The sequence below is a fragment of the Paracoccus yeei ATCC BAA-599 genome, assembly GCF_000622145.1.
GTDB classification, from domain to species: domain Bacteria; phylum Pseudomonadota; class Alphaproteobacteria; order Rhodobacterales; family Rhodobacteraceae; genus Paracoccus; species Paracoccus yeei.
Map to the genome: position 1 here is coordinate 13,395 of NZ_JHWH01000010.1, position 56,753 is coordinate 70,147.

The 56,753-nt window shown below is 68.2% G+C and carries 52 protein-coding genes and 1 pseudogene (1 of these 53 only partly in view); 26 read left to right on the forward strand and 27 right to left on the reverse strand.

Annotation, left to right across the window (positions count from 1 at the left end):
- A partial coding sequence (locus BU28_RS24510; protein ID WP_248616137.1) for a transposase occupies positions 1-308 on the forward strand: 308 nt, incomplete at its 5' end.
- A 214-nt stretch (positions 309-522) separates the two neighbouring features.
- Here the strand turns inward: BU28_RS24510 and BU28_RS22295 are convergent.
- A complete protein-coding gene (locus BU28_RS22295; RefSeq protein WP_233145035.1) occupies positions 523-1,158 on the reverse strand; it encodes a TerC family protein in 636 nt (211 codons plus the stop codon).
- 236 nt (positions 1,159-1,394) lie between these two features.
- Positions 1,395-1,949, reverse strand: a complete 555-nt coding sequence (locus BU28_RS0107130) for a tyrosine-protein phosphatase (RefSeq protein WP_051577973.1) — start codon at positions 1,947-1,949, stop codon at positions 1,395-1,397.
- A gap of 136 nt (positions 1,950-2,085) precedes the next feature.
- On the opposite strand from BU28_RS0107130, the gene BU28_RS26590 reads away from it, so the two are divergent.
- Both BU28_RS26590 and BU28_RS25295 read left to right on the forward strand, forming a co-directional pair.
- Complete coding sequence (locus BU28_RS26590) at positions 2,086-2,208, forward strand: hypothetical protein (protein ID WP_269845843.1); 123 nt, start codon at positions 2,086-2,088, stop codon at positions 2,206-2,208.
- A gap of 11 nt (positions 2,209-2,219) precedes the next feature.
- The gene (locus tag BU28_RS25295) at positions 2,220-2,372 is read left to right on the forward strand and encodes a COG4315 family predicted lipoprotein (RefSeq protein ID WP_155992521.1); all 153 of its coding nucleotides are present in this window, start codon (positions 2,220-2,222) and stop codon (positions 2,370-2,372) included.
- Between the two features lie 316 nt (positions 2,373-2,688).
- On the opposite strand, the gene BU28_RS0107145 is transcribed toward BU28_RS25295, so the two are convergent.
- Positions 2,689-5,052 (reverse strand): membrane-bound PQQ-dependent dehydrogenase, glucose/quinate/shikimate family, encoded by a 2,364-nt coding sequence (locus tag BU28_RS0107145; protein WP_028718863.1) that lies wholly within the window; start codon positions 5,050-5,052, stop codon positions 2,689-2,691.
- A gap of 155 nt (positions 5,053-5,207) precedes the next feature.
- Between BU28_RS0107145 and BU28_RS22305 the strand changes: the two genes are divergently transcribed.
- On the forward strand, positions 5,208-5,915 hold the full coding sequence (locus tag BU28_RS22305; RefSeq protein WP_036762284.1) for a cytochrome c oxidase assembly protein: 708 nt from the start codon (positions 5,208-5,210) through the stop codon (positions 5,913-5,915).
- Positions 5,912-6,409, forward strand: coding sequence for a CopD family protein (locus tag BU28_RS0107155; protein WP_028718864.1), 498 nt, complete (start codon positions 5,912-5,914; stop codon positions 6,407-6,409). Before BU28_RS22305 ends, BU28_RS0107155 begins: the two co-directional genes overlap by 4 nt.
- On the opposite strand, the gene BU28_RS0107160 is transcribed toward BU28_RS0107155, so the two are convergent.
- Complete coding sequence (locus BU28_RS0107160; RefSeq protein WP_080620263.1) at positions 6,387-6,950, reverse strand: DUF2231 domain-containing protein; 564 nt, start codon at positions 6,948-6,950, stop codon at positions 6,387-6,389. The genes BU28_RS0107155 and BU28_RS0107160 overlap by 23 nt on opposite strands.
- Positions 6,951-7,001: 51 nt before the next feature.
- Here BU28_RS0107160 and coxB point away from each other — a divergent pair, with 51 nt between their 5' ends.
- Entirely contained in the window at positions 7,002-7,655 is a 654-nt protein-coding gene (gene coxB / locus BU28_RS22310; RefSeq protein WP_036762287.1) for a cytochrome c oxidase subunit II, read from the forward strand.
- A gap of 11 nt (positions 7,656-7,666) precedes the next feature.
- Positions 7,667-10,090, forward strand: a complete 2,424-nt coding sequence (locus tag BU28_RS0107170) for a cbb3-type cytochrome c oxidase subunit I (RefSeq protein WP_233145036.1) — start codon at positions 7,667-7,669, stop codon at positions 10,088-10,090.
- A 66-nt stretch (positions 10,091-10,156) separates the two neighbouring features.
- Here BU28_RS0107170 and katG read toward each other — a convergent pair whose 3' ends face one another.
- On the reverse strand, positions 10,157-12,376 hold the full coding sequence (gene katG / locus BU28_RS0107175) for a catalase/peroxidase HPI (RefSeq protein ID WP_028718867.1): 2,220 nt from the start codon (positions 12,374-12,376) through the stop codon (positions 10,157-10,159).
- Between the two features lie 140 nt (positions 12,377-12,516).
- Between katG and BU28_RS0107180 the strand changes: the two genes are divergently transcribed.
- The gene (locus BU28_RS0107180) at positions 12,517-13,455 is read left to right on the forward strand and encodes a LysR substrate-binding domain-containing protein (protein WP_028718868.1); all 939 of its coding nucleotides are present in this window, start codon (positions 12,517-12,519) and stop codon (positions 13,453-13,455) included.
- On the opposite strand, the gene kduD is transcribed toward BU28_RS0107180, so the two are convergent.
- The 7 genes from kduD to uxaC all read right to left on the reverse strand — a co-directional run bounded on the left by kduD (position 13,452) and on the right by uxaC (position 19,578).
- Positions 13,452-14,177, reverse strand: coding sequence for a 2-dehydro-3-deoxy-D-gluconate 5-dehydrogenase KduD (gene kduD / locus BU28_RS0107185; RefSeq protein ID WP_028718869.1), 726 nt, complete (start codon positions 14,175-14,177; stop codon positions 13,452-13,454). The genes BU28_RS0107180 and kduD overlap by 4 nt on opposite strands.
- The gene (gene kduI, locus BU28_RS0107190) at positions 14,174-14,998 is read right to left on the reverse strand and encodes a 5-dehydro-4-deoxy-D-glucuronate isomerase (RefSeq protein ID WP_028718870.1); all 825 of its coding nucleotides are present in this window, start codon (positions 14,996-14,998) and stop codon (positions 14,174-14,176) included. Before kduI ends, kduD begins: the two co-directional genes overlap by 4 nt.
- Before the next feature lie 11 nt (positions 14,999-15,009).
- Positions 15,010-15,291, reverse strand: a complete 282-nt coding sequence (locus tag BU28_RS0107195; protein WP_028718871.1) for a cupin domain-containing protein — start codon at positions 15,289-15,291, stop codon at positions 15,010-15,012.
- Positions 15,288-16,568 carry a TRAP transporter large permease gene (locus BU28_RS0107200; protein ID WP_028718872.1) on the reverse strand — a complete coding sequence of 427 codons (1,281 nt, stop codon included), beginning with the start codon at positions 16,566-16,568 and terminating at the stop codon, positions 15,288-15,290. Before BU28_RS0107200 ends, BU28_RS0107195 begins: the two co-directional genes overlap by 4 nt.
- A gap of 3 nt (positions 16,569-16,571) precedes the next feature.
- Positions 16,572-17,108 (reverse strand): TRAP transporter small permease, encoded by a 537-nt coding sequence (locus BU28_RS0107205; RefSeq protein WP_028718873.1) that lies wholly within the window; start codon positions 17,106-17,108, stop codon positions 16,572-16,574.
- A gap of 64 nt (positions 17,109-17,172) precedes the next feature.
- On the reverse strand, positions 17,173-18,150 hold the full coding sequence (locus tag BU28_RS0107210) for a TRAP transporter substrate-binding protein (protein ID WP_028718874.1): 978 nt from the start codon (positions 18,148-18,150) through the stop codon (positions 17,173-17,175).
- Between the two features lie 27 nt (positions 18,151-18,177).
- Positions 18,178-19,578 carry a glucuronate isomerase gene (uxaC, locus tag BU28_RS0107215; RefSeq protein ID WP_028718875.1) on the reverse strand — a complete coding sequence of 467 codons (1,401 nt, stop codon included), beginning with the start codon at positions 19,576-19,578 and terminating at the stop codon, positions 18,178-18,180.
- 86 nt (positions 19,579-19,664) lie between these two features.
- On the opposite strand from uxaC, the gene BU28_RS0107220 reads away from it, so the two are divergent.
- Positions 19,665-20,360, forward strand: a complete 696-nt coding sequence (locus BU28_RS0107220; protein WP_036762290.1) for a GntR family transcriptional regulator — start codon at positions 19,665-19,667, stop codon at positions 20,358-20,360.
- Positions 20,361-20,444: 84 nt separating this feature from the next.
- Positions 20,445-21,491 carry a bifunctional DNA-binding transcriptional regulator/O6-methylguanine-DNA methyltransferase Ada gene (gene ada, locus BU28_RS0107225; protein WP_028718877.1) on the forward strand — a complete coding sequence of 349 codons (1,047 nt, stop codon included), beginning with the start codon at positions 20,445-20,447 and terminating at the stop codon, positions 21,489-21,491.
- A gap of 18 nt (positions 21,492-21,509) precedes the next feature.
- On the opposite strand, the gene BU28_RS0107230 is transcribed toward ada, so the two are convergent.
- From BU28_RS0107230 to BU28_RS0107245, 4 genes are all read right to left on the reverse strand, one after another.
- Positions 21,510-22,325, reverse strand: coding sequence for an IclR family transcriptional regulator (locus tag BU28_RS0107230; protein WP_028718878.1), 816 nt, complete (start codon positions 22,323-22,325; stop codon positions 21,510-21,512).
- 72 nt (positions 22,326-22,397) lie between these two features.
- Positions 22,398-24,752: an AI-2E family transporter gene (locus BU28_RS22315; protein WP_036762292.1), complete on the reverse strand. Its 2,355-nt coding sequence runs from the start codon at positions 24,750-24,752 to the stop codon at positions 22,398-22,400.
- An 81-nt stretch (positions 24,753-24,833) separates the two neighbouring features.
- Positions 24,834-25,976, reverse strand: a complete 1,143-nt coding sequence (locus BU28_RS0107240; protein WP_028718879.1) for a CaiB/BaiF CoA transferase family protein — start codon at positions 25,974-25,976, stop codon at positions 24,834-24,836.
- Complete coding sequence (locus BU28_RS0107245) at positions 25,969-27,168, reverse strand: acyl-CoA dehydrogenase (protein WP_028718880.1); 1,200 nt, start codon at positions 27,166-27,168, stop codon at positions 25,969-25,971. Before BU28_RS0107245 ends, BU28_RS0107240 begins: the two co-directional genes overlap by 8 nt.
- Before the next feature lie 104 nt (positions 27,169-27,272).
- On the opposite strand from BU28_RS0107245, the gene BU28_RS0107250 reads away from it, so the two are divergent.
- Complete coding sequence (locus BU28_RS0107250; protein WP_028718881.1) at positions 27,273-28,169, forward strand: LysR family transcriptional regulator; 897 nt, start codon at positions 27,273-27,275, stop codon at positions 28,167-28,169.
- Positions 28,170-28,173: 4 nt separating this feature from the next.
- On the opposite strand, the gene BU28_RS0107255 is transcribed toward BU28_RS0107250, so the two are convergent.
- From BU28_RS0107255 to BU28_RS0107270, 4 genes are read right to left on the reverse strand one after another with little or no spacing between them, the layout of a single operon-like run.
- Positions 28,174-29,556, reverse strand: a complete 1,383-nt coding sequence (locus BU28_RS0107255; protein WP_028718882.1) for an efflux transporter outer membrane subunit — start codon at positions 29,554-29,556, stop codon at positions 28,174-28,176.
- Between the two features lie 58 nt (positions 29,557-29,614).
- On the reverse strand, positions 29,615-32,728 hold the full coding sequence (locus BU28_RS0107260) for an efflux RND transporter permease subunit (protein ID WP_028718883.1): 3,114 nt from the start codon (positions 32,726-32,728) through the stop codon (positions 29,615-29,617).
- A 3-nt stretch (positions 32,729-32,731) separates the two neighbouring features.
- The gene (locus BU28_RS22320) at positions 32,732-33,907 is read right to left on the reverse strand and encodes an efflux RND transporter periplasmic adaptor subunit (RefSeq protein WP_051577976.1); all 1,176 of its coding nucleotides are present in this window, start codon (positions 33,905-33,907) and stop codon (positions 32,732-32,734) included.
- Between the two features lie 10 nt (positions 33,908-33,917).
- Positions 33,918-34,502, reverse strand: coding sequence for a TetR/AcrR family transcriptional regulator (locus tag BU28_RS0107270; RefSeq protein WP_028718884.1), 585 nt, complete (start codon positions 34,500-34,502; stop codon positions 33,918-33,920).
- A gap of 128 nt (positions 34,503-34,630) precedes the next feature.
- Between BU28_RS0107270 and BU28_RS0107275 the strand changes: the two genes are divergently transcribed.
- The 11 genes from BU28_RS0107275 to BU28_RS0107325 all read left to right on the forward strand — a co-directional run bounded on the left by BU28_RS0107275 (position 34,631) and on the right by BU28_RS0107325 (position 46,568).
- On the forward strand, positions 34,631-35,323 hold the full coding sequence (locus tag BU28_RS0107275) for a FadR/GntR family transcriptional regulator (RefSeq protein ID WP_028718885.1): 693 nt from the start codon (positions 34,631-34,633) through the stop codon (positions 35,321-35,323).
- Between the two features lie 203 nt (positions 35,324-35,526).
- Positions 35,527-36,939: a hypothetical protein gene (locus BU28_RS0107280; RefSeq protein WP_028718886.1), complete on the forward strand. Its 1,413-nt coding sequence runs from the start codon at positions 35,527-35,529 to the stop codon at positions 36,937-36,939.
- Positions 36,939-37,772 (forward strand): hypothetical protein, encoded by an 834-nt coding sequence (locus BU28_RS0107285; RefSeq protein ID WP_028718887.1) that lies wholly within the window; start codon positions 36,939-36,941, stop codon positions 37,770-37,772. The genes BU28_RS0107280 and BU28_RS0107285 overlap by 1 nt, the downstream gene beginning before the upstream one ends.
- Entirely contained in the window at positions 37,773-38,798 is a 1,026-nt protein-coding gene (locus tag BU28_RS24130) for a hypothetical protein (RefSeq protein WP_051577982.1), read from the forward strand.
- Positions 38,791-39,831 (forward strand): OmpA family protein, encoded by a 1,041-nt coding sequence (locus tag BU28_RS24135; RefSeq protein ID WP_051577986.1) that lies wholly within the window; start codon positions 38,791-38,793, stop codon positions 39,829-39,831. Before BU28_RS24130 ends, BU28_RS24135 begins: the two co-directional genes overlap by 8 nt.
- Before the next feature lie 136 nt (positions 39,832-39,967).
- Entirely contained in the window at positions 39,968-40,741 is a 774-nt protein-coding gene (locus BU28_RS0107300; RefSeq protein ID WP_028718888.1) for a DeoR/GlpR family DNA-binding transcription regulator, read from the forward strand.
- Positions 40,738-42,285, forward strand: a complete 1,548-nt coding sequence (locus BU28_RS22335) for a sugar ABC transporter ATP-binding protein (RefSeq protein ID WP_051577987.1) — start codon at positions 40,738-40,740, stop codon at positions 42,283-42,285. The genes BU28_RS0107300 and BU28_RS22335 overlap by 4 nt, the downstream gene beginning before the upstream one ends.
- A 1-nt stretch (position 42,286) precedes the next feature.
- Entirely contained in the window at positions 42,287-43,261 is a 975-nt protein-coding gene (locus tag BU28_RS0107310) for an ABC transporter permease subunit (protein WP_028718889.1), read from the forward strand.
- A gap of 36 nt (positions 43,262-43,297) precedes the next feature.
- Positions 43,298-44,236 carry an ABC transporter substrate-binding protein gene (locus BU28_RS0107315; RefSeq protein WP_028718890.1) on the forward strand — a complete coding sequence of 313 codons (939 nt, stop codon included), beginning with the start codon at positions 43,298-43,300 and terminating at the stop codon, positions 44,234-44,236.
- Positions 44,237-44,293: 57 nt separating this feature from the next.
- Positions 44,294-44,989: an L-ribulose-5-phosphate 4-epimerase AraD gene (gene araD, locus BU28_RS0107320; protein ID WP_028718891.1), complete on the forward strand. Its 696-nt coding sequence runs from the start codon at positions 44,294-44,296 to the stop codon at positions 44,987-44,989.
- Between the two features lies 1 nt (position 44,990).
- Positions 44,991-46,568, forward strand: a complete 1,578-nt coding sequence (locus BU28_RS0107325; protein WP_036762297.1) for a ribulokinase — start codon at positions 44,991-44,993, stop codon at positions 46,566-46,568.
- Between the two features lie 16 nt (positions 46,569-46,584).
- Here BU28_RS0107325 and BU28_RS0107330 read toward each other — a convergent pair whose 3' ends face one another.
- Positions 46,585-47,373, reverse strand: a complete 789-nt coding sequence (locus BU28_RS0107330; RefSeq protein ID WP_028718893.1) for an SDR family NAD(P)-dependent oxidoreductase — start codon at positions 47,371-47,373, stop codon at positions 46,585-46,587.
- Between the two features lie 95 nt (positions 47,374-47,468).
- Between BU28_RS0107330 and BU28_RS0107335 the strand changes: the two genes are divergently transcribed.
- The 4 genes from BU28_RS0107335 (at position 47,469) to BU28_RS24140 (ending at position 50,421) form a co-directional block, all read left to right on the forward strand.
- The gene (locus tag BU28_RS0107335; RefSeq protein WP_028718894.1) at positions 47,469-48,149 is read left to right on the forward strand and encodes a D-lyxose/D-mannose family sugar isomerase; all 681 of its coding nucleotides are present in this window, start codon (positions 47,469-47,471) and stop codon (positions 48,147-48,149) included.
- 69 nt (positions 48,150-48,218) lie between these two features.
- Positions 48,219-48,530 (forward strand): ETC complex I subunit, encoded by a 312-nt coding sequence (locus tag BU28_RS0107340; protein WP_028718895.1) that lies wholly within the window; start codon positions 48,219-48,221, stop codon positions 48,528-48,530.
- A 273-nt stretch (positions 48,531-48,803) separates the two neighbouring features.
- Complete coding sequence (locus BU28_RS24515; RefSeq protein ID WP_233145037.1) at positions 48,804-49,187, forward strand: M20/M25/M40 family metallo-hydrolase; 384 nt, start codon at positions 48,804-48,806, stop codon at positions 49,185-49,187.
- Positions 49,188-49,209: 22 nt separating this feature from the next.
- Complete coding sequence (locus BU28_RS24140; RefSeq protein WP_051577988.1) at positions 49,210-50,421, forward strand: CAP domain-containing protein; 1,212 nt, start codon at positions 49,210-49,212, stop codon at positions 50,419-50,421.
- Positions 50,422-50,858: 437 nt separating this feature from the next.
- Here the strand turns inward: BU28_RS24140 and BU28_RS26770 are convergent.
- From BU28_RS26770 to BU28_RS0107380, 6 genes and pseudogenes are all read right to left on the reverse strand, one after another.
- A pseudogene (locus BU28_RS26770) lies at positions 50,859-51,188 on the reverse strand (glycine betaine ABC transporter substrate-binding protein); the annotation flags it as partial.
- Between the two features lie 130 nt (positions 51,189-51,318).
- The gene (locus BU28_RS26600; RefSeq protein WP_081791301.1) at positions 51,319-51,576 is read right to left on the reverse strand and encodes a glycine betaine ABC transporter substrate-binding protein; all 258 of its coding nucleotides are present in this window, start codon (positions 51,574-51,576) and stop codon (positions 51,319-51,321) included.
- A 398-nt stretch (positions 51,577-51,974) separates the two neighbouring features.
- Entirely contained in the window at positions 51,975-53,417 is a 1,443-nt protein-coding gene (gene gabD, locus BU28_RS0107365; protein ID WP_028718899.1) for an NADP-dependent succinate-semialdehyde dehydrogenase, read from the reverse strand.
- Positions 53,410-54,948 carry a PucR family transcriptional regulator gene (locus BU28_RS22350; protein WP_051577989.1) on the reverse strand — a complete coding sequence of 513 codons (1,539 nt, stop codon included), beginning with the start codon at positions 54,946-54,948 and terminating at the stop codon, positions 53,410-53,412. The genes gabD and BU28_RS22350 overlap by 8 nt, the downstream gene beginning before the upstream one ends.
- Positions 54,949-55,058: 110 nt before the next feature.
- Positions 55,059-56,462 carry an NAD(P)/FAD-dependent oxidoreductase gene (locus BU28_RS0107375; protein WP_028718900.1) on the reverse strand — a complete coding sequence of 468 codons (1,404 nt, stop codon included), beginning with the start codon at positions 56,460-56,462 and terminating at the stop codon, positions 55,059-55,061.
- A 95-nt stretch (positions 56,463-56,557) separates the two neighbouring features.
- Positions 56,558-56,753 carry the 3' portion of a hydantoinase B/oxoprolinase family protein gene (locus BU28_RS0107380; RefSeq protein ID WP_028718901.1) on the reverse strand. The gene runs 1,565 nt beyond the window's last position, so 196 of the gene's 1,761 nt are visible here — the last part of the coding sequence; its start codon lies beyond the right edge, outside the window; the stop codon is at positions 56,558-56,560.

A 56,753-nucleotide genomic window follows, 5' to 3' on the forward strand; every position in this document is an offset into this window, starting at 1 on the left:
GGAGGCCTCCAGAGCCATCATGTTCACATGATGTTCTCAAAAGCCCACTGCGTCAACGCTATGGTGCGTTTGCTCCTAAGACCGCGCTTCTGAACGAGGAGATCTTCGATACCCTGGACGACGCCCGTCGCAAGTTGGCGCTCTGGCGCTACGATTACAACACCGTCAGGCCGCATTCATCGCTCGGCAACCAGACGCCGCTCGAGGCGCGCCGGACGCTTGAGCAATTTGAGAGCTCCGCGCCCGGCGCGCTTGCCCAGAACCACCGGCCCGACTACCAATCTCAAACCCGTAGACCCTCGTTGTGAACGAGGAACCACCCGGGGGGCAGGTCAAATCCAATTCACATAGCTGTGGGTTCGTTCTCGACCCGGCGCACCGGGCGGGATGAACGTTATCCTGGTTCAGCAAACGACATTACGGCCGATCTCCGGGCAACGCAGCCCAGACCAACGCGCAGAAAGCAAAGGCTGGCCCCGAAAGACCAGCCTGCGGCACCCGCGATCAAGTCGGCACGAACGATCAATGCGCCATGCAGAGCGCGGGAAGGATGCCGGCGCAGGCGACTTCTTCGCTGCCTTCATAGATCATGCGCAGCGCGACGAACAGGATCACGGCAAGGCCGATCCAGGCGATGAAGCGATACTTGTTCAGCACCCGCGCGATCAGCGTGGCGGCCGCCCCCATCAGCACGACCGAGATGAGCAGCCCGATCACCAGCACGCCCACATGTTCGCGCGCCGCGCCGGCCACCGCCAGGACGTTGTCGAGCGACATCGACACATCCGCGATGATGATCTGGATCATCGCCTGCCAGAAGCCCTTCTTGGGCGCGCGCTCGGCGTCGGACAAGGCGTCGTCGGCGTCGTTATGTTCGCGGATCTCGCGATACATCTTCCAGCAGACCCACAGCAGCAGGATCCCGCCGGCCAGTGTCAGGCCGACGATGGCCAGCAGTTGCACGGCGATCAGGGCGAACAGGATGCGCAGGACGACGGCGCCGCCGATGCCCCAGAAGATGACGCGGCGGCGGATCGACGGATCGACCCCCGCGGCCGCCATGCCGACGACGACGGCATTGTCGCCAGCCAGGACGACGTCGATGAAGAGCACTTGCAGCAAGGCATAGAACTCTGCGGCCATAAAGGATTCGGTCAAGGCGAGCACCCGTCGTTATCAAGGACAAGACATCCGCGACTGAGCCTGCTGCGCACACCCTGTCGAGCGATTTCCTGCGACGGGCGCCGCACCTGCCGACCAGCGCGGGAACGTGGCGGGGATGAGCCAAGATCCCGTGAAGGTCAAGGTCCGCCGTGCGCGTCGGCCGGAATGGGACGCGCGGCCGTCCGCCGCATCGGGGGGCAACTGCCCCCTGCTGACAGCAAGGGCCGCGCTCAGGACGGGAAACCCAGCCAGCCCTCCAAGGCCTCCCAGCTTTGATCCATGGGCCATGCCGCGGTATGGGGAATGGCGATATGGCCGTAACGGAACGAGATCTGGCGTTCCGCCGCCTTTTCATCGTGGTCCAGGTCGGCCAGCAGCAGGGCGGATGCCAGCCCGGTGCGGTCCGCCCCCGACAGGCAGTGGATCAGGACCGGCTTGGGCACGGAGCGCATCAACGCGACCAGGGCGGCCGCGTGGTCGCGGTCCAGTTGCCGCCCGGCCGACATGCCGAAATCGCGGTGCACGATGCCAAGCGCGCGCGAGGCGGCGATCTCGGCGTCGTACCAGGCCGCGCCGTCGTGGCGCCCGCGCAGGTTGATGACGCTGCGGATGCCGTGGCCCGCGACCCATCGCGCCAGATCGTCGGCACTGGGCTGGGCGGAGCGATAGGCGACGCCTTCGACCACCGTATGAAAGTTTCCGCGCAGTTGCAGGCTGGCAAGATATCCCCCCGGCAGGGCAAGGCAGACGAAGGCGACGAGGACAAGGCGAAGAAGGGTTTTCATGGGCAACCGTGGCAGTGGATCTGCCCACCCCTCGCGCCCCAACCTGACGCCAACCTGAGCATTGGCGGAAGGCGTGCGATCTCTTTCGCTTCGGCCCCGGGGGCAGATGCGGACAATGGTGATCAAGGATGATGCATTGCGGCAGGGACCGATCCGCGGCGCGGATGACGGCCCGAACCATGACGTGAACGACGATCATGGCCGCCGCGGCGGCAAGGGCCGAGGTCGGGGCCGCGACGACGACCCCCGCCACGGGTGACCGAAGGGGCCATGAAAACGCTGACGACGCCTGCCGCGATGGTGCTGTCCACCACCTCGGCCTTCGCCCAGCCCGCGATGGTCGCCAGGACCGACAAGGGCGAGGTGCTGGTCGATAGCCGGGGCATGTCGCTTTACACCTTCGAAAAGGAAGTCGGCCTGTGAGGGCAAGTGCGCCGCGAACTGGCCGCATAGGCCGGCCCGTTCCGGAAAATGGACAGGCCTTTGCGTCAGACCGCAATGCCGGCAAGGGGCTGCCTCGGATCCAAAGCACATGAATGCAGGGGGAATTTCCAGCCGAGCGGCGGAACTCGGAAACACAATACAGGGCCGCTCGGCTGATGGGCTTTATCTAGCGGAATGTTGACGTGAACGGCAACTTGTCCTTTTGGTCAGTTCGTCGCCTTCGCGGGTTGGACGCAGCCTTGCGCGATCCCGGGACGAACGCCTCTCCGCTGTCGCTTGGCGCTGCGTCTTCCCCTCATTCCAGCGCATAGGCGACGAAATAATCCCCGATCGGCGTCTCCATGAAGTCATGGCCTCCGGCGTTGATGACCAGGAACTGCCGGCCCCCCGCCTCATAGACCATGGGCCCGGCCTGGCCGCCGGCGGGCAGCACGTCCTGCCACAGGACCTTGCCGCTGCGGATGTCGATGGCGCGGATCAGGTCGTCGGTGGCGGCGGCGACAAAGACCAGCCCGCTTGCGGTCACGACCGAGCCGCCGTTGTTCGGCGTCCCGATGTCAAGGGGCAGCATCGAGGGCAGGCCGAAGGGTCCGTTGCGGCGCGCCGTGCCCAACGGCCGGTCCCACAGGACCTGACGCGTCCGCAGGTCGATCGCCATGATCCCGCCATAGGGCGGCTGGGTGCACAGCACCCCGGTCAGCGGCGCGCGCCAGCCCGGGTTCAGTCGGATGGCCCAGGGGGTGTCGCCCTGGGGGTTGATGTTCTCGGGCGTTTCCTGCCCCGGCTCCAGCTGGTCGATGGGCGCGGCCCCCAGGGCGTCGGCCTTTTCGCGCGGTATCAGTTGGTTGCGGTTGGCGGTGATGTTGTAGTTCGCGACCATGATGCCGCGCGCCGGATCGACCGCAACCCCGCCCCAGTCCGAGCCGCCGTTGTAGCCCGGGAACTGGATCCAGGGGCGCTCGGCCGAGGGCGGCGTATACATGCCGCGATAGTCCGAGCGGCGGAACTCGATGCGGCACCAAAGCTGGTCCAGGGGCGTCGTGCCCCACATGTGGCGCTCTTGCAGGTCGGGCTTCAGCACATTCGGGAAATCGGTGACGAAGGGTTGGGTCGGGGACAGGCGGTCCGGCTCGACCCCGCCCTGGGGAACCGGGCGCTCCTCGGTTTCGACCAGCAGGGCGCCGGTGCGGCGGTCGAAGATCCAGAACATGCCCTGCTTCGTCGGCAGGATCAGCGCCGGCACCGGCCCGTCCTGGGTCGGAAAATCGACCAGCGTCCCTTGGGAGCCCAGGTCATAATCCCAGACGTCATAATGCACGGTCTGGTAATGCCAGACCACATCGCCAGTCGTCACGTCCAGCGCCACCAGCGCGGTGGAATAGGTGTTCTCGGCCTCGGACCGCAAGCTGCCCCAATAGTCCACCGCCGAATTGCCCAGGGGCAGATAGACCTGTCCCAGCGCGTCGTCGCCCGAGGCGATGGTCCAGACATTCGGCGTGCCGCGGGTATAGGTCTCGCCCTCGGGCGGCAGGCCCTTTTCTCCGGGCCGGCCCATGTCCCAGGCCCAAAGCAGAGCCCCGCTTTGCACGTCATAGCCACGCACCACGCCCGAGGGCGCGTCGCGGCGCTGGTTGTCTCGCACCTGGGAATTGACGACCGCGACATTGCGCACCACCGTCGGCGGAGAGGTCGGCGCGTACCAGCCGGGCACGGTATGCCCGATGCCCTGGGTCAGATCGACGCTGCCCCCCTGGCCGAAATCGGCGCAGGGCTGGCCGGTGCGGACGTCCAGCGCGATCAGCCGCGCATCCAGCGTGTTCATCAGGACCCGCTGGGCGCAGACGCCATCGGCCTGGGGCGCCGCGTGATAGGCGAGCCCCCGGCAGGTGGCGTTATAGGGGATGGCGTCGGTCGAGACCTGCGGATCATGGCGCCAGTTCTCGCGCCCGGTGGCGGCATCCAGGGCGATGACCTTGTTCATCGCCGAGCAGATCAGCAGCTGGTCGCCGATCTTCAGCGGCGTGTTCTGGTTGGAAAAGCGCTCGTCCCCGGCAGGCATGTCGCCGGTGCGAAAGGTCCAGACCGGCCTGAGGTCCGCGACATTCTCGGGGGTGATCTGGCCCAGGGTGGAATAGCGCCGCGCCTGGTGCGTGCCGCCATAGGCGGGCCAGTCCGCCCCGGCGTCCGGTGCCGATTGCGGGGCAAGGGGCTCGGGTTCGACCGCCGCAACGGCGTCGCCGCGCCCGCCGGCGAGATAGGCAAGCGCACCTCCGCCCAGCAGCGCCAGCGCGATCCTCGCAAGCCACGTTCCGCGCCGGCGCAAGCCCGGCGCGGCCAGAATCACCAGCACCAGAACGACCGTCGGCGCGACCAGCCGGGGCACCTGCGCCCAGCCGTTCAACCCCGCCTCCCACAGGGCCCAAAGGACCGTCGCCCCATAGACCAGCAGATAGACCCACAGCGCGCCGCCCCGTCCCCGGAACAGCAGCCAGGCCGTGACGATCAGCCCGATCCCCGCCGGCAGATAGTACCATGAGCCTCCAAGCAGGATCAGCCACAACCCGCCCGCGGCAATGGCCGCGCCGAACACCCCGATCAGCGCCGCGACAAAGGCCCGCCACCAGAACCATGATCCTCTTGCAACCTGTCCTTGCGGCATCGGCTTTCCTTTCGCGATTTCGGTGGCTGTTCCATCGGAACAGCCCTTGGCCGGGATGGTTCCGACCGAACGCCATTCCTTAGCCTGTCGCAGGGCCCGCGCATGGAACCATCCGCCCCCGCAAGTCATTCATCCCCCAGAACAAAGGGCGGACCATGCAGCAAGGCCAGATAACGTATTGCGGTCCCGCGCCGCTGCCGGGGGAACTCTGGACGGCGTGGAACGGCGATCCGTGGCTGATCGCGGCGCTGGTCCTGGCGGCGCTGGCGGGCTGGCGGGCGCCGTCGCGGGCGGCGTGGCTCGCGGGCGTGGCGGTGCTGGCGGTCGCCTTCATCTCTCCGCTTTGCGCCTTGGCCAGCGCGCTTTTTTCGACCCGGGTGCTGCACCATGTCCTGATCGTCGCCGTCGCGGCGCCCTTGCTGGCCCGGGGCGCGGGCTGGCAGGCGCGGGCCGGGGGCGCCGCCTTCCTGGCCCATATGGGCGCCGTCTGGCTGTGGCACCTGCCCCAGCCCTATGCGGCGGCGCTGGCCTCGGTCCCGGTCTACTGGCTGATGGAGATCACGCTGCTGGCCAGCGCCCTGTGGCTGTGGTCCGCGATGCTGCATGCCGCGCGCGCGGGACAGGCGGTGGCGCTGGCCCTGGGAACGCTGCTGCAGATGGGCATGCTGGGCGCGCTTCTGACCTTTGCCCGCCGCCCACTGTATGAGGCGCATTTCGCCACAACCCAGCCCTTCGGCCTCACTGCGCTGGCCGACCAGCAGCTTGCCGGCCTGATGATGTGGGTGCCGGCGGCGCTGCCTTATCTGGGGCTCGCGCTCTGGCGGCTGACGGGGCATCTGCTGCCCGCCGGCGAGCGCGCATGATCGAGATCCTCAAGGCCCTGCACATCGCCGCCATCGCCGGATGGAGCGCGGGCCTGCTGTGCCTGCCGTCGCTTTACGTCCAGCGCTGCCACGTCGGCAGCCGGGACGAACTGCACCGCCTGCAGGCGCTGGTCCGCTTTGCCTATATCAACCTGGTCTCGCCCCTGGCCTTCGTCGCCGTCGCCAGCGGCACGGCGCTGATCTTCGCCCGCTCGGTCGTGGCGCCCTGGTTCGCGCTCAAGCTGGCGCTGGTGCTGGGCATGAGCTTTCTGCACGTCCTGACCGGCCTTGTGGTGATCCGCCTGTTCCGTGAGGGCGAGCGTTACCCCACCTGGCGCTTCGTGCTGGCCACGCTGGTCGCGGCGGCGCTGGTCCTGGGCATCCTGTGGCTGGTGCTGGCCAAGCCCGCCCTGCCCCCGGCACCGGCCGCGTTCTTTCGGCCCGGCGCGCTGCAGGACCTGCTGGTCCCCCTCAATCCTTGGGCGACACCATGAGGCCGATGCCGTGATCGAAGATCAGCTTGCCGCCATGCCAGCCCGCGATGGCCGTCGTCAGCACCCCCACGACCGACAGGGCCAGCCCCTGGGGCAGCACCGCCTGCGGATCGGCCAGCCGCAGGCCCCAGTTCGCCCCGGCGATGGCGACCAGGGTCATGCCGGCGATGCCATGGGCCCAGCTTGCCGCGCGCGCCCGGATGCCGGGCACGGCCAGCAGTTCGACCGTGCCGACCAGCGCCGCCCCTGCCCCGGCCACGAAGGTCCCGCCCGAGGACCACAGCCCCACCCGCAGCCAGAACGGATCGCCCCCCCACCAATAGATCAGGTCGACCCCCAGGGTGCAGATCATCAGCGCGATGGGGAAATGCACGGCCATGGCGTGCAGCGGATGGCCGGCGACCGCGATGGCCGAGTCGGTGGACTTTTCCTCGACCTTGGCGATCACCGGGTTCTCGTCGCTGCCATGGGTCTCGTCCGCGATGTCGCCAAGGGTGCTCCCGCGTTCCTCGTCGGTGTTCCCGGTCGTCTCGCGGCTCATGGCGGCCCCCTTGCTGGCAGATGCGTTCCCCTGACAAGGCCGGGCCGGGCGTTGGGGTTCCTTGGGCTGCTGCTGGCCCCGAACCTTGCCGGAGCGGCCGACCTGTCGGTGTTGGCCCCCGCAGGCCCGGCGGCGCGGGGCATCGCGACGCTCTGGTGGTGGATGTTCTGGGGCGCGGCGGCAATCTTTGCCGGGGTGATGGCACTGTTCCTGCTGCTGCTGTTCCGCCCCGAGGCGCTGCGCCGCACCAGCCCGCGCCTGTGGCTGCTGGGCGGCGGTGTGGTCTTTCCGTTGCCCGTCGTCACCGTGCTGACCCTTGCCGCGCTGGTCCAGGGCGGCACCCTGCTGGGCGACAGCCTGACCGGCGCCACCCCCCTGCGCATCGAGGCCGAGGCCCGCATGTGGGAATGGCGCTTCCGCTATCCCGGCACCGACATGCCCGAGACGGTGAACCGCCTGCACCTGCCCGTCGGCCGTGATGTCGAGATCCGGGTGACCAGCCTCGACGTCATCCACAGCTTCTGGATTCCGCGCCTGGGCGGCAAGATCGACGCCATCCCGGGCCATGACAACCGCATCCTGCTGCATGCCGACCAGGCGGGGGAATTCGGCGGCGTCTGTTCGGAATACTGCGGCATCGGCCATGCCGAGATGCTGTTCACCGCCCAGGCGCATGACGCATGGCCGGCGGACCTGCCACGATGACGGAACGCCCCATGACCCCTGCGCCGCCACCCCTGTCCCCCATCCGCCGCCACAAGCAGCTGGAACGCATCTGGGCGACGGCGCCCGGTTGGGGGCGGCTGGCGGCGGTGAACCATACCGTGATCGGTCGGCGCTTCATGGCGGTGGCGCTGGTCTTTTTCACCATCGGCGGGCTTCTGGCGATGCTTCTGCGCACGCAGCTTGCCTCGCGCGCCAGCCCCTTCATGGAGCCGGGGACCTATGCGCAGGTCTTTACCATGCACGGGACGGTGATGATGTTCCTGTTCGCCATCCCGTTCTTCGAGGGGCTGGCGATGTATTTGCTGCCCAAGATGCTGGGCACCCGCGACATGGCCTTTCCGCGGCTCTCGGCCTATGGCTTCTGGTGTTACCTGTTCGGCGGCCTCATCCTGATCGCGGCCCTGCTTCTGGGCGTCGCGCCCGACGCGGGCTGGTTCATGTACACGCCGCTGTCCTCGGGCACCTACAGCCCCGGGATCAACGCGGATGTCTGGCTGCTGGGCATCACCTTCGTCGAGATCTCGGCCCTGTCCGCCGCCATCGAGCTGATCGTGACCATCCTCAAGTCCCGCGCCGCGGGCATGTCGCTGGACCGGATGCCGATCCTGGCCTGGGCGATGCTGGTCGTGGGCGGCATGATGCTGCTGGGCTTTCCGCCGCTGATCCTGGGCTCGATCCTGCTCGAGGTCGAACGCGCCTTCGGCCTGCCCTTCTTCGACCCGACGCGCGGGGGCGATCCGCTGCTGTGGCAGCACCTGTTCTGGCTGTTCGGCCACCCCGAGGTCTATATCATCTTCCTGCCCGCCGCCGGGGTGCTCTCGACCGTCATCCCGGTGTTCTCGGCCCCGCCGGGGGCACGCCAGCCGCTGGTCGGATACCGGGCGGTGGTGGCGGCGATGGTGGCCACGGGCTTTCTGTCCTTCGGCCTGTGGGTGCACCACATGTTCGCCACCGGCATCCCGCATCTGGGACTGGCGGTGTTCTCGATCGCCAGCGCGCTGATCGCCGTGCCGACGGCGGTGCAGCTTTTCGCCTGGCTTGCGACCATGGCGGCGGGGCGGCCGCGCTTTTCCATTCCGATGCTGCATGTCGGCGGCTTCATGGCCGTCTTTGTCTGCGGCGGGCTGACCGGGGTCATGCTGGCCATGGTGCCCTTCGATCTGCAGGCGCACGATACCCATTTCGTGGTCGCGCATCTGCATTACGTCCTGATCGGAGGCTTCGTCTTTCCGATGATGGCCGCAGCCTATTACTGGCTGCCGCACCTCAGCGGCCGCCAGCCCATCTGGCACCTGTCCCATGCCGCCTTCTGGACCGTCTTTGCCGGAATCAACATCACCTTCCTGGGGATGCACCTGACCGGGCTCTGGGGCATGACGCGGCGGCTTGACCGCTATACCGACCCGGGGTGGGAGGTGCTGAACTTCATCTCGTCGATGGGCGGCTTCGTCACCACCATCGGTTTCGCGCTGGTGGCGCTGGACCTGATCCTGCTGGCGCGGTTCGGCCGCACCTTCCGCCGCGATCCCTGGGGCGCGGGGACGCTGGAATGGGCGATGCCAACGCCGCCGCCCTCCTATGCCTTCGCCGCGGTGCCCGTGCTCGGGCCGGACGGCGCGCTGCCCTCGGGCCGGGCACTGGCGGCCGGCCAGGGCCTGCTGGCCCAGCCGCGCGGCGAGATGGAGATCCTGGGCGTCGACCCGCTGTCCGGGGCGCCGCGCCAGATCATCATCCTGCCGAAGCCCACCTTCCTGCCGCTCTGGACCGCGCTCGCGACCGGGGGGTTCTTCCTGTGCCTGCTTTTCAAGATCTACGCTCTTGCGCCGCTGATGGTGCTGGCGGTGACGGCGCTGTTCCTGCGGTGGACCCGGACCACGCCCGCGCCCGCGACGCTGGACGCGGGCGGCGGGCTGATGCTGCCGAACCACGTCGCCAGCGGCGATGCCCCCTCGCTTTGGGCCATGCGGCTGGCGATCGCGGCGGATGCGACGGCCTTTGCCTCGCTGGTCTTCGGGGCGGCCTTCCTGGCGCTGTCCGCCCCCGGCTGGCCGCCGCCCGCATGGCCCCAGCCGGGCTGGCCGGCGCTGCTGCCGGGCGCGCTTGCCCTGCTGGTCCTTCTTCTGCCGGCCGAGCGTGTGGCGATCCCCGCCCAGGCCCTGATCTTGGCGCTGTTCGCCTGGGTGCTGTGGCAGACCACCGGCACGACCCGGCACGCCGCGCCGGCGGCGCTGGCAGCGGTCTGGGCCTATGCCGCGATCCATGCCGGCCTGGGCCTGGTCCTTGCCGGCTGGGCCAGCCGCGTGCCCCCGGACCAGCGCCACCTGTCCCGCCTCTGGCAACGCTACGCCGCGCTTCTGACCCTGGCGGCGGCGGGTTTTCCCACGGCGCTGCGCCTGCTGGCCGAGGTCGCCTGACGCCGGCCATGGAAAAAGGGGCGCGACCCGCCGGCCGCGCCCCCTTGTTCGTCACCGCACCCTGCTTCAGCGCAGGTCGAAGCGGTCGGCGTTCATCACCTTGGTCCAGGCCTTGACGAAATCGCGCACGAATTTCTCGGCGCAGTCGTCCTGGGCATAGACCTCGGCCAGCGCCCGCAGCTGCGAGTTCGAGCCAAAGACCAGGTCCACCCGCGTCGCGGTCCATTTCGGCGCGCCGCTGCGGCGGTCGCTGCCCTGGAACAGCATCTGGTCGTCGGAAACGGACTTCCAGACCGTGTCCATGCTCAGCAGGTTGACGAAGAAGTCGTTCGTCAGCACGCCCGGGCGGTCGGTAAAGACGCCGTGCCGGCTGCCGTCATAGTTGGCATCCAGCGCCCGCAGGCCGCCGACCAGTACCGTCATTTCCGGCGCCGTCAGGCGCAGAAGCTGGGCGCGGTCGACCAGCAGCTCCTCGGAGGAGACGGCATAGGTCTTGGCCTGATAGTTGCGGAAACCGTCGGCCCGGGGCTCCATGACCTTGAAGCTTTCGACATCGGTCTGCTCCTGGCTGGCGTCCACGCGGCCGGGAGCGAAGGGCACCTCGACCGCATGGCCGGCGGCCTTGGCCGCAGCCTCGACCGCGGCGGTGCCGCCCAGCACGATCAGATCGGCCAGCGAGACCTTCTTCGCGCCCTTGGCGTCGAACTCGGCCTTGATGCCATCCAGCACGCCCAGCACGCGGGCCAGCTGCTGGGGCTGGTTCGCCTCCCAGTCCTTTTGCGGGGTCAGGCGGATGCGCGCGCCATTCGCGCCGCCGCGAAAGTCCGAGCCGCGGAAGGTCGAGGCCGAGGCCCAGGCAGTCGCGACCAGCTCGCCCGTGGTCAGGCCCGAGTTCAGCAGCTGCGCCTTGAGTTCCGCCACATCGGCGGCGTCGATCTGCGGGTAATCCGCCGCGGGCAGCGGGTCCTGCCAGATCAGGTCCTCGGCCGGGACTTCGGGGCCGAGGTACAGGATCTTCGGTCCCATGTCGCGGTGGGTCAGCTTGAACCAGGCGCGGGCAAAGGCATCGGCGAACTGCTCGGGGTTCTCATAGAACCGGCGCGAGATCGGCCCATAGATCGGGTCCTCGCGCAGCGCGATGTCCGAGGTCAGCATGCCCGGCGCGACGCGCTTGTTCGGGTCATGCGCATGGGGCACCGAATTCGCGCCCATGCCGTGCTTGGGCTGCCACTGCCAGGCGCCGGCGGGGGATTTGGTCAGTTCCCATTCATAGCCGAACAGGTTCCAGAAGAAGTTGTTCGACCATTTCGTCGGGGTCGAGGTCCAGACCACCTCCAGCCCAGACGAGATCGCGTCCCCGCCGTGGCCCGCGCCATGGGTGCTGGTCCAGCCCAGGCCCTGCAGTTCGATGGCCGAGCCTTCCGGGTCGGCGCCGACATGGCTGGCCTCGCCCGCGCCGTGAGTCTTGCCGAAGGTGTGGCCGCCGGCGATCAGGGCGACGGTTTCCTCGTCATTCATGCCCATCCGGCCAAAGGTGTCGCGGATGTCGCGCGCCGATGCCAGCGGGTCGGGATTGCCGTCCGGCCCCTCGGGGTTCACATAGATCAGGCCCATCTGCACGGCGGCCAGCGGGCTTTCCAGCTCGCGCTCGCCGGAGTAGCGGCTGTTGGGGTTGTCGCTGGGGGCCAGCCATTCGACCTCGGAGCCCCAGTAGATGTCCTCCAAGGGCTCCCACACGTCGGGGCGGCCACCGCCATAACCGAAGGTCTTGAAGCCCATCGATTCCAGCGCGACGTTGCCGGTCAGGATCAGCAGGTCCGCCCAGCTGAGGCTGTTGCCGTATTTCTTCTTGATCGGCCACAGCAGGCGCCGGGCCTTGTCCAGGTTGACGTTGTCGGGCCAGCTGTTCAGCGGCGCAAAGCGCTGCGCCCCGGCCCGGGCCCCGCCGCGGCCATCTGCAGTGCGATAGGTACCGGCGCTGTGCCAAGCCATGCGGATGAACAGCGGACCGTAATGACCCCAGTCCGCCGGCCACCAGTCCTGGCTGTCGGTCATCAGCGCGCGCAGGTCGGCCTTGACCGCATCCAGGTCAAGCTTTTTGAATTCCTCGGCATAGTTGAACTCGGCCCCCAGCGGATTGGGCAGCACCGTGTCCTGGTGCAGGACCTTGAGATTCAGCTGGTTGGGCCACCATTCGCGGTTCGAACGACCCCGAGGCATGGCCCTGGGCCCGTTGCCGTGGCCAAAGGGGCAGCCGCCGCTGCCCTGGTTGTCGCTTCCGTCCATCATCTTGTTCCCTCAGGCTGCGTCGTTGTCGTGGCCGTGACGCGCGAACCCGTGGCCCACCCATCATCGTGCCCATGGTCTAGCAGACCCGTTCCATATTTATAACTTTGATTTTCTGATCCATCTGATAAGTTTGCCTTATGATGAACATTACCCTCAGGCAGTTGCGCTATTTCGATGCGCTGGCGCGGCACGGCCATTTCGGACGCGCCGCCGACGACTGCGCGATTTCCCAGCCGGCCCTGTCCATGCAGATCAAGGAGCTTGAGGAATCCGTCGGCGTACCCCTGTTCGAACGCGGCGGCCGCCGGCTGCGGATGACGGCCTTTGGCGAGCTTTTCGCCGAACGCGCCCGCGACATCCTGCGCGGCATGGACGAATTGCACGACCTGGCCCGGACCGCGCGCGTCCACCTGACGGGGCGGCTGCGCATCGGCATCATTCCGACCATCGCCCCCTATCTGCTGCCCGGGATCATCGCCAAGCTGACGGCGCGCTTCCCCTATCTGGAACTCGGCCTGCGCGAGGCGGTGACGACCCGCCTGCTGGACGAACTGCGCGAGGGGCAGCTTGACGCGGTGATCCTGGCGCTGCCCATCTCGGACCCGGGCCTGACCGAAGTGCCGCTGTTTGCCGAACGCTTCGTCCTGGTGCGCCCCGACAGCGACCGCGACAAGCCGGTTCCCAGTCGCGACAAGCTGCACGAGATGCGGCTTTTGCTGCTTGAGGAGGGGCACTGCTTTCGCGATCAGGCGCTGTCCTTTTGCAACATGCGCCCGGCCCGCCCGCGCGAACTGCTGGACGGCAGTTCGCTGTCCACGCTGGTCCAGATGGTCGGCGCGGGCATCGGCGTGACCCTGATCCCGGAAATGGCGGTTCCGGTCGAAACCCACTCGGCCCCGGTGTCGGTCGCCCGCTTCCCCGATCCCCAGCCCGCGCGGACCATCGGGCTGATCTGGCGCAAGACGAACCCGTTGGCCGGACGGCTGGCGGAACTGGCCGAGGTGGTGCGCGAGGCGGCCGAGGCGCAGGGCCTGGCGGCGCGCGGTCCCGTCCCGGACCCGGCGGACACGCCCTAGCGGGCCAGCCAGCCCCCGTCCACGTTCAGGACCGCGCCGTTGACATAGTCCGAGGCGGGGGCCGCCAGATAGACGGCGCTTTGGCCGATATCCTCGGGCCGGCCCCAGCGGCCGGCGGGGATGCGGTCGAGGATGGCGCGCGACCGGTCCGGGTCGGCGCGCAGGGCCTCGGTGTTGTTCGTCTCGATATAGCCCGGGGCGATGGCGTTCACGTTCAGCCCCTTTGCGGCCCATTCGTTGGCCAGCAGCTTGGTCAGCCCGGCCACGCCATGCTTGCTGGCGGTATAGGACGGCACCCGGATGCCGCCCTGGAACGACAGCAGCGAGGCGATGTTGACGATCTTGCCACGCCCGCGCGGGATCGCAGCGCGGGCGAAGGCCTGGCAGGTGAAGAACACCGCCTTCAGGTTCACGTCCATCACCGCGTCCCAGTCGGCCTCGCTGAAATCCACCGCATCGTCGCGGCGGATGATGCCGGCGTTGTTGACCAGGATGTCGATGCGTTCGGCGGCAAAGACATCCCGCGCCGCCATCGGGTCGCTGAAATCCAGCCGCAAGCCGCGCCCGGACCCCATCAGCGCCAGCGTCTGATCGCAGTCGCGGCGGCCTGCGGCGATGACCTCGGCGCCGGCCTGGGCCATGGCGACGGCGATGGCCTGCCCGATCCCGGTGTTCGCGCCCGTGACCAGCGCCACCTGCCCCTGCAGCGAAAACGGGTTCATCGCAGATCCTCCGGCTGGACGAAGTCCATGTCCGTGTAATCCACGTTGTCGCCCGCCATCGCCCAGATGAAGGTATAGCCGCCGATCCCCGCCCCCGCATGGATCGACCAGGGCGGAGAGATCACCGCCTGTTCATTGGCGACGAACAGGTGGCGGGTCTCCTGCGGCTCGCCCATCAGGTGCAGGACGCGGGCCTGCGGCTCCATGCCGTGATAAAGATAGGCCTCCATCCGCCGGTCGTGGACATGGGCCGGCATGGTGTTCCAGACCGACCCGTCCTCCAGCGTGGTATAGCCCAGGACCAGCTGGCAGCTTTCCATGACCAGCGGGTGGATGAACTGGCGGATCGTGCGCTTGTTCGAGGTCTCGACCGCGCCGGTCTTCATCTCCTTGGCATCGGCCACGGTCACCAGCCGCGCGGGCAGCGCCCGGTGCGCCGGGCAGGAGGTGATGTAGAACCGCCCCTGCCCCGAGAACGTCACCGGCCCCGCGCCCATGCCCAGGTAAAGCACGTCGCCCTGCGCCATGTCCCAGGCCTGTCCCCCGGCCTCGACCCGGCCGGGGCCGCCGATGTTGACGACGCCGATCTCGCGCCGCTCCAGGAAGGTGGCGGTCTTCGTCTCGGCGATCCGGTCCAGCACCAGGGCCGCGCCGTCCGGCACCGCGGCCCCGACGACGAAACGGTCGTAATGGGTATAGACCAGCCGGATCTCGCCGGGGGCAAAGATGCCCTCGGCCAGGAAATGGCGGCGCAGGGCGGCGGTGTCCATCGCGCGGGCATGATCGGGATGGACCGCCTGGCGGGTTTCGACATGGATCATCTTGGGGCCTTTCACAGGAAATCGTCGCGGCGGGGCGTGAAGCTGTCGATCAGCGTCCCGGCCTCCAGGCATTCGCAGCCATGTTCGGCGCCCGAGGGGATGACGAACGCATCCCCCGGGCCCACCTCAAGGCTGCGGCCGTCCACCGAAAAGCGGTAGCGCCCGGATTGCACATAGGTCGATTGCACATGCGGGTGGCTGTGCAGATCGCCCCGGTCGCCGGTCCGGAAATCAAAGCGGACGACCATCAGGTCTGGCGCGTGGGCCAGCACGGTGCGGACAGGCGCGCTCATCGGAACACCCCCGGCAGCCACAGCGACAGGGCGGGGATATAGGTCACCATCAGCAGCACGACCAGCCCGGCGGCATAGAACGGCCAGACGCTGCGCATCGCCTCCCAGATCGAGATGCGGGCGACGGCGGCGGCGACGAACTGGACCGGACCCAGCGGCGGGGTGTTCAGCCCGATGCCCAGGTTCAGGATCATGATGACGCCGAAATGCACCGGATCGACGCCGAAGGCGCTGACGACGGGCAGAAAGATCGGCGTGGTGATGATGATCAGCGGGCTCATGTCCATGAAGGTGCCCAGCACCAGCAGGACGATGTTGATCATCAGCAGGATCACGAAGGGATTGTCCGAAACCGACTGCATCCAGTTCAGCGAGATCTGCGCCACATGCAGATAGGCCATCAGCCAGCCGAAGGCCCCGGCCATGCCGATGATCAGCAGGACCATGGCGGTGGTGCGCACCGCCTGCTGGGTCGCATGGACGAAATCGCGCCAGGACATGCTGCGATAGACCAGCGCCGTGACCAGCAGCGCATAGACTACCGCCACGCAGGAGCTTTCCGTCGCCGTGAACATGCCCGAACGCACGCCGCCGAAGATGATAGCGATCAGCAGCATCCCGGGCAGCGATTGCAGCAGGTAATAGCCGACGCGGCCGAAACCCGGAAACGGCTCGGTCGGATAGCCGCGCTTGCGGGCGACCAGCCAGGCGGTGATCGACAGCGCCAGCGCCAGCAGCAGGCCCGGGATGATCCCCGCCGTGAACAGGTCGGCGATGGAAATCCGCCCCCCGCCCGAGATCGAATAGATGATCATGTTGTGGCTGGGCGGCAGCAGCAGCGCGATCAGCGCCGCCATCGAGGTCACGTTGACCGCGTAATCCGCGCCATAGCCGCGCGCCTTCATCTGCGGGATCATGATGCCGCCGACCGCCGCCGCCTCGGCCACGGCGGAGCCCGAAATGCCGCCGAACAGGGTCGATGCGGCGATGTTGACCTGCCCCAGCCCGCCCCGCACATGGCCGATCAGCGAGCCGGCAAAGGCCACGATCTTGGCCGCGATGCCTCCGCGCACCATCAGGTCGCCCGCGAAGATGAAGAAGGGGATCGCCATCAGCGTGAAGACCGAGATCCCGGCCGACACGCGCTGGAACACCACCAGGGGCGGCAGGCCCAGCCAGGCCACGGTCGCGAGGCTCGAGATGCCGAGGCAAAAGGCGATCGGCGTGCCGATCAGCATGAGCGCGGTGAAGACGCCGAACAGGATCAGGTATTCCATGGTTCAGGCCTCGCTCATCAGGACGTCTTCGGCGTCGGGGGCTTCGTCGGCGCGCGCCCGCCCGGTCAGCCGGTTCAGGACATGTTCGGTGATGAACAGGGTGATCAGCACGCCACCCACGAACAGCGGCATGTAGCCGAAGCCTCCGGGCAGGCGGATCACCGGCAGGGTCGTGCCCCAGGTCCTGGACATCAGCTGCCAGCCATAGACCGTCATGCCGACGCCAAAGACCAGCACGGCCAGGTCCGAGCCGAGGCGCAGCCATTTTCCCGCCCCCTCGGGCAGGAAATGCAGCAGCACGTCGAAGCCCATGTGGAAATTCTCGTGCACGCCGACGGCCGAACCCAGGAAGATGAACCAGCTCATCAACAGGATGGCGGTGGGCTCGACCCATAGCAGGCTGTGGTTCAGCACATAGCGCGCAAAGACCTGCGCAAAGACGATGACGGTCATGGCGATCAGCCCGGACCCGGCCAGCCACAGGCTGGCGCGGGACAGCAGGCGGTTCAGCCGGGACAATGCGGCAATGCTGCGACGCATGGCGGCGCCCCCTCCTTTTGTCTCAAGGAACCAAGGCCCGCGGACGATGCCGCGGGCCGGGCGATCACTGGGCTTCCTGGATGCGCTTGACCAGGTCGCGCGCCTCGGGGGTGGTCACGTATTTCTCATAGACCGGGGCCATCGCCTCGATGAATGCGGTCTTGTCCACGTCCTTGATGATTTCCGCGCCGGCGGCGGCAACCTTGTCCTCGCTGGCCTTTTCCTGCTCCGCCCAGAGCCTGCGTTGCAGCGTGGCCGAGTTCTGCGCCGCCTCGCGCATGATGGCCTGATCCTCGGGCGAAAGCTTGTCCCAGCTGGTCTTGGCCACGGCGACCAGCTCGGGCACCATCAGGTGCTGGTCCAGCGTGAAATACTTGGCGACCTCGGCGTGACCCGAGCTGTCGTAGCTGGGGAAGTTGTTTTCCGCCCCGTCGATCACGCCGGTCTGGATCGAGGAATAGACCTCGCCATAGGGCATCGGCGTCGCCGTGGCGCCAAGCGCCGTCATCATGTCCACGAAAACGTCGTTCTGCATGACGCGGAACTTCAGGCCCTTGAGGTCCTCGACCGTCCTGATCGGCTTCTTGGCGTTGTAGAAGCTGCGCGCGCCGCCGTCGTAATAGGCCAGCGGCACCAGCCCGTGCTCCTCGAAGCCCTTGGCGATTTCCTGCCCGATGGGGCCGTCCATCACCTTGTGCAGGTGCTCGTCGGATTTGTACAGATAGGGCAGCGACACCGTCTGCGTAATCGGCACGATATCGTTGAACGACCCGAAGCTGGCGCGGATCATGTCGATCACGCCGAACTGGGTCTGTTCGATGGTGTCCTTTTCCTCGCCCAACTGGGACGACGGAAAGACCTCGATGCAGATGCGACCCTGGGTCTTTTCCTTGACCTCGGCAGCCATCGCCTTGACGCCCTCGACGGTCGGATAGCCGTCGGGGTGGGTGTCCGAGGACCGCAGCGTGATTTCGCATTCCGCGCTGGCGGCACCGGCCAGCGCGGCGGTGGCCAGCAGGGCGGCAAGGGTGGTCTTCAGCACTTTCATTTCATCCTCCCCGATGAAAGTTCAAAGGTTATAGGCCCTCTTGACGAGGCCGTAGGTGAGTTCGTGGGCCAGTTCGGGCGCCTCGTCCGCGTCCAGCCGGCCAGTGGCAACCAGCGTGGCGAGAAAGGCGCAGTCCACCCGCCGCGCCACGTCATGGCGCGCCGGAATCGAGCAGAAGGCGCGGGTGTCGTCGTTGAAGCCGACGGTGTTGTAGAAGCCCGCCGTCTCGGTCGTCATCTCGCGGAACCGGCGCATGCCCTCGGGGCTGTCGTAAAACCACCAGGGCGGCCCCAGGCGCAGGCAGGGATAGACCCCCGCCAGGGGGGCGAGTTCGCGCGCATAGCTCGTCTCGTCCAGCGTGAACAGGATCACGGTCAGGTCGGGCCGCATGCCCACCGCGTTCAGCAGCGGGCGCAGCGCCGCGACGTAATCGGTGGGGCCCGGGATGTCGAAGCCCTTGTCGCGGCCAAACATCGCCATGACCGGGTCCGAATGGTTGCGCCGCGCGCCGGGATGGATCTGCAGGACCAGCCCGTCCTCCAGGCTCATCCGCGCCATCTCGGTCAGCATCTGGCCGCGAAACGCGTCCGCTTCGCCAGCCGAGCACGCACCGCGCAGGGCCTTCTGGAACAGCGCCGCCGCCTCGGCCTGCGGCAGGTCTTCGGTCCGGGCACTGGGGTGGCCGTGGTCGCTGGAGGTCGCGCCGAACTCTTTGAAATACGCCCGCCGCGCCCGATGCGCGTCCAGATAGCCCGCCCAGGTCGCGGTGTCGAACCCGGTCTGCTGGCCCATCAGGGCGACGTTCCCGGCAAAGCCCGCCATCTCGGGGTCGATCACCCCGTCGGGGCGATAGGCCGTCACCACCCGGCCCCGCCAGCCGCTGTCGCGGATCATCCGGTGCCAGCGCAGGTCGTCGGTGGCGGGTTCGGTGGTGGCGATGACCTCGATGTTGAAGCGTTCGTAAAGCGCGCGAGGCCGGAATTCGGGCCGCGACAGGCAGTCGGCGATGTGGTCGTAATACCAGTCCGCCGTATCCGGCCCCAGCCGGCGGTCGATGCCGAAGACGTGGTGAAAGCTGTGGTCCAGCCACAACCGCGAGGGCGTCCCCCGCAGCAGGTGGTAATGCCGCGCGAACAGGCGCCAGATCCTGCGCCCGTCCGTCTCGGACGGCCCGCCGTCGGCGCGCGGCACGCCCAGATCCGTCAGCGCCACGCCCTGCGAACACAGCATCCGAAAGACATAATGATCCGGCGTCACGAACAGCTGCGCGGGGTCGGGAAACGGCTGATCCTCGGCGAACCAGCGCGGGTCGGTGTGTCCATGCGGGCTGACGATCGGCAGGTCGCGGATGTCGTCGTAAAGGCCCCGCGCCAGATCGCGCAGGGCAGGTTCGACGGGAAACAGCCGGTCCTGGTCCAACATGCGTCAATCCCTCCCCGAATCGCGCTTGTCACGTTGCTGATCATCTAATATGCTAGATTACTAGCTTGTCAACGCAAAGGTGAACCATGATCCCGACCCCCGCGATTTTGCCGACGCTTGACGATGCCCGCCCGCCCAGCATCACCGATCAGGTCTATGAGGCGCTTTACGACCGGGTGGTGAACCTGACCCTGCCACCCGGCGCCCGCCTGTCCGAGGCCGAGGTCGCGGCCCAGATGGGCGTGTCGCGCCAGCCGGTGCGCGACGCCTTCTATCGCCTGTCGCAGATGGGATTCGTGCTGATCCGGCCGCAGCGCGCCACCACGGTCACGCCGATTTCCGAACAGGCGGTGCTGCAGGCCTATTTCATCCGCTGCGCGCTTGAGGAAAGCTGCCTGCGCCACGCCACCCACCGTCTGTCGGACCAGCACCTGGACGCGCTGGATGCGCTGATCGCGCGTCAGGACCAGGCGGTCCGGGCCGATGACCGCGGCCTGTTCCACGCGCTGGACGACCAGTTCCACCACGACATCTGCCATTATGCGGGGCTGGGCTTCTTCTGGGCCCTGGTCAAGGAAAACAAGGGCCACATGGACCGCGCCCGGTTCCTCAGCCTCAGCTATAACGGGGCCAGCGCGGTGCGCGAGCATCGCCAGATCCTGCTGGCGCTGCGCCAGCGTGACAGCGATGCGGCCGTGGCCGCGATCCGCCACCACCTGGGCCAGATCAAAGGGATCATCGGCCGCGTCCGCCAGGAACGGCCGGGCCTGTTCGGCGAATAGCCGGGTTTGAAAGCAAGCGGCGGAGTGCGGACGCCCCCGGTTCGCGCCATAATGGCGGGGCGAACCAGGGAAAGGGCCGGACCGATGCCGCAGACCACCGCACTTGACCCCCGCTGGCAGGCCGTGCTGGACCGCAGCCCGGCGGCGGATTTCGTCTTTGCCGTCCGCACCACCGGCATCTATTGCCGCCCGTCCTGTCCGGCCCGCCGGCCCCGGCCCGAAAACGTCAGCTTCCACGCCAATGCGGCCGAGGCCGAGGCGCAGGGCTATCGCCCCTGCCTGCGCTGCCATCCGACAGGGATCGCGCCCGCGCAGGCCAATGCCGATCTGGTGGCGGCGGCCTGCCGCATCCTCGACAGCGCCGATCCGGTCCCGACCCTGCCCGAACTGGCCCGCCGCATCGGGCTGAGCCCGTCGCATCTGCACCGGCAGTTCCGCGCCGCAACCGGCCTGACGCCGGCCGGCTGGGCCAGGGCCGCGCGCGCCCGGCGGCTGCGGGCCGGCCTGGGCGACGGGGCCTCGGTCACCCAGGCCATGCATCAGGCGGGCTATGGCTCGTCCAGCCGGTTCTATGAGCGCGCGGACGAGGTGCTGGGCAGGGCCCCCCGCGCCTATCGCGACGGCGGACGCGGAATGGTGATCCGCCATGCGCTGGACCGCTGCTCGCTGGGGCTGGTTCTGGTCGCCCAAAGCGAACGCGGCATCTGCGCCATTGCCCTGGGAGACGATCCGCAGGCGCTGGCCCACGACCTGCAGGCGTGCTTTCCCCAGGCCACCCTGATCGCCGAGGACGCGGCCCTGGCCGCCGTCCTGGGCCAGGTGGTCGCCCTGATCGAGACGCCGGGCGCGGGCCTGGACCTGCCGCTGGACCTGCGCGGCACGGGGTTCCAGCAACGGGTCTGGCAGGCGCTGCGCGGCATTCGTCCGGGGCAGACGGTCAGCTATGCCGAGCTCGCCCGCCGGATCGGCGCACCGGGGTCGGCCCGGGCGGTGGCCGGGGCCTGCGCGGCGAACCCCGTGGCGGTCGCCGTGCCCTGCCACCGCGTCCTGCGCGGCGACGGCAGCCTGTCGGGCTATCGCTGGGGCGTGGCGCGCAAGCGTGCACTGCTGGATCGCGAATCCCGGGATTAGATGTGTGGATACAGTCTCTTAATAAGACTTCCCAGATTTCCTCGAGGTTCGGAAATACTGCGAGCCTGCGGCGGCCTCGGCCAATTCCGACGCCGCGGCCTGAAGCAGAGGGGCCAGGTCCCGCATCCGCGCCGGTGTCAGGCGCACGGCAGGCCCCGCGATCGACAGGCACCCCAGCGCGGCACCCCCGTCCGGCGGGCACAGCGGAACTGCCATCGCGGCCATGCCGGGGATATAGCTGTCCACGGCCAGCGCATAGCCGCGGTCCCGCGCCTCGGCCAGCACCTGGGGCAGGCCGGTCAGGGAAACGGGCGCCGCCCCGGGACGCGCCTCTTGCCCGGTTTCGTCCCGTTGCTGGGCGGCAGCCAGCGCCAGGGCGCGGTCGTCGTCCAGGCTGGAGAGCCAGGCCAGCCCGCTGGCGGAACTCGCCAGCCCCGCCACCACGCCCTGTTCCTGCCCGGGATCATAGCGCAGCCCGCCCCTGGCCCCCTGCGCCACCGCGACCCAGACCAGCGTGTCGCCATCGGCCACCGACAGCCGCACCAGCTCGCCGCTGTCGGCGGCCAGCCGGTCCAGCACCGGCTGAGCGACGTCAGTGATCCCGGCCCGGCCCAGAAAGCCCAGGCCCATCGCGGGCAGCTTGATGGTCAGCCTGTAGTCGCCCTGCGCCTGGACCTGCCGGACATAGCCCAGCCGCGCCAGTTCCCGCAGCAGGCGGTGCACGCCGCTGGCCGGCTGGCCCAGCCGTCCGGCAAGGGTCGACACCGACAACCCTTCGGGGTGTCGGGCCAGCAAGGCGATGACGGCAAGGGATTTCTCCAGAAGGCTGCTCATGGTCCGGGCTCCGTGACGGCACACCCAGATGCCGCGACGAGGGAGCAAAGGTCAACAGCGACGGGCCCTGCCTTACTTCGGCACCGGCTGCGCGGTCGTCGCCGAATTCTCCTCGGTCTCGCTTTCCTCGGGATGCTCGGCCGCGTCCTCGCCGGTGATCAGGGCGGCCACGTCGTCGGCCATGTCGCGCAGCAACTCCATCTCTTCCTCCTCGAGCGCGCGGGGCTGGGTGTCGAGCAGGCACAGCGCCCCCAGCACCAGTCCGTCGGCCGTGCGCAGCGGCGCGCCGGCATAGAACCGGGTGCGCCACATGGTGATCGCGGGCAGATCGGCAAAGCGCGGGTCGCGGCGCGTGTCCTTGATGACCAGCGTGCTGTCGGTCGAAATGACGTGGTCGCAGACCGCGTCCTCGCGCGGCAGGGTGATCATGTTGGTGCCGTCCTGGGTCACCTCTCCCGGCAGCTCCATGCTTTGGCCGATGATGAATTCATGGTCGGCGTCGATGGCGGTGATGACGGCGAATTCGACGTCGAAGACCTCGGCGGCGCGGGCGGCAAGGGCATCCAGTTCCTCGCGCGCGTGGCCATCCAGCACATTCGTCGCCTCGAGCGCGGCCACGCGTTCGGCGTCGTTTTCCGGACGCGGCGCGGTCTGGCGTTCGCGGGCAAGGTCGGGGGTCAGCATCTGTTCGATGCGCTGCACCGCCTCGGCCATCGAGGCCACGACGGCATCGGCCCCCCATTCGCGGGCCTTGTCGTTCCCGGTCAGGTCGTCCGGCGCGTTCCACAATGCCAGCACGATCTTCACCTCGGGCCAGCGGTTGCGCAGCCGGCGGCAGAAGGATCGCGCCGACAGCATCGGCTCGCGGCTGAAATAGCTCAGGCAGACCAGTTCGACCCCCTCGAGATCCAGCTTGTCCACATAGCGCGCGGTCAGCACGCCGGCCGGGCGCTGGCTGGCCGCGATGCCGCCAAAGGCCAGGGCATGGACCATCATCTCGCAGGCGACGTTGTCGATTTCCCACTTGCCGCCGATGCAGGCCACGCGCGGCGGGCCCTGGGGCGGATCGGGCGGGGTGTAATCCTCACGCAGGTCGTCCAGCAGCACGTCCATGCCGTTGACCACGCGCAGCCGATGTTCGGCCCGCGCCTGGGTCAGGAAGTCGACGCTGGCCTGGCGCAGCACCTCGATGCCGTGGCTGTCGTAGAATTCGATCACCGAACTGTCGTCGATGGCTTCGCTGGCGATCTCGATGGCTTCCTGGGGATCGTCCGCGATCAGCCGCTGGTAGATGCGCGTCGGCACGTCCAGGACCGGGGTCGAGCCGAGCAGCGTGTCCAGAAACTGCAACTGCGGCAGGTTGCGCCCGATGACCAGCAGGCAGACGGTCAGGGGCGTGGACAGGATCAGCCCCACCGGACCCCAGAGCGCGGTCCAGAAGGTCGCGGCCGCGATCAGCGACAGGGCTGAAAGACCCGTCGAGGTGCCGTAAAGCACGGGCTCGACGATATTGCTGCTGATAAGCTCCAGAATGACGACCAGTGCCAGGGTCAGCAGGACCATGTTCCAGCCCGGATCGACCGCGAAGGCCAGGGCCAGCGGAAAGACCGCCGACAGGACCGGCCCGACATAGGGGATGAAGCGCATGACCGCGGCCAGCGTCCCCCACAGGATCCAGCCCGGCACGCCGATCAGCCACAGGCCCGCAGCCATCGGGATGGCGTAGGTCACGTTCACGACCAGCTGCATCAGCAGATATTTCGAGATGCGGCTGCCCGCCTCTTCCATGGCATCGGTCGAGCGGTGCAGGTTGCCGCCCAGCATGCGGATCAGCCGGTCGCGCAGGTCGCCCCGGTCGAGCAGCGCCAGAAACACAAAGACCAGCACGATGCCCGCGGTGGCCACCGGCGCCAGCACCGGGACCAGCCAGGCCACCGCCGTGCGGAACGGGCTTTCGGGCTGGGCCACGACCTGCACGCGTTCGGCGGGCAGGCTTTCCTCGTTCTGGGCGATGGCCTTTTCGACCTCTTCCTGGACGGTCGTGACCATCTGCCAGGCGCCGTCGAAGATGCCCGGACCGCGCATCGAATCGCCCAAGGCATCGATCTTGTCGCGCACCGTGCTTTGGTAGGTCGGCAGCTGCACCGCCAGCAGCCTGACCTGGGACCCGACCAGAACGCCAAGCCCTAGGATCACCGTCACGACCGTCGCCATGACGACGATCACCGACAGCACCCGGGGCAGGCCGCGGCGGCACAGCCAGACGACCAGCGGGCTCAGCGCAAAGCTGATGAGGAAGGCGATGGCCAGCGGGATCAGGACGTCCTGGCCCAGGTAAAGGCCCGACAGGATGGCGGCCGCCGTGACGAACCACGCGGCCAGCCGGACGATATCGGGCTGCGGCCCCGGCGTAACCGGACTTTCCATCACGTTCCCCCTGACACGCGATCCGGCCTTGGCGCCGCACGGCAAGGGAACGCGGCGCGGCGGGGGCGGTTCCGGGGGAACCTAGCCCCAGCGCCAGTCGCCCGCGCCCAGGGCCGGGGCGGCGCGGGCCGTGTCCAGCGTGCTGCGCGAGAACAGGATCGGCGTGCGCAGGCCCGCGATGCCTTCGGGCGCGATGCGCAGGCCGCGGGCGGCGATCTGCGGATCGGCCAGTCCCTCGGCCACGTCGTTGACGGGTCCGACCGGCACCCCGGCCGCGTCCAGCGCGGCGATCAGCGCGGCTCGGGTCATCCGGCCCGTGGCCTGGGCCAGCAGCGGCACCAGCGCCGCGCGATTGGCGACGCGGGCGGGGTTCGTGGCGTAATCGGGGTCCTGCGCCAGCCCGTACAGCCCCAACACCCGGCAGAGCGCCGCGAATTGCCGGTCGTTGCCGCAGGCGATGATCGCGTGCCCGTCGGCGGTGGGAAACAGCTGATAGGGGACGATATTGGGATGCGCATTGCCCAGCCGGTGCGGCACCGTCCCGCCCAGCAGATAGTTCGTCGCCTGGTTCGCCAGCACCGCCGTGCCGCAATCCAGCAGCGACAGGTCCAGGTGCTGCCCCCGGCCCGAACGCGCGCGCTCGGCCAGCGCCGCCTGCACGGCGATGGTGCCGTAAAGCCCGGTGAAGATGTCGATCCAGGCCACGCCGACCTTCTGCGGTTCGCCGGACGGGTCGCCGGTCAGGTCCATGATGCCGCACATGCCCTGGATCAGGAAATCGTATCCGGGCTGGCTGGCGCGCGGCCCGTCCTGGCCGAAGCCCGTGATCGAGGCGTAGACCAGCCCCGGATTGTCCGCCGCCAGCGTCGGATAGTCCAGCCCGAAGCGGGCCAGCCCCCCGACCTTGAAATTCTCGATCACCACATCCGCGTCGCGGACCAACGCGCGCAGCCGTGCCAGATCCTCGGCATCGTTGAAATCGCAGGTGACCGAGGTCTTGCCCCGATTGGCCGCGTGGAAATAGGCGGCGACGCGCTCGGCCGTGCCGTCTGGCCGGGACCGGTCGATGAAGGGCGGGCCCCAGCGGCGGGTGTCGTCGCCCTCGGGCGCCTCGACCTTGATGACCTGGGCGCCAAGGTCGGCCAGGGTCTGCCCGATCCAGGGCCCGGCCAGGATGCGGGCCAGTTCGACCACCCGCAGCCCCTTCAGCGGCGGCTCAGCCAAAGGCCTGGTGCCCGGTCTGCGCGCGGCCCAGGATCAGGGCGTGCACGTCGTGGGTGCCTTCGTAGGTGTTCACCGTCTCCAAGTTCTGGGCGTGGCGCATGACGTGGTATTCGATGGAGATCCCGTTGCCGCCGTGCATGTCGCGGGCCATGCGGGCGATCTCCAGCGCCTTGCCGCAGTTGTTGCGCTTGACGATGGAAATCATCTCGGGCGCGAAGCGGCCTTCGTCCAGCAGCCGCCCGACGCGGAGGGAGGCTTGCAGGCCAAGCGCGATCTCGGTCTGCATGTCGGCCAGTTTCTTCTGGAAAAGCTGTGTCGCGGCCAGCGGGCGGCCAAACTGCTGGCGGTCCAGCCCGTATTGGCGGGCGCGGAACCAGCAATCCTCGGCCGCGCCCATCGCGCCCCAGCTGATGCCATAGCGCGCGCGGTTCAGGCAGCCAAAGGGACCGCCCATGCCCTCGACGCCGGGCAGGATCGCATCCTCGGGGAGTTCGACATCCTCCATCACGATCCCACCCGTGACCGAGGCGCGCAGGCTCAGCTTGCCCTCGATCCTGGGGGCGCTGAGGCCGGGCGTGCCCTTGTCCAGCACAAAGCCGCGCACCTTGCCGCCATGCGCGTCCGATTTCGCCCAGACCACGAAGACATCGGCGATGGGGGCGTTGGTGATCCAGGTCTTGGTGCCCGACAGCACATAGCCGCCATCGACCTTGCGGGCCCGCGTCCGCATCCCGGCCGGGTCGGAGCCGGCATCGGGCTCGGTCAGGCCAAAGCAGCCGATCCATTCGCCGCTGGCCAGCCGGGGCAGGTATGTGCGCTTCTGTTCCGCGCTGCCATAGGCCTCGATCGGGAACATCACCAGCGACGACTGGACCGAGGCCATGCTGCGATAGCCGCTGTCGATGCGTTCGATTTCGCGCGCGACCAGCCCGTAGGCCACATAGGACGCGCCCGCGCCGCCATGTTCGTCGGCCACGGTGACGCCCAGCAGCCCCGCCTGCCCCATTTCGGAAAAGATCGCGGGGTCGGTCGTTTCGTGCAGATAGGCGTCCTTGATGCGCGGGGCCAGCCGCTCGGCGGCAAAGGCGGCCGCGCTGTCGCGGATCATCCGCTCTTCCTCGGTCAGCTGATCCTCAAGCAGAAACGGGTCGGCCCATGAAAACGGCGCGCCCTTGTGTGATCCGGTCGCCATCGCGGCCCCCCTTCCTGTCCTGTGCTCGGGTCATGCAATACCAGCTTTCCCTTGCCCCGAAAAAGCGGATAATCCGCATGACTTGATGCATAGGATGCATGAACATGCGGCAACGGCGCTACCTGCCGGGCCTTGGCCTGCTGACGGCCTTCGACGCGGTGATGCGCACCGGATCGGTGACGCGGGCGGCCCAGGACCTCGCGCTGACGCAAAGCACGGTCAGCCGCCTGGTCCAGACGCTCGAGGCACAGTTGGGCCAGCCCCTGTTCCTTCGCCGCCGCAAGCGCCTGCACCCGACCGAGGCCGCGCTGCGCTATCATCGCGACATCGCGGCGGCGCTGGGCAGTATCCAGCGCGCAACCATGGCGCTGGTCGCCAATCCCGACGGCGGGACGCTGGACCTGGCCGTCCTGCCGACCTTCGGCACGCGCTGGCTGGCGCCGCGGCTGCCCGATTTCCTGTCGGCCAATCCGGGCGTCACGGTGAACCTGACGACCCGCTTCACCCGCTTCGACTTTGCCACGGAACGCTTTGACGCGATGATCTATTACGGCAGCGACGGCTGGCCGGGGGCGGCGCATCTGAAACTGTTCGACGAACGCCTGACGGCCTGCGCCAGCCCCGCGCTGCTGACGGCCCATCCGGTCGCGGGCCCCGCCGACCTGCACGGCATGGTGCTGCTGCAACTGGCGACCCGGTCCGATGCCTGGGCGGCCTGGTTCCGGGGACAAGGGGCGGCGCCCCCCGCCCGGATCGACGGGATGGTGATGGACCAGTTTTCCATGATGGTGCAGGCGGCGATCTCGGGGCTGGGGGTGGCGTTGCTGCCCGACTATCTGGCGCGCCCCGAGATCGCCGAGGGGCGGCTTCTGCCGATCCTGCGGCCCGGCGTCGCGGGACCCGGCGCCTATTGGCTGGCGTGGCCCGAAGACCGGGCCGAGGGAAAACCTCTGCAGGCCTTCCGCGACTGGCTGGGGCGCAGCATCGCTGCCGCGCCCTGAGCCGTCAGTTCAGCCCCACGCCCCCGGCCGAGGCCGCGCTGAGCGCGATGAAGTTCAGCGCCTGCTGGCGCACCGCGCCGGCCAGTTCCTGCCGCGCCGACAGCAGGGTGCGCTCGGCATCCAGCACCGGGAAGAAGCCGGCCTCGCCCAGTTCATAGGAGGTCTGGGTCAGGCTGACGGATTCGCTGGCATTGCTGACCAGCCGGCTTTGCGCATCGACGGCGCGGGCATCGCGGTTATAGCCGGCCAGGGCGTTCTCGACCTCTTCCACCGCCTTCAGCACCGATGCCTGCCAGGCCAGCCGCGCCTGTTCGGCCCGGGCCTGGGCCGCCGACAGCCGGGCCTGGTTGGCGCCGCCGGAAAACAGCGGCACCGAAAGCTGCGGGCCAAAGCCCCAGGTCTTGGCGCTGCCGCCGCCCGAGATGTTGATGGGCGTGACAGTCCCCGACAGCGTCAGCTTGGGATAGAAGGCGGCGCGCGCCTCGCCCACGGCGGCGACGGCGGCGGCCAGGTTCGCCTCGGCCACGCGGACGTCGGGGCGGGCGCGGACCACATCGGCCGGAACGCCGACGCTGGCGCGATAGCGGGCGCGGGGCTGACCCCCGCCGCGCCGCAGCTGGGCGGCGATGTCGGCGCTGCGCCCGGCGGTCAGCGTCGCCAGCCGGTTGATGGCCTGATCGCGCCCGACTTCCAGTGCAGGCAGCGCGGCCTCGGCCTGGGTGACGAGCTGTTCGGCCTGCAGCACCTCGATGCGCGACACGCTGCCCAGCACGTCCTGTTCGCGGGTCAGGGCCAGGGTGCGCTTGCGGCTTTCCAGGCTTTGCCGGGTCAGGGCCAGGGCCTCCTGGTAATAGCGCGCGTCGACATAGGCCGAGGCGATGGCGCTGGCGACCGTCAGCCGCGCCACTTCGGCCGAGGAATAGGCCGCGTCCAGCTGCGCCGCCGCGCCCTGCCGCGCCGCGCGGTTCTGGCCGAAGATGTCGATCAGCCAGGACACGCCCAGCGTGGCCGAGGTGGTGTCGGAAACGATGCCGGTGCCTTCGCTGTCGCCCCGGTTCGCGGCGCCCGAAACGGTCGCCTGCGGCAGGTCGTTCGCACCGACCAGCCGGGCATTGGCCTGCGCCTCGCGGATCACCGAGACGGCGGTCTGCACGTCCAGGTTCCGCTTCAGCCCGGCGGCGATCAGCCCGTCCAGCCGGCTGTCGCGGAAGGCCGCCCACCAGATGTTGCTGCCGGCGCGGCGGGCAGGGCTGTCGGCGGCGAAGCGTTCGGGCAGATCGGCCTTGGGCGCGGTCAGGCCGCCCCCGCCCGGCGCGCAGGCCGCCAGCGCAAGCGTCGAGGCCATGGCGCCCAGCATCATGCGGCGCGAAAGGGTATGTTGTCTCATGTCAGGTCTCGGATGGAGTGAGGGGGCGCGCAGGCCCGAAGGCCCGCGCGAAGGCCGGTCATTCGGCCGGCTGGGGACCCGCCGCGCGGCCGCGCGCCCGGCTGAACAGGCCCAGCACAAAGACGAAGAACACCGGCACGAAGAAGATCGCCAGAACGGTGGCCGCGATCATGCCGCCGATGACCCCGGTGCCGATGGCGTTCTGGCTGGCGGCCGAGGGACCGGTGGCAATGGCCAGCGGCACCACGCCCAGCGTGAAGGCCAGCGAAGTCATCAGGATCGGGCGGAAGCGCAGCTTCGCGGCCGTCACCGCCGCCTCGATCAGGCTTTGGCCCTGTTCGCGCAGGTCCTTGGCGAACTCGACGATCAGGATGGCGTTCTTGGCCGACAGCCCGATGATCGCGATCAGCCCCACCTTGAAGTAGATGTCGTTCGGCATGTCGCGCAGCAGGACGGCGACCACGCAGCCAAGGACGCCCAACGGCACCACCAGCATCACCGACAAGGGGATCGACCAGCTTTCGTAAAGCCCCGACAGCAGCAGGAAGACGAACAGGATGCTCATGGCATAAAGCAGCGTCGCCTGCGACCCGGCCTGGATCTCCTCGAGTGACTGGCCGGTCCATTCATAGCCGAAGCCCTGCGGCAGCTGCTCGGCCAGGCGCTCCATCTCGGCCATGGCGGCCCCGGAGCTGTAGCCCGGCGCGGCGTTGCCGGCGATGCGGATCGACGGATAGCCATTATAGCCCACCACCTGCGACGGCCCCTGTTCCCAGGTCACGCTGGCAAAGGACGAAAAGGGCACCATGCCGCCGTTCGTGTTGCGCACGGTCAGGGCCAGGATGTCCTCGGTGCTCATGCGGGCATTGTCGTCGGCCTGGACCATGACGCGCTGCATCTTGCCGGCGTTGGGGAAGTCGTTGACATAGGCCGAGCCCAGGTACTGCGAGATCGTGGCCGAGATGTCGGCGAAGGTCACGCCGAAGGCATTGGCCTTTTCCCGGTCGATGGTGACGAAGACCTGCGCGGCCGAAGGCAGTCCCTCGATCCGCAGGCCGGTGACGATGCCGCCCTTCTGGGCCTCGGCCATGATCTGCCCTGCGGCAGCCAGCAGCGCCTCTTGCCCCTGCCCGCCGCGGTCCTGCAGGCGGAAGCTGAAGCCCCCCGTGGTGCCGAAGCCGGGGATCGGCGGCGGGGACAGCGCGAAGGCCTGCGCGTCCTGATAGCCGAAAAGCTGCATGTTCGCCGCCATCGCGATGTCCTCGGCGCTGCGCTCGCGCTCGCCCCAGTCCTTGAAGGTGGTGAAGATCAGCCCCGCGTTCGGCCCCTGCCCCGAAAAGCTGAAGCCCCGGATCGAGACGGTGTTTTCCACCTCGGGCATGGCGGCATACATCTGGGTCGCGGCAGCCAGCACCTGGTCGGTGCGGTTCGAGCTGGCGGCAGGCGGCGTCTGCACGTCCGTGATGATGAAGCCCTGGTCCTCGTTCGGCAGGAAGCTGGTGGGCAGGCGCAGGAAGCCGAAGGCCGTGGCCCCGACCAGCACCAGATAGAACACCATCATCACCAGCCGCCGCCGCGTCACCAGCGACACGGACCGGCCATAACGCGCGGTCAGGCGGTCGAAGTTGCGGTTGAACCAGCCAAAGAAGCCGCGCCGTTCGTGATGGCCCTTGATCGGCTTGAGGAAGGTCGCGCAGAGCGCCGGGGTCAGCGTCAGCGCCAGGAAGGCCGAGAACAGGATCGCCGTGACCATGGTCAGCGCGAACTGGCGATAGATGATCCCGGACGAGCCCGGGAAGAACGCCATCGGCACGAACACCGCCGCCAGCACCAGCGTGATGCCGACGATGGCGCCGGAAATCTGGCCCATGGCCTTTTGCGTGGCTTCCTTGGGCGGCAGCCCTTCGGTCGCCATGATGCGCTCGACGTTCTCGATCACCACGATGGCGTCATCGACCAGGATGCCGATGGCCAGCACCATGGCGAACATGGTCAGCACGTTGATCGAGAACCCCGCCACCAGCATGACGGCGACGGTGCCGGCCAGCGCGATGGGCACCACGATGGTCGGGATGATCGTATAGCGGAAGTTCTGCAGGAACAGGAACATCACCGCAAAGACCAGCACCATCGCCTCGACCAGGGTGTGCAGCACCTTTTCGATCGAGGCCTCGACGAAGGGCGTGGTGTCGTAGGGAATCTGGTAGCTCACGCCCTGCGGAAAGAACTGGGACAGCTCCTCCATCTTGGCATGCACCGCCTCGGAGGTGTTCAGCGCGTTGCCGGTGGTCGACAGCTGGATGCCCATCGCCGCCGCCGGCTTGCCGTTGATGCGCGAGCCGAAGCTGTAGGTTTCGGCCCCGATCTCGATGCGGGCCACGTCGCGTAGCAGGACGGCCGATCCGTCCGGGTTAGCGCGCAGCACGATCTTGCCGAACTCCTCGGGGTCGGAAAGCTGTCCCTTGATCAGCACGTTCGCGGTCAGTTGCTGGCCCACGGGGTTCGGGTCCGCGCCGACCTTGCCGGCGGACACCTGGGCGTTCTGCGCCCGCACCGCCGCCACCACATCGGCGCTGGACAGGTTCAGGCCGGTCATCTTGGCCGGGTCGATCCAGATGCGCAACGCCCGTTCGGGGGCAAAGACCTGCGCCCGGCCCACGCCCTCGATCCGGCGGATTTCGCCCGCGACGTTGCGGTTGATGTAGTCCCCCAGCGCGATGTCGTTCAGCGATCCGTCGTCCGAGGTCAGCGCGACCATCATCAGAAAGCCCGAACCGGCCTCCTCGACCAGCACGCCCTGGTCCACCACGCTTTGCGGCAGCAGCGGTTCGACCCGCGCGACGGCGTTCTGCACATCGACCTGGGCGCGCGCGACGTCGGTTCCGGGCTCGAAGGTTGCGGTGATCGACATGGCGCCGGAACTGTCCGAGACGGATTCGTAATAGGCGAGCCCCTCGACACCGTTCAGCTCATCCTCGATGGGTTGGGCGACGGACTGGTTGATCTCGCCCGGTGCGGCGCCGGTGTAGCTGGTCGAGATGGTGATCTGCGGCCAGGCGACCTGCGGATATTGCGCCACCGGAATGCTGGGCAGCGAGATCAGCCCCGCAATGACGATGAAGATCGAGATCACCCAGGCCAGGACCGGGCGGGTGATGAAGAATTGTGCCATGGTTTAGCCCCGCGCTTCCTGCACCGCCGGAGCGGTCTCGGCCTCGGCCTTCTCGTCGGCCGCCTCGACGGGCTGGGGCACGACCTTGGCGTCGGGGTAAAGCTTCTGCGCGCCGGCGACGACGACCTTGTCGCCCGGCTCGAGGCCGCTTTCGACCAGCCAGCGGTTGCCGGTGGTCTGGCCCAGGGTCACGTCGCGGCGCTCGACCGTGTCGGCATCCTTCAGCGCATAGACATAGGCCCGGCCCGACTGGTCGCGCTGCACCGCCATCTGCGGGATGGTCAGGGCGTTTTCGCGCACCGCCTGTTCGACGCGGGCGCGAACGTAAAGCCCGGGCAGCAACACGCCGTCGGGGTTCGGGAATTCCGCCCGCAGCGTGATCTGCCCGGTCGTGCTGTCGACGCTGGCTTCCGAGAACAGCAGCCGGCCCGGATGGGGATATTCGCTGCCGTCGTCGAAGATCAGCTGGACCCGCGCCTCGTTCTCGCTGGCCATCACCAGCCGGCCGGCGTCGCGCGCCCGGCGCAGCGCGAACAGTTCCGACGCCGATTGCGTCACGTCCACATAGACCGGATCCAGTTGCTGGATCGTCGCCATCACGTCGGACTGGGCATTGACCAGCGCCCCCTCGGTCACCAGGGCGCGGCCGACCACGCCCGAGATCGGCGCGGTGACGTCGGTATAGCCCAGGTTCAACTCGGCCTCTTGCAGGGCGGCGCGGGCGATGGCCACGTCCGCCTCGGCCTGGGCCAGGGTGGTGGCGGCGTTTTCCAGATCGACGCCCGCGGTCACGCGGCGTTCGCGCAGCGCCTCGGCCCGGGCCATCTGGTCCCTGGCGTTGTCGCGCGTGGCCTCGGCCCGGGCGAGCGTCGCCTGGGCGCTGGCGACGCGGACCGCGAAGGGCGCCGGGTCGATCTTGTAAAGAACCGCGCCTTCCTCGATGCGGCTGCCCTGTTCAAAGACACGGCTGACCACGATGCCGCCCACGCGCGGACGCACCTCGGCGGTGCGGGTGGCGGCGACCCGGCCCGGCAGCTCGTTCACGATGGGCAGCGCCTCGGGGGTCATGGTCTGGACGCTGACCACGGGCGGGGGAAGCTCTTGCGCCAGGGCCGGGGGCGCCAGCAGGAAAAGGGCGGCCAGCCAGGCGATGCGGCCTGGAAATCTGTCGGAATGCATGGTCTGTCTTTCAGTCTGAGGAGGGCTTTTCGGTCAGGTCGGCGCCGGGATCGCGTTCCGCGAGCGCCATCAGGTCATCCAGGATTTCGTTGCGGGTCACGTCGTCGAAGCGGTGAAAACCGAAACGTTCGACGAACATCATGCCGTGCAGCGTCAACAGGACGCGCAGCATCTGGCGCGGCTCAGCCGCTTCGGCGGCGATGCGCCTGGCGTCGGTGGACAGGGCCTGCTGCATGATCTCGCGGCATTCGGCATTCTCGCCCATGCAGGCGCTGATCAGCATCGTGATGGCGATGTCGTCGTCGGTGGGCGCGGTGCGGAATTCGTCGATCAGGGCCCGCAGGAAGGCGTTGGACTGGCCCTGGCGGCGGTTCAGCGCATCCTCGACCCGGTCGTGGAACTGCGCGATCTGCGAGCGCGTGAATTCGGCCAGCAGGCCGGCCTTGCCCTGGCAGTCATAGACCACGCTGGACTTGCTGACGCCCGCCTCCTTGGCGACGGCGTCGATGGACAGGCCGCTGACGCCGGCGCGGCGGGCGACCGCGTCGACGGCCCGCATCAGTTCGTCGCGGTCGATGCTGCGCTTGCGTCCCACGGTCTGCCTCGATTATTTCCGTACGACCGTTCGTAAATAAATCGCTGCGGCGCGTCAACCCGCCCCGGCAACTTGCCCAGGCCCCCGCGATGCGTCACAGTTCCCTCGCAAGGGGTCAGGGGGAAGGCGTGCAGGACTGGCTGGACGAAAAGCTGCCGATCAGCCGCAAGAATGCGGCCGAGGTCGTGTTCGAGGACCTGCGCCGTGCCATCCTGTCGGGCCGCATTCCCGTGGGCAGCCGCCTGCCGTCCGAGGAAAAGCTGGGCCGCAGCTACGGCGTCAGCCGCCCCATCATCCGCGAGGCGATGCGGTCGCTGCAGACGCTGGGCCTGACCCGCGCGCGGTCGGGCAGCGGCAGCTTTGTCATCTCGGACCGGCAGCAGGCGGACCTGGCCTTCGGCGACGTGACCGCGCGCGACCTGATCGAGGCACGCCCCCATATCGAGATCCCCGCCGCCGGCCTTGCCGCGCTGCGCCGCACCCCGGAACAGCTTTCCCGCCTGCTTGCGCTGTGCGACCAGATGGAGCGGCAGGTCGCCAGCCTGACCTGGGTCGGGCTCGATTCCGAGTTCCACGGGCTGATCGCCCAGGCGGGGCAGAACGCCCTGTTCGCCCGGATCGTCGCGGAATCGCGCGATGCGCTGCAAAAGCAGTCCGAATTGGTGAACATGATGGCCGACCGCCGCATGGCCTCGAACGCCGAGCATCGCCTGATCGCCGCCGCCATCGCCGACGGGGACGAGGCCGCGGCCCAGGACGCGATGCAGCGCCACCTGGACCGCGTGGCCCGGGCGGTCGCGGGCATCACCGGCGGGGCCTGAGCCCTGGGACCCCGGCCCGACCTCTCGGGCATGTGAAACGCGCCGGACTTTCAACTTCCGCCCATTCCCCGCATTCTGACAGGCGCTTAACCGATTATCCCCCGGGCGTTGGACGTCGGGTGAACGAATTTGTTAACTTGCGGCGGCCCGCCGTCCCCGGACATTAGGGCCCCTCACCACCACGCCCGATTCGAAGGAAACCCATGCTAGAGCGCCTGAAGGCCATGTTCCGGTCGGACGATGTGATCTCGACCCTGTCGGTTTTCCCCGAGATCGACGAGGAAAAGATCCAGCGCGAGCTGGCGCTTGAATCCCAGGGCCGCGACCGGGGGGCCCGCAACCAGCCCGAGCCTTCCGCGCAGGAGCCCGATCATATCGAGACCGCGATCATCACCCGGATCGAGGCGCTGCGCCGCACCGGGCTGGAGAACTACGAACAGTATCGCCGCGTCTACAACGAACGCCTGGCCCGCGCGGGCGACGCCAAGAAAGAGGTCGAGATCGTCGCGGGCCGCGCGCGCAACGAATTCGGCGCCTCGGTCCAGGGATGGAAGACGACGATGACGCCGACCATCGAGCGGCTGAACGAAACCTATACCTATCGCCGCCATTTCCGCGACCGGCACCGGCTGATCCGCCCCGCCCGACAGTTCGAGGGCTGGGTCAAGTTCGCCGCGCTGGCGGTCATCTACATCGTCATCGAATCGGCGATGAACAGCTTCATGTTCTCGCGCGGGAACGAATCCGGGCTGCTGGGCGGGCTGCTGACCGCCTTCATCTTTTCGGCGCTGAACGTTCTGGTCAGCATCCTGATGGGCTATTTCGCGCGCTATGTGAACCACACCAACCTGCTGAAAAAGCTGTTCGGCCTGCTGGTGATCCTGGCCTGGATCGGGTTCGCGGTCGCGCTGAACCTGATGATCGCCCATTTTCGCGACCTGATCGACGCCGGCGCGACATGGGAGGCCGCGTTGCGCCAGGCGGTCCCGAACCTGACCGCCGGCCCCGTGGCGCTGACCGGCATGGACAGCTGGATCCTGGTGGGGATCGGCGGCTTCATCTCGACCCTCGCCTTTCTCAAGGGCTGGACTGCCGAGGACCCGTTCCCCGGCTATTCCCAGGTCGAAGGCGAATTGGCCCGCGCCCGCCGCCGGCACGAGATCGACATGACCCGTGCGCTGGACGAACTGACCGACCGCCGCGACGAAGCGATCGAGGAGCTGCGCGACGCCGACCGCCAGGTGCGCGACGGCATCACCGAGGCCATCGACGCGCTGTTCGGCCAAAGCGCGCTGAACGCGCATCTGGAAACCTTCCTGGAACAGTGCGATCTGAAGCTGGCGCATCTGCTGGCGGTCTATCGCGACGCGAACCGCAACGCCCGGACCGAACCCGCGCCGCCCAGCTTTGCCCGCGTCCACCGCTTTGCCGCCTTCACCCCCGCCCGGATCGAGGACGGGCGCAAGACCAATGCCGAGGCCGAGGCCGCCAAGGTCACCGAGACCGTCGATGCCGCCATCGCCGACATCTTTGCGCAGTTCGAAAACGCCCGCCGCGAGTTTCGCCTGCCCGAAGAAATCCAGCGCGGCGACCACCTGGCGGCGGGGCGGGCCTGATGGCGGCGCGGTCCAGACGCCGCCGCCACAGCCGCGGCCGGGGCCATGGCGGCGGCCTCAAGACCGCGGGCATCGTGATCCTGGCCGTGCTGCTGTCGGCCGGCATGGGCGCCGCCGCCTGGTGGCACAGCCGCCAGCAGCGCGCCGCGGCCATCGACCAGACCACGCTTTGCCCCACGGCCACCGGCCCCGTCGGCATGACGGCGATCCTGCTGGACCTGACCGACGCCCTGTCGCCCGCGCAGAAATCCCAGCTTCTGGGCTATCTGGAACAAGAGATCGACGATGCGCCGCAGGGAACCCAGTTTACCCTGGGGGTGGTCAGCGCCGACCCGGACCAATGGGGCGCGACGCCGCCGCTCTGCAAGCCGCAGGACGTCAGCACCGCCAGCGCCCTGACCCAGAACCCGGGCCTGATCGCCAAGCGCTATCGCGACCGCTTCCTGCAGCCCCTGCAGGACAACATCGCCCGGATGACGGCGGCCAGCGGCGCCAAGCAGTCCCCCATCATGGAATCCCTGCAGGCGCTGATCGCGGACACGCCGGGCTTTGTCACCTATGACGGGCCGCGCCGGGTCCTGCTGGTGTCGGACCTGCTGCAACACAGCGACGCGCTCAGCTTCTATCGCGGGAACGACTGGCAAAGCTTTGCGAAATCCCCGGCCTACCAGCGGCTGGGGGCGACGCTCGGCGATGCCGAGATCCGCATCTTCCAGGTGCCGCGCCCGCTGGAGGGCGTCGACGACCCCGCCGTGCTGGAGGATTTCTGGGCGCGCTATTTCGACGTCCAGGGGGCGCATCTGCCGGTCTTGAAACGCCTGGGGGACCTTTAGATGGCGCGCGGCGACCCCGACCGGCTGTATGGCCGGGGGCCCCGGCCGATGCTGGACAGCCTGCCGCTGGCGCTGGCCTTCCTGGCAGGCACCGTTGGCGGCATCGCGTTGAAGCTGGCCCAGGCGCCGGCGCTGCTGACCGCGGGCTTCGCCGCCGCCGTCCTGGTCGCCTATGCGCTGTTCAGCTATGCCGCGACCCGGCTGCGGCTGGATACGGAAACCATCGGCGACAACTGCTATTACCTCGGCTTCCTGTTCACGCTGACCAGCCTGGCCGTGACGCTGTATTTCGTGGTCGAGGCCGCGCCGGAGACGCGCGCCGACCTGATCCCGCAGGTGATCTCGGGCTTTGGGGTGGCACTGTCGTCCACCATCGTGGGGGTGTTCCTGCGGGTGCTGATGATGCAACTGCGCGTCGATCTGGACCTGCGCGAACGCCGCACGAGGATCGAGCTGGATGAGGCCGCCCGGCGCTTCCGGTCCGAACTGGGCGTCAGCCTGGGCCGGGTCAAGAACTTCTCGACCGAAAGCCTGCAACACGCCTCCGAGCGCGAGGACAGGATGCGCGAGGCGATGGATCGGCTGATGGCCCAGATGCAGGCCGAACTGCTGAAATCGGCCGCCGACTTCGGCCCGGCGCTGCGCGACACCATGCGCGCCCAGACCGATCAGGTCATGGCCGACGTGACCGAGGCGGTGCGCGAAAGCTCGACCGCCGCCTGCGAGGCGATCCGCCAGGCCATGACCGAACTGGCGCAGGTCGCGCAGACCTTCAGCCGCGACCAGGCCGGGGCGGCGCAGGCCGTGGCGCAAAGCGTGGACAGCCTGAAAGCCAGCGCCGAGGCCCTGGCCCTGGGCACGGAACAAAGCCTTGCCCGGCTGAACGCCGCCGCGACCGGCGGGGCGGACTGGGCCGAAAGCCTCGGCGCCCGGATCGAGGCCGAGACCGAGGCCCTGGGCGCCGCCCTGTCGAACGCCGCCCGCCGCCTGGACCAGGTCGCGCCCCAAGGCTCGGGCGATGCCTAGGATCGCGCCCCGCCCCGGCGGCAGCCGCGACTACAAGCGCGGCGCGATCATGGGCCTGACCGTGGCCGAGGCCTTCATCCTGCTGGCCTTCTGCCTGCTTCTGCTGTTCACCTGGTGGCAAGTGGACACCGAGAAACGCTCGATCACCGTGGCCGACCGCCTCGGCGAACTGACCGAGCAGCAAAAGCAGGATCTGGTCGCCGGCCTGTCCGACGGCACCTTCGACTTGGCCCGCACGCTGCGCGAGGCGGGCATCGTCGGCGGCGAACAGGCCTTGGCCGAAACCAGCCAATACAGCCGCTTCATGCGCGAGGAAGATCTGAAGCGCCTGATGCAGGCCACGGTGGAGCTGTCCCCCGACACCCGCCTGACCCTGGCCGACGCGGTCGAGGTCACGCCCGAAGCCGAGCTGCGCGATGCCTTGCGGAAACTGGCCGCGCGCGAGGACAGCGTCGAACAGGCCAGCCGCCGCCTGGCCGAGGCGACCGAGACCCAGGACCGCGCCGTCGCCATGCTGGACCGCGCCCTTGGCCAGGACATCCGCGCGGCCGGCGGGCAGATCGACGGGAACGGCACGATCACCCTGCCCCAGAACGTCCTGTTCGACCCCGGCAGCGACCGCATTCGCAACCTGCCCTTCCTGCGCGACTTCTGCACCGCCTGGATCGGCACGCTCCGCGATTCGGGACTGGACATCGCGAACCTCAAGATCGAGGGCCATGCCTCGAGCGAGGGGCGGCCGGGCGAGACGCCCGAGCAGGCCTATCTGTCGAACCTGGACCTGTCGCAGCGCCGTGCGCAGAACGCGCTGACGACCTGCCTGAACGGCATCCGCGACCCCCGGACGCTGGCCTGGGCGCGCGAACACCTGTCGGCGGCGGGCTATTCCTCGGCCCGGCCGGTGGTGCAGGCCGACGGCAGCGAAGACCGCGAAAAATCCCGCCGCGTGATGTTTGCCATGGACGTGGACCGCGAGGCGCTGATCGACGGCATCCGCGAGGACCTGACAAGCACCCCGCCCGCCTTGCCCTGACCCGTGCGGGTCATGCTGCACATGCAGAAACTTTTTCACCGCAAGATTACACTTGCTCATGCAGCAGTTGCGGGCTTACACTTTGTCTGTCCTGCAATGCCGATCTGTGCAGGATCCGCGCAACTCGGGGGGAGCGTTGAGCGATTTCGTGCGTCAGGACAGGATTGTCGCCCTGCTGGATGAGCGACCTTTCGCATCGGTGCGCGATCTTCAAAAGCTGATCGGCGTGTCGGGCGCCACCATCCGCCGCGACATCGAAAAACTGAACGACGCCGGACGGGCCCGCAAGGTCTATGGCGGGGTCGCGGCGATCGAACGCGGTACCCGCACGGCCGCGCTGCCCTTCGTGGAAAACCGCGACATCGCAGTCGCCGCCAAGCGGGCCATCGCGCGCGAGGCCGAGCGGCTGGTCCAGGACGGCACCGCCATCATGATCCACGGCGGATCGACCTGCTTTCACTTCGGCTGCCGCATCGCACATCGCAACCTGCGCGTCTTCACGAACTCGATGCCACTGGCCGCCTACCTGTCGGAATACGGCACCTGCCTTCTGACCGTGGGCGGGGGCGACCTGCATCGCGATCCGGGCATCCTTTACGATGTGTCGGACCACCTGTCGCGCTTCTATGCGGCGCAGTTCTTTGTCGGCGCGCTGGGGGTCAGCGACCAGGGCATCCTGGAACAGCACCCGCTGCTGGTGCGCCTGGCCGACGAGATGAGCCGGACCGCCTCCGAGGTGATCCTGCTGGCCGACAGCCGCAAGTTCAGCGTCCGCCCCCCGACCGTCGCCCTGCCCTTTTCCCGCATCAGCCGCGTCGTCACCGACGACGGCCTCAGCGACGCCCATGCCCGGATGCTGGAGCGGGCGGGCGTCGAGGTCATCGTCGCCCAGATCGAGAGGGAACCATGAGCCCGTCACCCATCCTTGAGATGCGCAACATCTCCAAGACCTTCGGGCCGGTGCGCGCGCTGCGCGACGTCAGCCTAACGGTCTATCGCGGCGAACTGCATGCCCTGATGGGCGAGAACGGCGCCGGCAAGTCGACGCTGATGAAGATCCTGTCGGGTGCCTATGTCGCCGATCCCGGCGGCAGCATCACCATCGAGGGAAAGCCCCAGGCCGAGGCGCGCGGCGCCGTCGCCGTGATCTATCAGGAACTGTCGCTGGCCCCGAACCTGACCGTGGCCGAGAACATGTTCCTGGGGCGCGAGATCGCGACGCGCGGCGTCGTGGACCGCGCCGGCACCCGCGAACGCGCCCAGCCGATCCTGGACCGGCTGGGGGTCAGCTTCGACGCGCGCACCCTGGTGGGCACCCTGTCGCTGGGCGAACGCCAGATGGTGGAAATCGCCCGCGCCCTGACCACCGACGCCCGGCTGATCGTGATGGACGAGCCCACGACATCGCTGTCGGCGCGCGAAACCGAGCGCCTGTTCGAGGTCATTGCCCGGCTGAAGTCCGAAGGCATCGCGATCATCTACATCAGCCACCGCATGGAGGAGGTCTATGCCCTGGCCGACCGCTGCTCGGTCCTGCGCGACGGGGTCTATATCGGCACGCTGGACCGAGACGAGCTTTCGGCGGCGCGGCTGGTGCAGATGATGGTCGGCCGCGACCTGGACAGTTTCTACAAAAAGGAACACATCGCCTCGCCCGACCATTCCGGCGCGCCGCTGATGCGGGTGCGCGACATGGCGGACGACGGGCTGGTCAAGCCCTGCTCGTTCGACCTGTACCGGGGCGAGGTGCTGGGCATCGCGGGGCTGGTCGGCTCGGGCCGGACAGAGCTGGCACGGCTGATCTATGGCGCCGATCCACGCGTCAGCGGCACGGTGGAACTGGACGGCAAGCCCGTCGCCACCACGGACCCGCGCACCAGCCTGGCAAGCGGCATCGCCTATCTGACCGAGGACCGCGCCAAGCTGGGCCTGTTCCTGGACATGTCCATATCCGACAACGTGAACGTGGGCGTGATCCAGCGCGACGCGGGCACCGGGGGACTGCTGAACTTCGCCGCCGCCGCACGGCGGGCGGGCGATGCGATCAAGGCGCTGGCGGTTAAGGCGCCCTCGGCCAAGATGCCGGTCGGCGGGCTGTCGGGCGGCAACCAGCAGAAGGTGCTGATCGCGCGGCTTCTGGAAACCGGCCCCCGCGTCGTCATCCTGGACGAACCCACGCGCGGCGTGGACGTGGGCGCGAAATCCGAAATCTACAAGCTGATCGACGGGCTGGCCCGGCGCGGCGTCGGCGTCATCGTCATATCCAGCGAACTGGCCGAGATCATCGGCACCTGCGACCGCGTCCTGGTCATGCGCGAGGGCCATATCGCGGGCGAGGTCGCATCATACCCCGGCCAGCCGATCAGCCAGGAAGCCATCATGGAACTGTCGACCGGCACCGCGGCCGGCGCGACGACTGGAACGGCGGCCGAACCCGCCACGGAAGGAGCGTGAAATGACCGACCAGACCAGCCCCGCCGCCCGCCAGCGCCTGCGCACCATGATGAGCGTGGTGGGCATGTTGCCCGTGCTGATCCTGCTTGCCGTGATTTTCGAGGTCATGAGCGGCCGGTTCATGTCGGTCAACAACCTGTCGAACGTCATGCAGCAGGCCTCGATCAACATCGTCCTGGCCTCGGGGATGACCTTCGTGATCCTGACCGGGGGGATCGACCTGTCGGTGGGCTCGATCCTGGCCACCTCGGCGATGGTCGCGGTCATCGTCTCGCTGATCCCCGAGGTCGGCTGGCTGGGCGTCCCGGCGGCGATGGGGGTGGGACTGGCCTGCGGGCTTGCGAACGGCATCCTGATATCGGCGTTGAAGCTGCCGCCCTTCATCGTGACGCTGGGATCGCTGACCGCCGTCCGGGGCATAGCCCGGCTTCTGGGCAACGACACCACCGTCTTCAACCCCGACCTGCCCTTCGACGTGATCGGCAACGGCAGCCTGTTCGGCATCCCCTGGCTTGCGATCATCGCCTTCGTGGTGGTGCTGGCCTCCTGGTTCGTCCTGAAACGCACCGTGCTTGGCACCTGGATCTATGCCACCGGCGGCAACCCCGAGGCGGCGCGCCTGACCGGCATCAAGGTGCCGCTGGTGCTGCTGTTCGTCTATGGCATCTCGGGCCTGTTCGCGGGCCTGGGCGGCGCGATGGCGGCGGCGCGGCTTTACGCGGCGAACGGGCTGCAACTGGGCCAGGCCTATGAACTGGACGCCATCGCCGCGGTGATCCTGGGCGGCACCAGTTTCGTCGGCGGCATCGGCTCGATCTGGGGAACGCTCGTGGGCGCGCTCATCATCGCGGTGCTGTCGAACGGGCTGATCCTGATCGGGGTCAGCGACATCTGGCAATATATCGTCAAGGGCCTCGTCATCATCGCGGCCGTGGCGCTGGACCGCTATCGCCAGAAGGGCGGCGCGCGGACCTGAACCCTTTCACAACGCATATAACGGGAGGAAAACCACATGCGTTTCACGAAAACCCTGGCCTCGGCGCTTGCCCTGGCGGCGGTCTCGGCGGTGCCGGTCGCGGCCAAGGACCTCAACAGCGTCGGCATCTCGGTCGGGCTTCTGGGCAACCCCTTCTTCGTCGCCACCATCAAGGGGATCGAGGATGCGGCCAAGAAGATCAACCCGAACGTCAAGGTCACCTCGGTTTCGGCCGACTACGACCTGAACAAGCAGGTCAGCCAGATCGACAGCTTCGTCGCGGCGGGCGTGGACATCATCATGCTGAACGCGGTCGACGCCCAGGCCATCGGCCCGGCCGTCAAGCGCGCGACCGACGCCGGCGTGATCGTCGCGGCCTTTGACGTGTCGGCCCCCGGCGCGACCGTCACCGTGATGACGAACAACGTCCAGGCCGGCGAAAAGGCCTGCGCCTATCTGGCCGAAAAGCTGGGCGGCAAGGGCGACATCGTCATCGTGAACGGCCCCTCGTCGTCCTCGATCCTGGACCGGGTCAAGGGCTGCAAGGACGAGCTGACCAAGCACCCCGACATGAAGATCCTGTCCGACGACCAGAACGCGCAGGGCTCGCGCGATGGCGGGCTGAACGTGGGCCAGACCCTGCTGACCCGCTTCGACAAGATCGACGGGGTGTTCGCGATCAACGACCCGACCGCCATCGGCTTTTCGCTGGCGGCCAAGCAGGCCAACCGCAACGAATTCATCATCACCGCGGTCGATGGCGCCCCCGACATCGAGAACGAGCTGAAATCCGGCGATGGGCTGATCAAGGCCTCGGCCTCGCAGGACCCCTACACCATGGCGGGCCAGGCGCTGGAAATGGGCTATCAGGCGCTGCAGGGCACCGTGCCCGACCCCGACACCGTCCTGCTGGAGCCCGAGTTGATCACCCATGACAACATCGGCGAATACAAGGGCTGGACCTCGCCCCGCTAAGGACCAACGGGCCGTGCGGCGCGCGCCGCGCGGCCCTTTCCCAGAGGAACCCGACCCATGACCGACGACGAGCTGCGCCGCGCCGTCCTTGACGCCAATCTGGACACCGTGCGCCACGGGCTGGTGATCTCGACCTTCGGCAACGCCAGCGGCATCGACCGCGATGCCGGCCGCATCCTGATCAAGCCCAGCGGCGTGGCCTATGACCGCCTGGCCCCTGCCGACATGGTGCCCTGCGACCTTGACGGGCGCAGCCTGGACAACCGGCTGCGCCCCTCCTCGGACCTGGCGACCCATGCGGTGCTGTATCGGGCGTTCGCGGACATCGGCGGCGTGGTCCATACCCATTCGACCTATGCGACCATCATGGCCCAGTCCCACCGGCCGATCCCCTGCCTGGGCACCACCCATGCCGATTACTTCCATGGCACGATCCCGGTGACGCGCGACCTGACGGCCGAGGAGATCGCACAGGATTACGTCGGCAACACCGGCACCGTCATCGTGGAAACCTTTGCCGACCTCGACCCGCTGGCGATGCCCGCCGTCCTGGTCGCGGGCCATGGCCCCTTCACCTGGGGCCGCACCCCGGCCGAGGCCGTCCACAACGCCCTGATCCTGGAGCAGGTCGCGAAAATGGCATGGCATGCCATGGTCTTGAACCCGGATCCTCAACCGATTTCGCAGGCGCTTCTGGACCGCCACTTCCTGCGCAAGCACGGTGCGCAGGCCACTTACGGACAGGATGGCTAGGATGATCGTCGCAGGCGTCGACTTCGGCACGCTCAGCGTGCGCGTTACCCTGATGGATTGCGACGACGGCGCGACGCTGGGCGGCGCGGTCGCCTCATATCCGCTGAAACGCAGCGCCGCCGATCCGCTGCTGGGCGCGCAGTCCCACGACGACCAGATGGACGCGCTGGCCCGCGCCATGCGCGAGGCGGTGGCCAAGGCGGGCATCCGGGGCGAGGCGGTGGCGGCGCTGGCCTGCGACACCACCGGATCAAGCGTCGTGATGGTCGACCGGGACCTGCGCCCGCTGGCCGACCATTACCTGTGGTGCGACCACCGCGCCCATCGCGAAGCCGAGGAGATCACCGCCCTTGGCCGCGCCGAGGGGCTCGAGGCGCTGAAATGGTGCGGCGGGACCTATTCGCACGAATGGGGCTATGCCAAGGTCCTGCATTTCCTGCGCCACAACCCGGACCTGCGGGACCGCTTCGCCACCGCGCTGGAACATTGCGACATGGTGGCGGCGACGCTGTGCGGCATCCACGATCCGGCCGATCTGCCGCGCAGCATCTGCGCGGCCGGGCACAAGTGGATGTATGGCGCCGCCTGGGGTGGGCTGCCGCCGCAGGATTTCCTGAGCCGCGTCGATCCGCTGCTGGACGGCATCAACGACCGCCTCGCGGGGCGCTTCCTGACCTCGGATGCCATCGCCGGGCACCTGTCGCCAGAATGGGCCGAACGGCTGGGGCTGCGGGCCGGCATCCCGATCCCGGTCGGCGCCTTTGACGCGCATTGGGACGCGGTGGGCGCGGGCGCGCGGCCCGGCGACATCGTGAACGTGGTCGGCACCTCGACCTGCATCATCGCCATGGGACCGCTGGGCTTTCCGCCGGTGCCGGGCCTGTGCGGCGTGGTGCCGGGCAGCGTCCTGCCCGGCTGGACCGGGATCGAGGCCGGCCAGTCCGCCACCGGCGACGTCTTCGACGCCATCGCCCGGCGCGCCGGACGCGACGTGGCGGGGCTATGTGCCGAGGTCGCCCACCTGCCCCCCGGCGGCAGCGGGCTGATGCGGCTGAACTGGGACAATGGCGACCGCACGGTGCTGGTGCGCCCGGACCTGGGCGCGGTCACGCTGGGCTGGGACCTGAACCACACCGCCGCGGACGAGATGCACGCCGCGATCGAGGGCATGGCCATGCATGTCCGCATCATCACCGAGCGCATCGAGCAGGGCGGGATGGAAACCGCCCGCATCGTCAATGCCGGCGGCATCCCGCAGCGCAACGACCTGCTGAACCAGGTCTATGCCGATGTGCTGGGGCGCGAAGTGCATGTCCCCGCCCAGTCCCCCGTGGGCACCGGCTCGTGCATCTTTGCCGCGATGGCGGCGGGGGCCTTCGACACGTTCCAGGCGGCACAGCAGGTCCTGTGCCCGCCCACCCGGGTGTTTTTCCCGCGTGGCGGCTATGACGCTCTGAACGCCCTGTTCCGCGACCTTTACTTCGGCCTGGGCGAAGGGCGGCCGCTGGACCTGGCGGGGGTTCTGCCGCAGCTGCGGGCCTTTCGCCTGCAAGGCGCCGGGGCGCGCGGCCATGGCTAGCGCGTCTTGCGCCCTGCTACTTGACCGCCAGCCCGGCGGTCAGCCCGCCGTCGATGCCATAGTCGGCGCCGGTGATGAAGCCCGCGCGGTCCGAGCACAGGAAGGCCACCAGTTCGGCCACCTCCTCGGGCTCGCCGATCCGTCCCAGGGGATGGGCCGCGCCGAAGCGGGCAAAGACCTCGTCCTGCGGCAGTTCGGCGCCCAGCTTGCGCGCCGCCAACTCCAGGATCGGCGTGCGGACCGACCCGGGCGAGACCGAGTTCACCCGCACCCCGGCCGCCGCATGGTCCAGCGCCATCGCGCGGGTCAGCGCATGGATCGCCCCCTTGCTTGCGACATAGGCCGCGACGCCCTGCTGGCAGGCGTGACCCTGGGCCGAGGACAGGTTGACGATGGCGCCGCCGCCCCGCCGCGCCATTTCCGGGATGCCGAAGCGGCCGGTCAGCACGATGCCACCCACGTTGACCGCCATGCAGCGCGTGAAATCGTCCCAGTCCGTGTCCAGCGCCGTGCCATAGGGATGGACGGCGGCGGCGTTCACGATGATGTCGAGCCCGCCGAACAGATCGACCGCCTCGGCCACCGCAGCCTCGACCGAGGTGTCGTCGGCCACGTCCAACGCCAGCGCCGTGATCGACAGGCCCCGCGCGACCGCCATGGCCGCAAGCTCCTGGTTGGCGGCGATGTCGATGCCGCCGGCCAGCACTTCGGCCCCGCCCTGCGCCAGCCGGATCGCGCTGGCCCGCCCGATCCCCGTGGTCCCCGTCACCAGCGCGACCTTGCCCGCAAATTCACGCTCTGCCATCCGCCCGTCTCCCTGTCCTGCCCGGCAATCCTATCGGTTTCGCGCGGGAATTGAAGGGGGCGGCCGACACCATCCAAAGCCATGGAAAGCACTTCATGAAACGCTCGGAAGTCAATGATATCCTTCGCCAGGGCCAGGCCTTCATCCAGTCCTTCGGCTGGCATCTGCCGCCCTTTGCCGACTGGACGCCCGACCAGTTCCGCGCACGCGCCGATCAGGCGCAAGCCATCCTGTCGGCCGGTCTGGGCTGGGACCTGACCGATTTCGGACAGGGCCACTATGCGCGCACCGGGCTTTTCCTGTTCACGGCGCGCAATGGGTCCGCGGCCGACCTGCAGGCCGGGCGCGGCATGTGCTATGCCGAAAAGATCATGTGGGTGCGCGACGGCCAGGTGACCCCCATGCACCGCCACATCGTCAAGGCCGAGGACATCATCAACCGCGGCGGCGGCGATCTGGTGCTGAAGGTCCACGGCGCGCAAGCCGACGGCACGGTCTGCCGCGACCGGCCCGTGACGGTGGCCTGCGACGGCCTGCCCCGGCAGATCGGGCCCGACCAGCACCTGCGGCTGAAGCCCGGCGAAAGCGTCACCCTGCTGCCCGGCGTCTGGCACAGCTTCTGGGCCGAGGCGGGCGACGCGCTGGTGGGCGAGGTCTCGACCGTGAACGACGATATGACCGACAATGTCTTCGAGGCCCCTGTCGGCCGCTTCGCCCGCATCGACGAGGACGAGGCGCCCTGGCGGCTGCTGGTGTCGGACTATGGGGGATTCTGACGGGTTCCGCCTTGCGCGACTGGCGGTCTTGTTGGATAACGCCCGCAAGCAAGAACAGAGGTTCCCGCCATGCGAGTCCGTATCTACAAGCCTGCGCGCAACGCGATGCAATCCGGCATCGCCCGCACCAAGCTTTGGGTGCTTGAATTTCCGGCAGACGATTCGCGCGAGATCGACCCGCTGATGGGCTGGACCAGCAGCGACGACACACAAAGCCAGGTCCGCCTGCGGTTCGAGACGCGCAAGCAGGCCGAGGACTATGCCCGCGAGAAGGGCCTGGAGTTCGAGGTGATCGAGCCCCACTCTCGCGCCCCGAACGTCCGTCCCCGCGGCTACGGCGAAAACTTCGCCCCCGACCGCCGCGCGCCCTGGACGCACTAACAGGCGCAGGTCCAAGGCTGGGCCCAGCGGCCCGGGATCGGGCGCGGGCTTGTCGCGTTGTTAGCCAGAATTCGCACAACGTCATCCCCGGCGAGGTACGGGCGACCATCGACCTGCCCCACCCCTTGGACGCGGTGCTGGAGCGGATGCAGGCCGAGGTCGGGGCGCTGGTGCAGAACGTCGCCGCAGCGGTCTGGCTTGCACACCGCGCCGGTGGTGTTCGACGCCGGATGCATCGCCTCGGTCAGGGCGGGAGCGACGATGGGGCTTTAGATGCGTGACCTCGTCTCGGGCGCCGGCCATGATGCGGCCCATGCGGCGGCCGTGGCGCCGACGACGATGATCTTCGTGCCCTGCAAGGATGGGCTGTCCCACAACCCCGCGGAATCGACCAGGCCCAAGGAATGTGCCGCCGGGACGCAGGTGCTGCTGAACGTGGTGCTGGGCTGTGATCGCCGCATGGCCGAGGCCCGCAAGGAGGCCGTCGCCATGCCGCGCCGGGGTATCCGTCGCCTACCCTGCATCGCTTCACCGCCATCATCCGCACTCCTGGCACTTTTCCGGATACCGCGAGTTACAACCTCAGGTTCAGATCGTCAGGGTCGCGAACCATGTGAGATGAACGATTGCACGACAGGTTGCTTGCGACTTTCATGAGCTTCCGCGGGAGGCGGATCCAATGTCCTTTGCATCTGCATATGAACGCTATTTCGTCGGTCTGGTGAACCAGGCCCGTCAGGCCGAGGGGCACTCGGCTTTGCGCATCGACAAAAGGCTGAACGACTCGTCCGAGGGCCACAGCCGCTGGATGCTGCAGGCCGACGTCTTCTCGCATACCGGCCAGGGTGGCTCATCCTCGCGCGAGCGGATCGAGGCGGCGGGCTTTCCGCTGGTCGGCGACTGGCACACCGCCGAAAACATCGCCTATGTCGGCATCTCGGGCGAGGGTGACCTGAAGGACGAGATCCGGGCCCTGCACCGGATGTTGCTGGAAAGCCCCGGCCACTATGCCAATATCTTGGGCGACAGCGCCTATATCGGCATCGGTCTTGAAGTTGGCTATCTTCGTGTCAACGGCCAGAACCATCGGGTCCTGATGGCGACGCAGAATTTCGGTGACACCGATGGCCAGCTGCGCGTCGATACCGGAACCTTCACCAAGGTTCCGGACCCCGGTTCCAGCCTGACCATGTCCACCCGGGCGCAATGGTTGCAGGGCTTTGACGGCAATGTCTTTGTAACCCCTGGCCCATCGCAGGCGACGGTCCGGAACGACGACTATCGCCTGACCGCGCGCAATGACGTGGCCTGGGCGGCCGCGGGCAATGACTGGATAGATGGAGGGGCGGGAAATGATCGCCTGGCAGGCGGGGCGGGAAATGACCGCCTGATCGGCGGGCTGGGCTTTGACACCCTTCAGGGCGGCGCCGGGAAAGACACGCTGCAGGGCGATTATGGCAATGACAACCTGGGCGGAAACGACGGGAACGACCAACTGCGGGGCGGTGCGGGCGAGGACCTTATGGCGGGCCACGCCGGAAACGACTGGCTGATCGGCAATGAAGGGCGTGACACGCTTTATGGCGGTGACGACAATGACACCCTGCAGGGCGGGCCGGGTAACGACATGCTGATCGGAGGGCCGGGGGCGGACGTGTTCATCTTTCGCGCGGGCCAAGGCGCCGACACGATCAGCGGCTATCAGCGCGGTGTCGACCGCCTGCTGATCGGCGATGCGCTGCTGGATGACAACCCTGCTGCATTCATCCGGGACCACATGTCAAAAACCGCCACAGGGGTGGTCCTTGACTTTGGCAACGCCGGGCGCATCGTCGTCAACGGGCCGAACCTGACAGTGGCGGGAGTGGCAGACGACATCTTCTCGATCTGAGGCGCGACCGCCAGAGCCTGGCCGGGGGCTGGAGGACCGAACCTGGATGTTTCTACTGCCCTCGGCCGCACCGGACCAGGGCGCGCGGCACGTTTCTGACCAATCCCCGACACGAGCCGTTGCGCTTCACGTTCCTGCTCGCGCCGAACTTTTCGATGATGAGCCCGAGTTCGGAAATCGAGCCGATCCGGGTCGCAAATCGCTTGCTCGGCAGACCCGCCTTTGAATGGAGCACCAGCAGCATCGACGGCAGAGCGTCCATCGCATCGAACGGCCTGCCGCTTGCCGCCGAACGCATCGAGGATGTGATCTCCAGGACCGATGCCATGATCCTGTGCGGCGGCACGCGGCTGCCCGAGGCTGACGAAGGTCCGGCCCGAGATGTCCTTGAGAAGGGCCTCAAGTTCGGGATGGGCGGCCAGCACCTCTTCGGTCGCAACCGAGGCCATTACCTGCGGGATATGACAGGTCCTGTCATCCTCAAGCAGCACGAAGTCGAAAGCCGGAATGCGGCCATCGATGAAAAAGACCAGCCCCACCTCGACCTGTCCGTCGCGCAGCGCCTGATAGATCAGCCCCGAACCCATGCGGGCAATGGTCCTGCGCGGGAACTTGCGGCCATATGCATCCTGCATCGGCATCAACCCGTCCTTGCGTCCGTAGAATTCGGCATTGCAGCCCAAGGTGATGTCCATGCCCGCGTTGATTGCCGCAGCCAGATCGCTGGTGGTGCGCAGGCCGAGCCTTTGGGCCGTTTCGCGGCACATAGGTGTCGTTCACCGCTGAACTGTCCAACCATGCGAGGTGTTGGCCGCATCAAGTTCACTCAGCTTCGCATCTCATCCCGTGGCACGCTGGCGTCTCGTGATAGTTCACAAGGTCCGGCCCGGTATATTTTCAGTAAAGATCGATCTGTCGCGACACGATCGCCTCACGGATGACGGTGCTGCCAAGGCCAGAACGAAGATCGGCCTCAAATCCCTTCGCCTCCAGATACTGCTTGGTGATCTCGGCAACCAGAATGTTCTCGGTGAACGCCTTTGATCCCAGCTTGATCGGTCCAGCATCTGCGCCGACGGGCGACGGTGGACAGCATTGCCGCGACGATGGCAGAAGGAAATCTGCGCATTTCAACTTCCTGTTCTGATTTATCACCTAATCCCGTCAAGCACCGGAATGCATCGATTGGAAGGCGGCGCCGGGGGCTGTCGGTCGTGTCGGAGGGGCATGTTCTGGCATCGCAAGCCTTCGCTTGTCCTGCGAATCTCGCTTTTCTTGCAGCCGGATGCACTACGAAAATCGTCAATCTCGTCTCATGAATCGACATCGCAAGGATGATCGCCACACCAGGGGCGTATGAGCCAGCCCGCCGCCGCTGAGCGAGGGGGTGATCTGGCCACGACCAACGCCTTTACACCGACATGATCGGATTGCCCCTCAGGCAGAAGTATTTCGCGCGCCACGGCAGCCATCCCGGAAATTCGCAGGCGGGGCTGGCCTACGACCGGATCTGGTTGGGCGGATAGGCCGCTCTCCCACACGCCGCGCGGAGATCACAATGCCAGGTTGAGATACTTGATCTCCATATACTCCTCCAACCCGTATTTCGATCCCTCGCGCCCCAGGCCCGAGGCCTTCACCCCGCCGAAGGGGGCGACCTCGTTCGAGATGGCGCCCGAATTGACCCCGACCATGCCGTATTCCAGCGCCTCCGCCACGCGAAAGATCCGGCCCAGGTCACGGGTGTAGAAATAGGCGGCCAGCCCGAATTCGGTGTCATTGGCATGGCCGATCGCCTCGGCCTCGTCAGAGAAACGCAGCAGCGGTGCCAGGGGGCCAAAGGTCTCCTCGCGCGCGACCAGGGCATCCGGCGGAACCTCGGTCAGGATGGTCGGCTGAAAGAAGGTGCCGCCCAGATCGTGGGGCCTGCCGCCGGCAAGGACCCGGGCGCCCTTGGCCACGGCGTCGTCGATGTGCGACTGGATTTTCCGGACCGCACCGGCATCGATCAGCGGGCCTATCGTCACGCCATCCTGCAGCCCGTCGCCGACCCGGAGCCTCGCCACCGCCGCCACCAGCTTTTCCGCGAAAGCGTCGTAAACCCGCTCATGGACGTAAAACCGATTGGCGCAGACGCAGGTCTGGCCGTTGTTGCGGTATTTCGCTATCAGCGCGCCCTCGACCGCGGCGTCCAGGTCGGCATCCTCGAAGACGATGAAGGGCGCGTTGCCACCAAGCTCCAGCGACAGTTTCTTGATGTCATGCGCGCATTGCGCCATCAGCAGCCGGCCCACGTCGGTCGAGCCGGTGAAGCTCAGCTTGCGCACGGCGGGATTGCCGGTCAGCTCGCCGCCGATCTCGACCGCCGCGCCGGTGACGACGTTGAGGACGCCCGCCGGGATGCCGGCGCGCTCGGCCAGGTCGGCAAGCGCCAGCGCGGAAAAAGGCGTCTGCGGCGCGGGCTTCAGGACCATGGTGCAGCCCGCCGCCAGCGCCGGCGCCGCCTTGCGCGTCACCATGGCCGCAGGGAAGTTCCACGGCGTGATCGCGGCGGTAACGCCGATGGGCTGCTTCAGCACCAGGATGCGCCGGTCGGCCTGCGGCGCGGGGATGATGTCGCCGTACGCCCGCTTGGCCTCTTCCGCGAACCATTCGACAAAGCTCGCGGCATAGACGATCTCGCCCCGTGCCTCGGCCAGCGGCTTGCCCTGTTCCAGCACCATCAGATGCGCCAGGTCGTCCCGATGCGCGATCATCAGTTCGAACCAGCGGCGCAGCCGCGCGGCGCGGTCCTTGGCCGCAAGCGCCCGCCAGGGGCCAAGCGCGCGCTCGGCCGCGGCAATCGCCCGCCGGGTTTCCGCCGCGCCCATGACGGGCACCGTGCCGACGGGTCGGCCATTCGCGGGGTTGCGGATGTTCTGGACCTCGCCGCTGTCGGCATCAGTCCAGCTGCCATCGACATAGGCCTGCCGGCGCAAGAGGGCGGGATCAGTCATGCGGGGATATCCTTTTCTTGGCGTCGGGTTTTCTGCCCGCGACCTGCGGCAGTCCCAGGATCTCGGCGGCCTGAAGCGCCAGCCACAGCGCCGCCACATCCGCCGTGCTGGACAGCGAGCGTCCGGTCAGCGCCTCGATTCGGCGGATGCGATAGGTCAGGCTGGCCTTGTGGATGTTGAGCCGCGCCGCCGCCTCTTTCCACGACCGGTTCTGTTCCAGAAACACCTTGAGCGTATGCAGCAGGGCGGCGCGGGATTCCTCGTCATGTTCGGCCAGGGGGCCGAGGACGCGGCGAAAGGTCTCGCGCGCCTCATCAAGGTTCTGCGGCAGCCAGGGCAGATTGTCGGCCACGTCGGCATAGGCGACCAGCGGCTGGCCGGCATCGGCATGGGTGACGGCCAGCCGTGCCTCGCGCAGCGATTCCGCCAGCCGCTCGAAATAGCCGACCGGGGCGCTCAGCCCCATGTCGGCGCCCAGGATCGCCTGCACGCCCTCGGCGCTGCCCGCGGGCAGCAGCAGGAACAACTCCGTGCCCTGCGGCGACAGCAGCAAGGGGCGATCCCAGCGTTCGAACAGCACCGCCCCCTCGGGCAGAGAGAGCCCGCCGCGTCGGGCGACTGCCATATGGGCGCCGTCCAGCCGCATTCCGAATTGCGCCAGCTGCTTGCCCGCCTGCTGCCGGGTCAGGCGTTGGTTCAACAGATCCTCGAGCAGTTCCGACCCAAGGCGGATCGCGCGTTCATGTTCGACATGCCGGCGTTCCATGGCGATGCCGAGCACCGCCGAGATATGGTTCAGCAGGCTGTAGTCCAGCAGGTCGCGGCCGCGCCGGTGCGCCAGCAGCACGCAGCGCCGACGCGACGGGATCAGCACGCCCAGCATCTCGCCATCCTCCAGCGCAAAGCGACGCACCAGAGGCTGGGCCTTGCCGGCATCGGGCTTTTGCTGGCGCAGCATGTCGTGCAGCTGCGTCGGCAGGTCGCAGTCGCGCGGCAGCCAGACCTGCTGCGCCTGCGGGTCCCACAGGATCAGGTCGGCACGGACATCCGCCGACAGCCGTGCCAGCAGCGCGTCCAGGCCCATGCCCTCGATGGCAAGCCGCGCGCTGGCATAGATGCGGGTGATGGCGTTCCTGCGTTCGAATTCCTCGGCGCGCTGCGCGTCGATGACGGCGCGGGTAACGCTGGCAAAGGGCACGCCGTATTCCGTCATCAGCACGGGAAAGCCCAGATCCTCGGCGGTGTCCTGCAGGGCGTGCAGGTCGGCCGGGGCCTGCATGTTCTCGCCGATCATCATGCCCGCCAACCCGGCCTGCGCCAGCGCGCGGGCATAGTCGCGCTGCGCCTGGCCGTCGCGCGGGATGCCAAGGCCGGTGGTCATCAGCAGGTCGCCCTCGCCCAGCCATTCGGTCGGGTCGGCCAGTTCACAGACATGGGCCCAGCGGACCGGGCGGCCGGCCCCTGCGGCGCCGCTCAGCAGCCGGGTGCCAAGTTCGGGCATGTTGATGATATCCATGATGCTGAGGGTCATTGCGCGGCTCGTCTGTGGGCGGGAACAACCGGAGTGTAGGGCCGCGCCTGCAAAAGGACAGGACCGCGTGGGTCAGCGCAGGATCAGGGTCGGGTTCATCGGAAGCTCCCTTACGGCTTGTCTTCAAGTCCGGCAGGGGCAAGGCGGGCCAGAAGCCGGTCCAGCATGGCCGGGGCCCGGCCGCGCAACTCGGCCCGTTCCTTGCGGATCACCGCCTGGCGCACCATGCGGCCGCCAAGATAGCGGAAGGGCTCGGGCGGGAAGGCCTTGCAGCGGCGCCCGACCAGCGGGCTGCGCGCCCATTCGTCGTCGCGACCCAGCGCAAGGCTGGCCAGGATGCGCCCGCCCAGGCGGCTGGGGCCGACGCCATTGCCGCTCCAGCCGATGCCGTAAAGGATGTTCGGGTGGTGCTTGAGATGGCCCAGGACCGGCAGGCTGTCATAGGTGCGGTCGATCGGACCTGACCAGCCATGGCTGATCGCGCCCTGGTCCAGCATCGGATAGGTCGCCAGCAGGTCGGCGCGGGTCAGGGCGATGCTGTCGGCATCCTCGCTGAACCGCCCGTCAATGGCCGAGCCCCAGGACAGCGCCCCGGTCCCCTTGCCAAAGGCGATGCGCCCTTCGCGCGTGGTGCGATAGTAATCGACCAGAAGCTGCGAGTCGGTGATGGATTCGCCGCCGGTCCAGCCGATCCGGTCGAGCTGCGCGCCCAAGGGCCGCGTCACCACGATCGAGCTGTTGACCGGCGTGAACAGCCGGGCCAGTTCGGGGATCGCCGCCGCCCAGGCATTGGTCGCCAGAACCACCCGGTCGGCCAAGACCGTGCCGCCCGCCGTTTCCAGCCGAACCGGAGCGCCGGGCAGAATGCGCCGGACGGCGGTGTCTTCGTGGATCGCGACACCCGCCTGCAAGGCGACGCGGCGCATCCCCTGCACCAGCGCAAAGGGCTGCACGGTGGCGTTCGACGCCTCGAACACGCCGGCCAGATGGGTGGGCGAACCGGTGCGGCGGCGCAGCGCCTCGGCCTCGACGCGCTGGAACGGGGTGACGCCCAGGGCCGCGCAGGCCTTCAGCGTGCCGTCCCAGCTGTCCACATGTGCCGGTGTGGTCGCGGTCCACAGCCAGCCTTTCTGCACGAAATGCGCGTCTATGGCGTTTTCGCGGCAGAATTCGCCGATCTCGGAAATCGCGCTTTCGGCGGCGCGGCCCAGGAAAAGCGCCTGGTCCGCGCTGCAGAACGCCCGCAAGGATGCGATCTTGGGCCACCAGGACATGACAAAGCCGCCATTCCTGCCCGAGGCCCCGCCCCCGCAGATATCCTGTTCCAGCACCACGACGCGGCAGTCGGGTTCGTTTTGTCTGATCGCCAGCGCGGTCCACAGCCCGACAAAGCCGCCGCCGATGATCGCCACATCGGCGCGCGCCTCGCCCGCAAGCGGTGTGCAAGGCACACCCGCCGGGACGGAGTCCTGCCAATAGCTGCGCTTCAGAGGTTTCGAGATGCGAAGTTTCATAGGTCTCTTCCCTGTCCCTTGCCCGCGGGCAAAAGGCTTCTGCTGGCGGCGCGGGGGAACGCCCGCGCCGCCGGGATTGCAAGGAGGGGTCGGGGTCAGCCCCGCAGCGCGGCGGTGGCCTGCTGGTCCACGGTCAGCGTCGCGGGGTCGATGACCACGCCGTAAAGCGCCTTCGCCGCATCGATGCTGATGTATTCGTCGAGCACGTCTTCCAGCACGTCCTCGACCTTGCGCTTGTGCGGGTTGCCCCAGCCGCCGCCGCCGGTGCTTTCGAACATGAAGGTCTCGTTC

Coding starts and splice junctions, on each gene's coding strand:
- uxaC (WP_028718875.1), bottom strand. CDS start 19,578: ATGTTGGACCAGGACCGGCTGTTTCCCGTCGAACCTGCCCTGCGCGAT.
- BU28_RS0107330 (WP_028718893.1), bottom strand. CDS start 47,373: ATGGCAGAGCGTGAATTTGCGGGCAAGGTCGCGCTGGTGACGGGGACC.
- BU28_RS0107145 (WP_028718863.1), bottom strand. CDS start 5,052: ATGCCGCAAGGACAGGTTGCAAGAGGATCATGGTTCTGGTGGCGGGCC.
- BU28_RS0107255 (WP_028718882.1), bottom strand. CDS start 29,556: ATGAGACAACATACCCTTTCGCGCCGCATGATGCTGGGCGCCATGGCC.
- araD (WP_028718891.1), top strand. CDS start 44,294: ATGACCGACGACGAGCTGCGCCGCGCCGTCCTTGACGCCAATCTGGAC.
- BU28_RS0107130 (WP_051577973.1), bottom strand. CDS start 1,949: ATGAAAACCCTTCTTCGCCTTGTCCTCGTCGCCTTCGTCTGCCTTGCC.
- BU28_RS24130 (WP_051577982.1), top strand. CDS start 37,773: ATGGCGCGCGGCGACCCCGACCGGCTGTATGGCCGGGGGCCCCGGCCG.
- BU28_RS0107310 (WP_028718889.1), top strand. CDS start 42,287: ATGACCGACCAGACCAGCCCCGCCGCCCGCCAGCGCCTGCGCACCATG.
- BU28_RS0107375 (WP_028718900.1), bottom strand. CDS start 56,462: ATGAAACTTCGCATCTCGAAACCTCTGAAGCGCAGCTATTGGCAGGAC.
- BU28_RS0107335 (WP_028718894.1), top strand. CDS start 47,469: ATGAAACGCTCGGAAGTCAATGATATCCTTCGCCAGGGCCAGGCCTTC.
- BU28_RS0107155 (WP_028718864.1), top strand. CDS start 5,912: ATGATCGAGATCCTCAAGGCCCTGCACATCGCCGCCATCGCCGGATGG.
- BU28_RS22350 (WP_051577989.1), bottom strand. CDS start 54,948: ATGACCCTCAGCATCATGGATATCATCAACATGCCCGAACTTGGCACC.
- BU28_RS24135 (WP_051577986.1), top strand. CDS start 38,791: ATGCCTAGGATCGCGCCCCGCCCCGGCGGCAGCCGCGACTACAAGCGC.
- BU28_RS0107250 (WP_028718881.1), top strand. CDS start 27,273: ATGCGGCAACGGCGCTACCTGCCGGGCCTTGGCCTGCTGACGGCCTTC.
- BU28_RS0107220 (WP_036762290.1), top strand. CDS start 19,665: ATGATCCCGACCCCCGCGATTTTGCCGACGCTTGACGATGCCCGCCCG.
- ada (WP_028718877.1), top strand. CDS start 20,445: ATGCCGCAGACCACCGCACTTGACCCCCGCTGGCAGGCCGTGCTGGAC.
- BU28_RS0107260 (WP_028718883.1), bottom strand. CDS start 32,728: ATGGCACAATTCTTCATCACCCGCCCGGTCCTGGCCTGGGTGATCTCG.
- BU28_RS0107230 (WP_028718878.1), bottom strand. CDS start 22,325: ATGAGCAGCCTTCTGGAGAAATCCCTTGCCGTCATCGCCTTGCTGGCC.
- BU28_RS0107200 (WP_028718872.1), bottom strand. CDS start 16,568: ATGGAATACCTGATCCTGTTCGGCGTCTTCACCGCGCTCATGCTGATC.
- BU28_RS0107195 (WP_028718871.1), bottom strand. CDS start 15,291: ATGAGCGCGCCTGTCCGCACCGTGCTGGCCCACGCGCCAGACCTGATG.
- BU28_RS22315 (WP_036762292.1), bottom strand. CDS start 24,752: ATGGAAAGTCCGGTTACGCCGGGGCCGCAGCCCGATATCGTCCGGCTG.
- BU28_RS0107170 (WP_233145036.1), top strand. CDS start 7,667: ATGACCCCTGCGCCGCCACCCCTGTCCCCCATCCGCCGCCACAAGCAG.
- gabD (WP_028718899.1), bottom strand. CDS start 53,417: ATGACTGATCCCGCCCTCTTGCGCCGGCAGGCCTATGTCGATGGCAGC.
- BU28_RS0107160 (WP_080620263.1), bottom strand. CDS start 6,950: ATGAGCCGCGAGACGACCGGGAACACCGACGAGGAACGCGGGAGCACC.
- BU28_RS0107325 (WP_036762297.1), top strand. CDS start 44,991: ATGATCGTCGCAGGCGTCGACTTCGGCACGCTCAGCGTGCGCGTTACC.
- BU28_RS0107280 (WP_028718886.1), top strand. CDS start 35,527: ATGCTAGAGCGCCTGAAGGCCATGTTCCGGTCGGACGATGTGATCTCG.
- BU28_RS22335 (WP_051577987.1), top strand. CDS start 40,738: ATGAGCCCGTCACCCATCCTTGAGATGCGCAACATCTCCAAGACCTTC.
- BU28_RS24140 (WP_051577988.1), top strand. CDS start 49,210: ATGTCCTTTGCATCTGCATATGAACGCTATTTCGTCGGTCTGGTGAAC.
- BU28_RS22320 (WP_051577976.1), bottom strand. CDS start 33,907: ATGCATTCCGACAGATTTCCAGGCCGCATCGCCTGGCTGGCCGCCCTT.
- BU28_RS24515 (WP_233145037.1), top strand. CDS start 48,804: ATGCGTGACCTCGTCTCGGGCGCCGGCCATGATGCGGCCCATGCGGCG.
- BU28_RS0107340 (WP_028718895.1), top strand. CDS start 48,219: ATGCGAGTCCGTATCTACAAGCCTGCGCGCAACGCGATGCAATCCGGC.
- BU28_RS25295 (WP_155992521.1), top strand. CDS start 2,220: ATGAAAACGCTGACGACGCCTGCCGCGATGGTGCTGTCCACCACCTCG.
- BU28_RS0107180 (WP_028718868.1), top strand. CDS start 12,517: ATGATGAACATTACCCTCAGGCAGTTGCGCTATTTCGATGCGCTGGCG.
- BU28_RS22305 (WP_036762284.1), top strand. CDS start 5,208: ATGCAGCAAGGCCAGATAACGTATTGCGGTCCCGCGCCGCTGCCGGGG.
- kduD (WP_028718869.1), bottom strand. CDS start 14,177: ATGAACCCGTTTTCGCTGCAGGGGCAGGTGGCGCTGGTCACGGGCGCG.
- kduI (WP_028718870.1), bottom strand. CDS start 14,998: ATGATCCATGTCGAAACCCGCCAGGCGGTCCATCCCGATCATGCCCGC.
- BU28_RS0107245 (WP_028718880.1), bottom strand. CDS start 27,168: ATGGCGACCGGATCACACAAGGGCGCGCCGTTTTCATGGGCCGACCCG.
- BU28_RS0107285 (WP_028718887.1), top strand. CDS start 36,939: ATGGCGGCGCGGTCCAGACGCCGCCGCCACAGCCGCGGCCGGGGCCAT.
- katG (WP_028718867.1), bottom strand. CDS start 12,376: ATGGACGGAAGCGACAACCAGGGCAGCGGCGGCTGCCCCTTTGGCCAC.
- BU28_RS0107315 (WP_028718890.1), top strand. CDS start 43,298: ATGCGTTTCACGAAAACCCTGGCCTCGGCGCTTGCCCTGGCGGCGGTC.
- BU28_RS0107205 (WP_028718873.1), bottom strand. CDS start 17,108: ATGCGTCGCAGCATTGCCGCATTGTCCCGGCTGAACCGCCTGCTGTCC.